Below are 53434 nucleotides of genomic sequence, written 5' to 3'. Positions count from 1 at the left end.
GCTGCACCGGCCGCGCATTCATCCGGTAAAGCTTGCGGAACGTCGCCAGTTGCGCCGCCGAAATCTCCACCGGCGTCTTCAACACCTGCCACCGCACGTCCTCGCTGCAAGGCGGCGTGGTCAGCGAGCCGGTGAACGCCCAATACGATTGCTGCGCAGGCAGCAGCGCCGCAACGTCCAGCGGCGCAGTCAGTTCGCGCGATTCACCGGCCTTGGCCGGCAGGCTGGCAAAAACCGGCTGCAACGCCGCGTTCTCGCGCCCGGTCTTGAACAGCACTGCCACCACCGCCAGCTTGCCTTCGGCGTTCTGGTGAACCAGGTGCGCCACCAGCGGATAGGCCTTGCCGTTGATCTTCTCCTCGCTCGGCGTATGGAAGTGGAACTGCACCAGCTTGTACGCCGCGCCGTCGAACTCGGCCTGACCGCCCGCAGGCAAGTTGACCTGGATGGTATGGCCGGTGTTGACCACGGTTGCCTGCGTCGCGGTGTAGCCAAAGCCGATCGGCTTCAGGTCGGCGCTTACGGCCTTGCCGGTACGGATATCGATGGGCGACTGGTGCTTGCCCAGCGAGCAGGTCTGGTAGCCGGCGTCCAGCTCGCCCCAATGGCTGGCGCCGGTCGGTCCGGCGTAGCTCCAGTGGGTATCGTTGCCTGCCCAGGCGGCAGGGGCGAGCAGGGCTGCGCAAATGGTGATGGCCGGCAGCTTGATGGTCATGTCGATGCGTCCTCGTGTAGGTGACCCCCATGTACTCGGATCTCCCGGGTTGGCGCGGTCTGCTGCCAGGCCTGACCCGGGCCCGAAATCATGCAGCAAAACTCGCCTCACGCGAACACAGCATTACTGAATTCCGGTCTGCACTGCGCTTATTCCGGGTATGCGGCTGGCGCTGGCGCATTGGCCAATACTGGGACTGTTCGAGGGGTTCGGGACGCGCGACCGGTGCCTGCGCCAGTAGACCGACGACGCGGCCCTGGACCGGCAATCGGGGTCATGACAGGCACGTCCGGCATGATCCGGCCGTGCCTGGGGCTTCAGTGTGGCGGGGTGCCCGGCGGGTTTGACTCCAGCTGGTCCCGCACCGCCGCGATATGGTCGCCGGCGGCATCGACGGCTGCTTCGAGGTCCTGCTCGCTGCAGTGAAGCTCGCGGCACCAGTACTGCACTTCAAGCGGATCCATCAGGTTAATGCGGCCCGGATCCAAAGGCCTGAACTGGCTCGTTGCATCGATCATGCTCGCCTCCTGTTCGTGCCTCGGCGCGACACGACCCTTGCATTGTAGGCAGTGATCGCGATCACGTTGCATGCAATGCCGATGCAGTGCGCCATGCCATGCACGCGACGGCATATGATGCACGGGTTACCCACGCCGACAGGACGCCGCATGCCTCGCTCTTCCGGTGCAAAGCTCTGGTCCACGCTGAACAAGGCCGCCACGCGCAATGCCCGCCGCATGCAGCGCGCGGTCAACCGCAGCATCACCAAGCCGATGACCGAGGCTATCGTGCGCAACGCGGTGAAGCAATCTGCTGCAGTCACCGCGGCCACGCAGCGCGCGCTGTCCGGCGTGGTATCGCCGGCCGAGCCGCCGCGCAGCCGCGGCAGCGGGCGCTGGGAGGAGGGCAGCTGGGGCGCCGGGCCGCTCGCGCCGCGGCGCTATCGCATCTTTGTGCCGGCGGGCGCCAATGGCAGGCGCCGCGCACCGATGCTGGTGTTGCTGCATGGCTGCGGGCAGGACACCGCCGCGTTTGCCGCGGTGACGCGTGCTGCCGCCGTGGCGCGCGAAGCGGGCTGGGTGGTGCTGCTGCCGGAACAGAGCTCGCAGGCGAACGGGCAGCGCTGCTGGAACTGGTTCAAACCCGCCGGGCAGGGCGCAGTGGAAACGGGTCTGCTGATGGCGCTGATCGAGCAGGCATGCCGCATGCATCCGGTGGCGGCGAACCGCGTCAGTGTGCTCGGCTTGTCAGCGGGCGGGGCGATGGCATTGACGCTCGGCCTGCGCTATCCCGCGCGCTTCGCCGCGGTCGGCTCGCATTCCGGTGCAGTGCCGTGGAGCGCCACCAACGCGGCCCAGGCAACACGCGCGATGCGCGGCCAGCGCGGGCCCGATGCCAAGGCCGTCCACGCGCTGCGACTGGGCCTTGCCGGCCGGCGTCCGCCGCCGCTGTTGCTGCTGCATGGCGATGCCGACGCCATGGTCGATTTCAGCAATGCCACCGCGGCGGCAGCGCTGTGGATGCACCTGCAGCCCGAAGGCGCGCATCCGCTCGCTGTGGTGCCGGCGCGGCGCATTCAGCGCGGCATGCGGCGCGCGGTCGATGTGTTCGACTGGGCCGAGGGCAAGGCGCCCTACCTGCGGCTGGTGCGGGTCGAAGGGCTTGGCCACGCGTGGAGTGGCGGTGCAGGCGGGCATGCGTTCTCGGATCCGGCGGGGCCGGATGGGCTGAAGCTGGCGTTGCGGTTTTTTCTGGCGGTCGGGGGGTGAGGAGCGTCGGGGCGCGTCACCCCAGCGACACCGGCTCAATCACCACATCACTTACCGCACAAGCCACGCAGGGCAGGATCAGCCCTTCCTCTTTCTCATCCAGGCTCAGCCCGGGCCATTCGATCCGGTAGCGGATCGCTCCGGCATGCAGCCGGCTGGCACAGGCGCGGCAGGTGCCATTGCGGCAGGAGTTGCGCAGCGGCACGCCGTCCAGCAAAGCGGCTTCCAGCAAGCTCAGTTCAGCCGGGGCGGCAAACGTCTGGCCACCCGGCAGCACCTGCGCAGTGAATTCGCTGCCGATTTCAGCGATGGACGCTTCGCGTTCATCCATGGAATTCATCCTGTGCCTGCGGAAATTGCGCGCGCCCATGGGTGGTGTCGCGCAAGGCATCGCGTGTCGCGTCCACTTGCGTGGCAGGAAGGCGCAGCACCAGCGTTGCCAGCGCGCCATAGGCGGTATCGGCCAGCGTGCAGCCTTGCTGGGCGGCCTGCTCGATCCAGCGGCGCACGCGCGGCTCGTCGGCATAGTCGATCGATATCGTCAGCGTGGCGTAGGCGATGCGCTCGATCCGCTCGGCCGACTTCAGCGCGGCGGCGATTGCATCGGTGTAAGCGCGCACCAACCCGCCGGCGCCCAGCTTGACGCCGCCGTAGTAGCGCACCACCGCGGCCAGCACGCCGTCGAGGTCGTGATGGCGCAGCACTTCCAGGATCGGGCGGCCGGCCGTGCCGGAAGGTTCGCCGTCGTCGGACATGCCCGACGCGCCGCCGGCGAGCAGCGCCCAGCACACATGGGTCGCGGTGGGATGTTCCGCGCGCAGCGCCTGCAGCGCGGCCATGGCCGCGTCGCGGTCGGCCACCGGCAAGGCCAGGGCCAGGAAACGGCTCTTGCGGATTTCGATTTCGGCCTGGACGGGGTGGGCTAGCGTGTAGGTCGGCAAGCGGGAAGGACGGAAAAAGCTGGAAAAAGCTGCGCGATGCGGTCGCGGACAGAAGCGGGAAGTGTACCGCAGCGTATCAGCCACCTCCGGCCGCGTCACCGCGTGAAGTGTCGCATCGTCAACTTATTGTCACACACCCTACGATCTGCGGCGGTCGGGCGCAATGCCGCCCGACCGCGCGGACAAGGTTGCCACGCCCGACCACCTCAAGTTCTCGGAAAAGTTGCGCACGCTGTTCGTCGGCGAGGACAGCAACACCCACGTCAACAACTTCCTGTGGGCTTACAACGTCGACACCAAGGTGCTCAGTCGCGTGCTGTCGTGCCCGGCCGGCGCCGAATCGACCGGGTTGCATGCGGTGGACGAGATCAACGGCTGGACCTACGTGATGAGCAACTTCCGGCTCGTGGGTGACTGGGATCCGCCGCTGCATGACAAGGTCAAGCCGACGCTGGATCCGCTGGTGCGGGCCAATTATAAGGACCGCTTCGGCGCGGCGGTGGGGTACCTGACCGGGGATCCGACCGGCGTGAAGCTGGCGAAGGCCTGACGGCAAGCGGCCGCTGTGGCATGAAGGCGGCGGCGCTTTGCCGCCGCCAGTGCATCCCGGGCCCGGGCAGACTCTGCTACGCTAGCCGTCCACCCGGCAAACGAGGCCGTCGCCATGACCGACCAGACCCATGACCCCGACGCACGCCGCATGGCGCCCGCCACCGAGCGCAATCGCGAGCCCATCCTCGCGGTGCTGCGCAATGTGCTGCCCGCCAGCGGCACGGTCCTGGAAATCGCCAGTGGTACTGGCCAGCACGCGGCGCACTTTGCCGCGGCGTTTCCAGGGCTGACCTGGCAGCCGAGCGATCCCGACCGTGCCGCGCGCGAATCGATCGCCGCGTGGACCGCGCATGCGGGCTTGACCAATGTGCGCGCGCCGCTGGACCTTGACGTGTGCCGCCAGCCCTGGGACATCGATGCCGCCGATGCGATGGTCTGCATCAACATGCTCCATATTTCGCCGTGGGCCGCGGCCGAGGCGCTGTTCGCAGGCGCCGGAAAGCTGCTGGGTCCCGGCGGCGTGCTCTACCTGTATGGTCCCTATCGCCGCGGCGGCGCGCATACCGCGCCGAGCAATGCCGCCTTTGACGCACAGCTGCGCGCCACGGACGCTGATTGGGGCGTGCGCGACATGGAAGACGTGGTTGCGCTGGCCGCCGCGCAGGGATTGCGCTGCGACGAGCCGGTGCCGATGCCGACGAACAACTTCAGTTTGGTGTTCCGCAAATAGCCGCGTTGTGCGGTTGGATGGTGCGTTCGCGTTGTGGGGCGCCTTCAGCCGCGCACCAGCATCACGATGGCCGTGGCGATCAGGCACACGGCAAACAGTGCGCGCAGGCGCCGCTCGGGCATCCGGTGCGCCAGCGCCACGCCCCATGAGATCGTCAGCATGCCGCCCAGCGAAAGCGGAATGCCGCTGGCCCAGTCGACATGCCCGGCGTGGGCATACGTGCCCAGCGCCACCACCGCTCCGGGCGTCACCAGGGCAAGCGCCAGCCCCTGCGCCGCGGCCTGGCGCAGCCCGAACAGCCCCACCAGCGCCGGCGCCGCGACCACGCCGCCGCCCACGCTGAAGAAGCCGGAAAAGGCGCCGCCGACCACGCCGACCAGCGGTAGCCAGCGCGGCGAGACGCGCGCCTGCTGTACCGTGGCCGCGCGCCCCGGCAGCAGCCGCCACAGGAAGTACAACGCCAGCCCGATCATGAAGACCGCGAAGATGCGCCGCAGCACATGCGCATCCATCGCGGTGGCCGCGCGTGCCGACAGCCAGGTAGCCAGCACCGCCGACAAGCCCAGCACCAGCGCGGTACGCAGGGCAATATCCGCGCGCTTGCGGTATTGCCAGAAGCCGATCAGCACATTGGGCGCGATCATTACCAGCGCGGTGCCCTGCGCCAGCTGCTGGTCCATGCCGTAGATCAGGCCCAGTGCCGGGATCGCGATCAGCCCGCCGCCGATGCCGAACAGCCCGCCCACCGCACCGAGCACACCGCCAAGGCCAAAGATCAGGAGCGAGGACAGCAGGGAATGGCCAGGCATCGGAGCTGGGGTAAGGCAAAGCAAGGCAGGGGCAATGCGGGGCGTGGAAGCGGCGGCGTCGAAAACCGAAAAGCGCGAAAGCGGAAAGCGGAATGTGCAGCGGGCACCATCATACGCGACGAAGCCGGCAGGTGCTTTGCACTAAATCGTCGTGATTTCGGAAATCCTGAACGACTTCCCCGAAGGGCTGGACGTGTTGATCACCGGCGTCGGCACCGGTGGCCACCTGACCGGCTGCGCCCGGGTGCTGAAGGACAAGTGGCCGCAGCTCAAGGTCTTCGGCGTCGAGCCGGTGGCCTCGCCGGTGATCTCCGGCGGCGCGCCGGCACCGCACCCGATCCAGGGGCATCGGCGCGGGCTTTATCCCTGGCAATCTCGACACCGCGCTGCTCGACGGCGTGATCCAGGTCGATGCCGAACCCGCGCGCGAGTTGGCCCGCCGCTGCGCGCGCGAAGAAGGCATCCTGGTCGGCATCTCGTCCGGCGCGACGCTGGCAGCGATCGCGCAGAAGCTGCCGGAGCTGCCGGCCAATGCGCGCGTGCTGGGCTTCAACTACGACACCGGCGAACGCTACCTGACGGTGGAGGGTTTCCTGCCGGCCTGAGGCCACTTGCCGGCAGCGACGCCGCGCCAGGCGCTCGGGGGATGCGCGCCGTCAGCGCGAGGACAAGCCATGGCGCTTGTGCCAGTCGGCCAGCGACTCCTCCGGCCATGTGTCACAGTGCACGTGGCCCTTTCCCTTGGGCACATCGACCCAGGGCACGGCGGATTCCAGCGAGGCCTCCACCACCTCGGGCGGGCGCGGCAGTGGCGTGTCGATGGCCGACGCATGCGGATACACCAGCTCCGGCCAGCGCGGGTCCCATAGCCACAGCGCGCTGCCGCACTTCACGCAGAAATGCCGCTGCGCCGGCGAGCGCCGCGCGCGCTTGCCCGGCTCGCGCAGCACTGCGTGGTAGATGCCCAGGTGCTTGCGCCCCCGCACGTGCAGCGTGGCGGCATCGCCGCCGATATTGATCGCATAGCCGCCGCCGCCCGCGGTCTTGCGGCAGATCGAGCAATGGCAGTGCATGTACGGGCACGGCGAGTCCGATTCGAGCGAGAAATGGACGGCGCCGCAATGGCAGGAGCCTTCGAGGTGCATGGTGGGGTCCTTTGCGCGTTGGCGTTTCCGGCAGTCCCTTGACTGTAGAAAACCCTGCACAAAGTGCAAAACCACGCGTCGCGCCAGGCTTGCGCTACAGCGCCTTGCGGAAAGTCAGGTTGATGCGCGCGCGTCCCAGCAGCGGATGGTCGCCGTCGGCCAGCGGCGCCACGCCGTGAAAGGCCAGGCGCGACGGGCCGCCCCACACCACCACGTCGCCATGCGCCAGCCGCACGCGCTGCGGCCGCTCCGCGCGGCGCATGCCGCCGAACAGGAATACCGCCGGCAACCCCAGCGAGACCGATACGATCGGCGCGCTGAAGTCGCGCTCATCGCGGTCCTGGTGCAGCGACAGGCGCGTGCCGGGCACATAGCGGTTGACCAGGCAGGCATCGGGCGCGAAGCCGGCAAAGCCGGCTTGCGCCGCCGCTTCATCCGCCAGCGCGCGCAATCGCGGCGGCATCGCCGGCCATGGCTGGCTGCTCAGCGGATCGGTGCGGTCATAGCGATAGCCACGGGCATCCGAGACCCAGCCCGCATCGCCGCAGTTCGTCATGGCCACCGACATCGTCAGGCCGCCGGGCGTCACCATGTGGCGCAGCGGGGCGGCGGCAATGACCGCCTGCACGTCGGTGAGCAGGGCCTCGGCGTCCGCGCGGGCAAGGCCGCGCAGCACCACTGCGCCGTCCGCAAGGGGCTCGGGCGCAGGGTTGGCCGCGGCGGGGTCGTCGAGGTTGTCGAAGAGGTCGAAGGTCATGGCCTGGAGTGGACGCGTCAGGCACCGGCATGCCGGTCTGGTCAGGCGACTGTCAGTTCCAGCCGCCTACCCAAGGCCCGAAACGCGGCTTCGATGGTGTCGATCTTGGTCGCGTGCTCGAGGTTGACGATACGTTGGACCTCCTGCTTGCGGGTATGCAGGCGTCGCGCCAGTTCTGCCTGGGAGACGCCCTGCGCCAGCATTTCATTGAGCAGCAGGACCTTGGCCGACACACTGGCCGGCAACTCGACAAGGTGCTGGTTCCGCCTGGGTTTGGACGGCAGCGGAACCTGCCGGCCGTCTTCGAAATAAAACTCCATCGCGGTAGCCAGCGCATCGGCCGCCATGGCGCACGCGTGCTCGATGGAGTCGCCACTGGTCAGGGCTTCGGGGATATCGGGGAAAGACACGACGAAGCCATCACCGTCGGCGACGACATCGGCAGGAAACCGCAACATATCCACACTCCTTTTGGGACGAATGCTGGTCTGCGTGGCGGGACCTACGACAGTCCGAGTTGCTTGAAGACTTGCACAGTCCTTTCAATGGTAAGCAAAAATGTTTACTGATTCTAGCAGCAATGGCTAAATCCCGGTCTTCGCCGATTTTGGGGAACGGTGACGAACTGTGCTTTCGGCACTGCCGTGGCACGAACGTGCTGATGCGCGCTCCCTCTCCCGCTTGCGGGAGAGGGTTGGGGAGAGGGCCGGCATGTCCACGAAGTGAAGTGCTGCACTTCGTTGATGCTCCGGCCCTCTCCCCCGGCCCCTCTCCCGCAAGCGGGCGAGGGGAGAAAGCAAGCGGAAAAATGTAGCGTCGAGGCCGGCCAAAACGCCCCCACCAAGGCCGCCCGGCTAATCGGCGATGAACCCTAATATGGTGGCCGCTTGACTCCCTCGACCGCCCTTGTCCATCAACAAAAATGCCGCCTGAAACGGCGGCCTTTTTGTCAGCGGAAGTGCGGATTGCCCGGATCAGGCGAACGTATCGATCTCGCCGCGCGCCAGCACTCGTGTAGACCGGACCACCGGTTCCGCCGGGGCGGAGGTCTCGGTGCCAGCCAGAGTGCCCGTGCCGAAGGCCGCTTGCCCCCGCCCGTTGCCCGGCGCTTGCTGCTGTTGCTGTCCATTGCCGGCCTGGCCGGCAAAGCCGTCCGCACCGATGGAAGTCTGTCCCAGCTGGATGCCGTTCTCTGACAGCGCGGTGCGCAGGTGCGGCAGCGCCGCTTCCACCGCGGCGCGTACCGCCTGGTGCGGCGAGACGAACTGGGCCTGCGCCTGGTCGTTGACCACGTTGAGCACGACCTTCAGCGGGCCGAGGTCAGGTGGGTTCAATTGCAGCTCGGCGCTCTGCGCGCCCTGGGTGCTGAGGCGGATCATCTGCTGGCCGAGGGCCTGCGGCCACTGGCTGTCGTACAGCGCCGGAGTGACCGTCGCGCGAGCGGCTGCGGCCGCGGCAGCCGCCGGGGCCTGGGCCGTTTGCTGGGCGGCGAGCGTGGCGGCCAGGGCTGGCGTGTCGGCGGCGCTGGCTGATGCGGTGGTGGCCTCGGTGGCGCGCGCCGCCGCTTGCGCGGCGGCGAACAAGGTAGCGGCCGGGCGCCCATCGCCGGTGGCATTGCCGGTGCCATTGGCGGCGGCAAGCGGATCGGCGCGATGCTGGCCGACGCCGCCGTCGGGCTGCTGGCCGGCGTTGTCCTGCTGCGCGGGCATGCCGGCAGCCGGCACGGATTGCGCGAGGGCAGCGGCGGACCTGGCGTCGGTGGCGGCCGGCGCGCCGCCCTGCATCGCGGCGCGTTGCGAGGCGATGGTGGCGAGCGTGTCGGCGGCGGAAGGCTGGGCGGGCTTGGCTTCGGCGGTCACGACCTGCAGCGTGCCGGGCAATGCGGTGTCGCCCCGCAGCGCCGGTGCCGGGGCGCTGGCAAGGTCGGCTGTGTCGGCAGCCGCCGGCTGCGCGGCGCCGGCCAGCGCGGCTTGCAGGGCAGCGCTGCTGCCTGCGTCGGCGGCCGAGCCGACCGCTGCGGTGGCAGCGCCGGCCGCTGCGGACGATGCCGTTGCCGTTGCCGGCAGCAGCAACGCCAGCGCCGCGGCGGCGGCTGCGGCATCGGCGGCAACGGTGCTGTCATCGTCTTCCTTGGCCTTGTCGGCGGTGTCCGTCTTTCCCGCCGGCGCGGCTTGCGGCTTGCCGGTGTCGGCACGAGCCGGCTCCGGTGCTGCCTGCTTGTGGCTCGCAGACTTTTCCTGCCCAGCGTCTGTGTCGCGGGCCCTGGATGCCGGGACTTGCTGCGGGCTGCTTTCGCGGGCGCGCGTCAGTACGTCGCCGAAGCCGCTGGTGTCGCCGCTGGCTCGCTTGACGCTTTCGGCTGCACTGCCTGCCGCCTTGGCGGCATTGGCGGTGTTGCTGACAATCTGGCTGATATCGATCATGTCTTTCTGCTGCGGATTTCCGGTTGCTGTCTCGGCTTAACTGAGCCGGCTTAACTAAGCCCGCTTAACTGAGCCCGCTTAACTAAGCCCGCTTAACTGAGCCCGCTTAACTAAGCCCGCTTAACTGAGCCCGCTTAGCCGAGCCGGCTGGCGGCGGTGCGCGCCAGCCGGGCCGCGTATTCGTCGTTGGCGCGCTGCTCGCGCCGCGCGGTGACCTGCTCTTCCCTGGCATCGGCACGCGCGATCAGCGTGTCGAAGGAATTCAGGCGGCGCTTCTGGTGCTGCCAGCGGTCGCGCCCGGCCAGCAGGTCGGCTTCGGCCTTGGCCAGCGCCGCGGTCTGCTGGCGGATGGCGTGGTCGAGCGAATCGAGGAAGCGCGAAAAGTCCTGCCAGCGGCTCGATGTCATGCCCTCCGCCGCCACGGCCTGCATGCGGGCGCGGTACTCCTGGCGGTATTGCGTCAGCTGGTTCAGCTGCTGCTCCGCCTGCGTGCGCAAGCCCTGCAGCCGGCCGAGTTCGCGCGCGGCGGCATCGGTATCGTTCTGGGCGAGGTCCGCCAGGGTATTAAGCGGTGAAGGCTTGGCCATGTTCACTCCTGTCGAAGAGGCTGTGCAGCTGGGCGATGGCGTCGTGGTAGCCGGCGCGCTGGTGGACGTCCTGTTGCAGGTAGGCTTCCATGCGCGGATGCAGGCGGATCGCGAGATCCAGCTCGGGATCGTTGCCCGGCACGTAGGCACCCACGCTGATCAGGTCGCGGTTGCGCTGGTAGCGCGACATCAACTGCTTGAAGCGGCGCACCGAGGCGAACTGCTCATGCGGGATCAGCGCGGTCATGGCGCGGCTGATGGAAGCCTCGACATCGATGGCGGGGTAGTGCCCCGATTCGGCCAGGCTGCGCGACAGCACGATATGGCCGTCCAGGATCGCGCGCGCCGAATCGGCGATCGGGTCTTGCTGGTCGTCGCCTTCGGTCAGCACGGTGTAGAACGCGGTGATCGAGCCGCCGCCCTCGGGGCCGTTGCCGGTGCGCTCGACCAGCGTCGGCAGCTTGGCGAACACCGATGGCGGATAGCCCTTGGTTGCGGGCGGTTCGCCGATCGCCAGCGCGATCTCGCGCTGCGCCATGGCGTAGCGCGTCAGGGAATCCATGATCAGCAGCACGTGCTGGCCCTGGTCGCGGAAATACTCGGCCAGCCGGGTCGCATAGGCGGCGCCCTGCATGCGCAGCAGCGGCGAGCAATCGGCTGGCGCCGCCACCACCACCGAGCGCCGGCGGCCTTCCGGCCCCAGGATGTTTTCGATGAATTCCTTGACCTCGCGGCCGCGCTCGCCGATCAGGCCGACCACGATCACGTCGGCGCTGGTGTAGCGCGCCATCATGCCCAGCAGCACGCTCTTGCCCACGCCCGAGCCCGCGAACAGGCCCATGCGCTGGCCGCGGCCCACCGTCAGCATGCCGTTGATGGCACGCACGCCGGTATCGAGCACGGTTTCGATGGGGGCGCGCATCAGCGGGTTGATCTGCTCGCCGGCCAGCGGCACCTCCATCGCCGCGGTCAGCGGACCCAGGCCATCGAGCGGACGGCCCGCGGCGTCGAGCACGCGGCCGAGCAGGCCCGCGCCGACGGGCAGGCGCTTGGAGCCCGGCTCGCGCGGCGCGGCGATGGAAGTGCCGCTGGCCGGCTGCGGCGATGGCTCCAGCGGATAGACACGCGCGCCCGGCAGCAGGCCGACCACGTCGGATTGCGGCATCAGGTAGAGGCGGTCGGCCCCGAAGCCCACCACTTCCGCCTCGGCGGTGCGGGGTGCGTTGCTGTCGGCGCTGAACTGCCCGGCGGGCAGTTCGATCAGGCAGTCGCTGCCCACCGGCAGGCGCAGGCCCACGGCCTCGAGCACCAGGCCCGCGGCACGCGTCAGGCGGCCGCAGCTGCGCTTGCTGTCGAGGCCGGCAATACCGGCTGATGCAGTTTCAAGCGCACCGACCCAGCGTTGCGTATGCTGGCCCGATGCGCCATCCGGCGCGGCATGAGCGGCGGATGGAGCCATGGCTTGAGCGACGGCCTCAGTCATGCGGCGGCTCCCACGGATCGTTGCGGCCCAGCGCCTTGACCACGCGCGTCCAGCGCGTGGCCAGCGTGGCGTCGCGCTCGCCGCTGGCGGCGCTGGCGATGCAGCCTCCGCGCGCCACCGTCGGATCCGGGCGCACGGTCCAGCCCGCGGCTTCCAGTTCGGCTTGCAGGTGCGTCTCGACCAGCGCCACGTCGTCAGGATGCAGCAGCACGCTGGGCGCCCCCTGCAGCGCGGGCTCGCTGGTCAGCAGCTCGCGCACGGCGGGCAGCAGCACCGAGGGATCCTCGGCCACAGTGGTGCGCACCAGTTGGCGCGCCACGTCCAGCGCCAGCGTCACGAGCGCGCGCGCAACCTGATCGTCGACGCCCGCCAGCGCGCCCCGGAAATTCGTGGCCAGCGCCTGCAGCTGCGCGGCCTCGTTGCGCGCCGCCTCCAGCCCGCGCGAGTAGCCTTCACGGTGGCCGTCGCCATAACCCTGGGTCTGGCCCTGCGTGTAGCCCTGCGCATAGCCTTCCTTGCGCGCGCCTTCGCGCATCGCATCCAGCGCCGCGAAATCGATCGGCGGCGGCGCGGGCTCGGCTGGCATGAGGTCGGCCGGTGCCTCGGGCGCGATATCGCGCGGGTCGAGCGAGCCCATCTGCCAGCGCTGCCAGCCGGCGCCGCCACCGCGCGCCCGGCGCGGCGGCTCGAACGGCGCGAAGCCGCCGCCGTGCGCGCTGTCAGGAGGATCGCCGCGCACCGCGCCGCGTGCGCTCAGTGCGTTGAGTGTGTTCGAGCCGCGCTCGGGTAATGCATCAGACATAGGCATCGTCGCCTCCGCCGATCTGGACTTCGCCCGCATCCGCCAGGCGTCTCACCACCTGAAGGATGGCCTTCTGCTCGGCCTCGACCTGCGACACGCGTACCGGGCCGAGCGCATCCAGGTCCTCGCGCAGCATTTCGCCGGCGCGCGTGGACATGTTGCGGATGAACTTGTCGCGCAATTCCGACGGCGCGCCCTTGAGCGCGACGATGAGCGACTCGGTGGCGATTTCCTTGAGCACGCGCTGGATGCCGCGGTCGTCGACCTCCAGCAGGTTCTCGAACAGGAACATCTCGTCGATGATCTTCTGCGCCAGGTCGCCGTCGTGCAGGCGCACGCCGTCGATGACCGCCTCTTCGTGCGCGGTGCTCATCAGGTTGATGATCTCCGCCGCAGTGCGCACGCCGCCCATGCGGCTGCGCTTCAGGCTCTGGCCCGCCAGCAGCTTGGTCAGCACGTCGGTCAGTTCCTGCAGCGCGCCCGGCTGCACGCCGCCGAAGGTGGCGATCCGCAGGATCACGTCGTTGCGCAGGCGGTCGGTGAACAGGCCCAGCACTTCCGACGACTTCTGGCGGTCCAGGTGGATCAGGATGGTGGCGATGATCTGCGGGTGCTCGTCGCGGATCAGCTCGGCGATCGAGGTCGCGTCCATCCAGTTGAGCGAGTCGATGCCGCTGCCCGGGTCGCGCGATTCCAGGATGTCCTCGATCACCGACTGCGCGCGCTCCTCGCCCAGCGCCTTGTTCAGCACGCTGCGGATAAAGGCGCTGGAATCGACGTTCAGGGCCAGGTACTGCTCGGTCTCCGAGCGGAACTCGCCCAGCACGTCGGCCATTTCCTCGCGCGTGACCGAGCTGAGCGTAGCCATGGCGGCGCCCAGTTCCTGCACCTCGCGTTGCGACAGGTGCTTGAACACCTCGGCCGCGGCATCCTCGCCGATCGCCATCATCAGGATGGCGCTCTTCTGCAGGCCGCTGGCGGAGGTTTCCTTGGAGATAGCCTTAGCGGTGGTCATTGGCAATCCAGTTCTTGATCACGCTGGCGACCAGGCGCGGGTCGCGCTGTGCGGCGTCGCGCACCAGCGCGAGGTCGCTTTCATACTTGGCGGCAAGCCGCAGGACTTCCGGATTGGCCGGCTCTTCCGGCGGCAGCAGCACGGCCTCGGTCTCTTCCTTGGCTTCCGGTGCCGGCAGCGGCGGCGTGGTGTAGCGGCGCAGGATCGGGCGCGCCACCTTGAACCACGCGAACAGTGCCAGCAGTGCCAGCAGCAGGTAGCCCGCGCCGGTCTTGCCCAGGTCGATCATTTCAGGTTGCTTCCACAGAGGGACTTCCGGCGTGACCTCGCGGTCCACGGTGAACGGGCTGTTGACCACGTTGATCGAGTCGCCTCGATCGGACGAGAAGCCCATCGCCTCCCGGGTCAGGTTCTGGATCTGCGCCAGCAGCGCTGGCGGCAGCGGCTGGGCCACCATCTTGCCCTTGGCATCGGCCACCTGGCGGTAGTTCACCACCACCGCCACCGACAGCCGGCGCACGCCGCCAGGCGCCTGCTGCACGTGGCGCACGGTGCGGTCGAGTTCGTAGTTGACGGTGGAATCGCGGCGGTTGCTGCTCGGGCCGCTGGGGCCGGCCTGGCCGTTGGCGGTGCTGGCCTGCGCGCCTTGCGCGGCCTGGCCTTGTTGGCCCTGTTGACCCTGTTGTCCGGCCGCGGGTGCGCCGGCCTGTCCAGGCGCCTGGCCCGCACGCGGCGTCTGCGGCGTGGTCACCGGCGCGACCGCGGCAGCCGGCGGCTGGTTGGACAGCGCACCGGGCACGCCGCCCGGCGGCGTCGCGCCCTGCTGGTTCGACTCGCTGGTCTGCTGGCTGCGGATGGCCGAGCGGGTGGGATCCTGGTTGGGCTTGTAGCTCTCGTCGGTGTGCTCGACGATGGAGAAGTCCACGTCGGCGGTCACCTGCGCACGCACATTGTCCTTGCCGACGATCGGCGCCAGGATCGCCTCGATGCGCTTCAGGTAGTTCTGCTCCAGCGCCTGCACGTACTTGAGCTGGGTGGCGTCGAGCATGCGCTCGTTGCCGGAGTTCGACAGCAGGTTGCCGTGCTGGTCGACGATCGAGATCGACTTGGGCGTCAGCTCCGGCACGCTCGACGACACCAGATGGCTGATCGCCGCGACCTGGCCTTCGTCGATGGCGCGGCCCGGATAGAGCTGCAGCACGATCGAGGCGGTGGGCTTCTGGCGCTCGCGCACGAACAGGGTCGGCTTGGGAATCGCCAGGTGCACGCGGGCCGACTGCACCGCCGCGATCGATTCGATCGAGCGCGCCAGCTCGCCTTCCAGCCCACGCTGGTAATTGACCTGTTCGGCAAACTGGCTGATGCCGAACTTCTGGTTGTCCATCAGCTCCATGCCCGCGGTGCCGCTCTTGGGCAGGCCCTGCGAGGCCAGACGCAGCCGCGTCTCATGGACTTTCTCGGCCGGCACCATCACCGCGCCGCCGCCTTCGGCGAACTTGTACGGCACGTTCATCTGCTGCAGCGACTGCAGCACCGCGCCACCATCGCGCTCGGACAGGTTGCTGTACAGCACCTTGTAGTCCGGCGCGCGCGACCACAGCACGCCCACGGCGATGGCCGCGGCCAGCGCCGCGCCGCCCAGCATCAGCGGCAGCTTGGGGTTGGCCTTCAGCCGCTCCAGCACCTCGGCCGGCCGGCCAGGCATGGCAACCGCCGCGGTCACGCGCGTGCTCCTGCGCCGGCGCCGCGATGCTCGCGACGGCTCGGACGGTGATGGCGGCCATGGTCGTCGGCGCGGCCCATGGCGCGGCTGACGGCGCGGCTCACATTACGCTGCAGAGAAAACACGCGTACTCCCGGATCGATGGTTGGTCTGGCGCGTGCCGGAGAAAACCGCTGGGCGATTGCCCGCGCTTCTCCGGCACGGTGGCAATGATCGGCCAGACTTGAGTAGGACAATCCCGCAAACAGACCCGGTTTTCCGCCCGATTTCGGGCCATGGCGCGTGCGTGGCGGCAGGTACTCTGCAAACCGTTGAAAATCGGTGCGACCCTTCTGCCTGGATGGCATGGATGTGATGGATGGGACGCGCCACCGACTGACCCGGCCACCGCCCGGCCCATGACGACGCTATGACCACTATTTCTTCCATCGAGGCCATGCTGCAGCAACTGCGTGGCCTGTCACAGGTTGCCTCGGGCAACAGCGCCACCCAGTCGGCGCCGGTAGCCGGCGGCGGTTTCGCCAGCGAGCTGCAACGCTCGCTGGGCAAGATCAACGCGGCGCAGGAGCGCGCGTATGGCCAGGCCGAGGCCTTCGAGCTGGGCAAGCCGGGGGTCGCGCTCAATGACGTGATGATCGACCTGCAGAAGGCCAATATCTCGTTCCAGACCGGGGTGCAGGTGCGGAACCGGCTGGTGCAGGCGTATCAGGAAATGATGAGTATGCCGATCTGAGTAGGCGGCGGTGCCGCTTGCAAGTAATGAACCCCTGGGCGACGTTCGAGCGACGCTTATGAACCGAAGCGTGAACGCAAGCCGCTAGCGGTGGTGATCGCTCCCCTCTCCCGCGAAGTGGGAGAGGGGTGGGGGAGAGGGCAGGAGCATCCACGAAGTCAATCGCCTCAGTACTGCCAGCGCCTGCCCTCTCCCCCGGCTCCTCTCCCGCAGGCGGGAGAGGGGAGCAAACCTGGCGCGCACCAATGGCCGACGCCGGCTCACATTTCGGCCGGACCATCCATGCCCGATTCCAGGTGATAGATCCACGCCAGCAGTTCGGCCACCGCCACGTACAGCTGCGGCGGGATCTGGCTGTCCAGGTCCACCTGCATCAGCAGGTTGACCAGCGTGGGCGAGTCGTGGATATAGACACCCGCTTCTTTGGCACGGGCAATGATGGCCTCGGCCACCACGCCATAGCCCTTGGCGACCACGCGCGGGGCCTGGTTGTCGTGCTGGTAGCTGAGTGCGATGGCCGCGCCGCGGTCTGCTGCGCTTTCGCTCATGAAGCGGCTCCGGCAGCCAGGTCGTCCTGGGTCTGGATATTGAGCCGCTGCAGCGGAATTCCCTGGGCTTCCAGCCGGCTGCGCAACAGCGGCCGCGCGGCGATCAGGCGCGCCGCGATATCGGTCTCGCCAGTGGCCAGACGCGCTTCCAGTCCGGATGGGCCCAGCGTCAGCAGGGCTTCGACGGTACCAAGGCTGGGCAGCTGCAGCCGGATCCGGGTCGACCACGGCCGGCTTGCGTCGTCGGGGCCTTGGCCGCTCGCCTCGGGATCCGTACGCTGGATGTCCCACGCCATGGCTGCGCCCGGCCAGGCTTCGCCAGCGAAGCGGAACTGCTGCGTGGCGAGCAGTTCGAGCTGCTGGCGCACCACGCCTTCGGTTGACGGATGAATCGCCGGCCCGGCGGGTGCCGCCTGCCGGGCGGCTTCGCTGGCGAGGCTATCGGCATCGCCGGTGCGTGCCGCATGGGCTGCCACCGTTTCGGCAGCCGCCGGGCGCACGGCATCCGCGGCGGCCTGGTAGGCCTGCGTCGCCAGCATGCCGGTGGACGGACGTGGCGGTGGTGTGTCCGCATCGCGGCTATACATGGCAGCGGAGCCAGTCCCCTGGCGCACACCTTGTTCAGAAGGGGCGTGGCTGTGCGCTACGCGCGGATTGCGTGGCGAGGCCAGGGCTTCGGCCAGGACTTGCGAGGCCGGCAGCAGCGGCGGTGTGCCAATGCGAGGCACGTCACCGCTGGCCGGTCCGGTGTAGGTCAACATGGCCGAGGCGGAAGCCTGCGACTGCGCAGTGGATGGTTGGCCCGATGCCGCCTGCGATGCCGGACGCGGCACGCCTGCCTGCGGCTCCGGCAGGATGGTCGACAAAGGACGCGCGCCGCCGACCCACTGCGCCAGGTGCGACTCATAGAACAGCCCGCTTTGTCCCACCGCATTCGCCAGCGCCGCCGCGGCGGCCTGCATCGAACCGGCTGCCGGCGGTGCGGGCAACAACGGCGTACCTGGCTTGACTGGTGGCGGCTCGGCGCCCTCCATGACCGCCAGGATCGCGCGCGCGGCACTGCTCAGCGACTCACGCGTGGATGTGCCCGGCAGCAGTGCGGCCTGCGCCGGCATGCCATTTGCGCCGGCGGCCTGCTGGCTGTGGCGGATCGCCTGGCCGGTGGAATTCTGGACACTCGATTCCGTGGCCTCGGATACGGGCTGCAGCGCGGCCAGCTTGTCGATTGCCAGCGCGGGGCGCAGCAATTGCGGGTCCGGGGCCTGACCGGGAGCCAGGCCTGGTGGCAGGTGGATGCCGGTCATTTGTCAGGGAGCAGCGGTCAGGGTGAAGCGGTCAGGGTGAAGCGGGAAAAGTCGGCGCGGCGCGGGGCCGTACGCGTGTGTGGTCAGGCGAGGGGGGCGCGCCGGTGCCGGCGCGCGGTATTTGCCTGCGTGCCGCTCAGGCCATTGCACCGTACGCCGACGCTAACTCCACCTGGCGGCGCGAACTGCTCAGCATGTCGCCGAGCTTTTTCAGCTGAGGCACGGCCAGGTCGCGGATGCGGGCATCGTACGTGAGGATGCGGTCCAGCAACTGGTAGCGGCGCATGCGCTCGGCATCGGAGAACGGGGCTTCGTGGTCGAGCTGCCGCAGGTGTTCGACCTGTTCCAGGTAGCTGCGCTGCAGCTCGGTGACGGCGTCCCAGTCGGCCGCCTGGGCGGCGTCGTACATGCGGGACGACAGGGCCAGGATGGCTTCGTAGCAGGTGACGATGGGGGAGAAGGGTGCCATGTCAGTTGTCCTGTAAGGCAGGTTGCGGCTCATCGATCTGCGCCCACGCCGAAGCCAGGCCTTCCAGCAGGGCGTCCACCTCGGCCAGCAAGGCCGCGTCGCTGCGCAGGTTGGCCAGCATCAGCCGGCGCACCATGTATTCATAGAGCGACTCGAGATTGGCGGAAATTTCGCCGCCAGCGTCATGGTCGAGTACAGCGCGCAGGCCATTGTCGATGATGTCGATGGCTTTGGAGATGGCGTTGCCGCGCTCCGCGATGTTGCCGCCTTCCAGGTGGAATTTGGCGCGCGCGATGGCGGCGCGCGCGCCGTCATACAGCATGGCAATCAGCTTGTGCGGGCTTGCGCTCATGGCGCCGGTGTGAACACCGACCTGGGCGTAGGCGTTTGCGGCTTGGCGGGCGAACATGCGCGTTATCCCCGTAAGTTACTTGGAGCTGCTATTGGTGAGCGCGTTGAACTGCTGCGTCAGATAGCTGCTGGTGCGGTTCATCTGCGCGACGATCAGGTCCAGTTGCGTGAACTGGGCCTTGTAGCGGTCAATGGTTGCATTGACGCGCTCCTCGACGCGGTCATAATCGTCTTCCAGGTCCTTCAGCGTCTTGGTGATGCCGTCCTGGGCCGACTTCAGTGCGCCATCGGTCTTGGTCAGGCTCTCGACATAGTCGCTGACCTGCTTGCCGATGCCACCGCTGCCGCTGGTACTGGAAAACATCGCCGTGACACCGCCAAGGTCGGTATTCAGCGCCTTGGTCAGCTTGGTGTCGTCGAGCGCCATCGTGCCGTCCTTGTTGAACGAGATGCCGACGTCAATCAGCGTCATCGTGCCACCGTTGCCGTTGTCCATCGCGCCGCCCAGCATGCCGCGCAGGCGCGACTGGATCGTCCGCAACGTGCCGTCGCCGGTCAGCGCCGCCGAAGTGCCGGCGTCGGTGTCGAAAGCCGTCAGGCTCTTTGCCGTGCTCTGGATATTGTTGTACGCGGTGACGAATGCCTGGACCGATGCCTTGATCGCATCGTTGTCGCGTGTCACCACCAGCGAGGTGGTGCCGGTCTTGCTCAGGTTCATGGTCACGCCCTGCGCCGCGTCCACCACCGAGTTGCTCTGGCTGACCACGTCGATGCCGTTGATCTTCAGCGTGGCATTGGCCGGCGGAACCTTTTGCTGCATCTTGTTGGCGGCAGGCGCGGCCGCCGGGTCGAAGGCGACCACGTTGTTCAATGCGGCATCTGCCGACGACACGCGCATCGTCGCTTGCGTGCCGGACTTGTCGGAAGTCAGCACCAGGCGGTAAGGCGAGGCGCTGCCGTCGTTGACGATGCTCGCGGTCACGCCGATGCCGGCCTTGTTGATGGCGTCGCGCACGCCTTCCAGCGATGCGTTGGCCGGGATGGTGACCTTCTTGGTGCTGGTGGCGGCGCCGCCGGTGGCCAGCGCTTCGCCAAAGTCGAAGGTGATCTCGCCCCCGCCGATCGCGGCCTTCTGGTCGGCGACGTTGCTGCTCACCAGCGACTGCGCCGTGGCCAGCGTATTGACGGTGATGCTGTAGTTGCCCGGAACCGCGTTGGCGGCGGTGGTCACCGACATCACGTCGGTGGAGCCGACGGTGGCCTTGACCGCGCCGAACGTGTCGGCGCTGGCCAGCTTCTTGGCCGCGGCCTGGTATGCCGACAGCACGCTTTGCAGCTGGCTGAAGGCCGAGAGCTTGGTCTGGTAGCTCTTGGCCTGATTGTTGATCGCGGTAAGCGGCGCCTGTTCAGCCGTCTTGAGCTGGTCCAGCAGGGAGCTCAGGTCCAGGTTGGAGCCGATGCCGATGGAGGAGATCGTGGCCATGGTTGTCGTGCCTTTTCTTCAACTGTTGTTCGTTTGCGCGGCGTGGTGCGACGGTGCGTGGCGTCAGGCAATCAGGCCGTCTGGCTGACTAGCAGTCCCTGCAGCTTGTCCATGGCCCGGGCGATGCGCAGCACCTCTTCCGTGGGCATCTGGCGGATCAGGTCGCCGGTTTCCTTGTCGATCACCTTGGTGATGATGCGGTTGGTGTCTTCGTCGATCTCGAAACGCAGGCCGATCGAGGTGGTCTTCAGCGCATCGGCCAGCTCGCCGAGCGCGGCCTGTGCATCGCCGGAAGCGGTGCTGTCGTTGATCGGCCTTGCCGTGTCGCCTCCCGCTCCGGTGACCCCGGCCGGCGGCGGCGCGCGATGCGCTGCGGCCGCATTGGCGGACTGCATATCGGACGGCACGCGGACTGTGCCGGGGTTCACGATCGGGGATGGCGGCATGATCTGCTCCGTCCAGAACGGAAGATTCCAGGTTGGGCTTGAAACGCTTGGCTCGCAGCGGCCTGCCAGCGAAACGCTCCAGCGGATCGGACAAAAAGGCCGGGCCTCGCGGCCCAGCCTTCTGTACATGGCGCGGATGCGATTAACGCAGCAGCGACAGCACGCTCTGCGTGGTCTGGTTGGCTTGCGACAGCACCGAGGTGCCAGCCTGCTGCAGGATCTGCGCGCGGGTCATGTTCGACACTTCCGTGGCGTAGTCGGCGTCCTGGATGCGCGAACGCGAGGACGACAGGTTGGTCACGGTCGTGCCCAGGTTGGCGATGGTGGAGTCGAAGCGGTTCTGCACGGCACCCAGCGAGCTGCGCAGGTCGTCAACGATCTTCAGGGCGGCATCGATCTTCTTCAGCGGGTCGACGGTGGAAGCACCGGCGAATTCAGCCGTGGCGCCGGCGCCGCTCAGCACGATGTCGGTACCGGTGTAGTCGAAGTCGGTCGGGGTGGCACCGCCGTTGGCCAGTGCGCCAGCGCCGACGGCGAAGTTGCGGCCCTGGATCGTCGCGTAGGCAGTGACGGCACCAGTGCTGTCGGTGCCAACCTTGACCAGCTGGTTGGCCAGCGCGGTCGCGGTGGTCACGCCATTGTCCGGGTCGGTGAACTCGAGGTCGGCACGGTTCAGCACGACGTTGCCAGTGGTATCGTCAACCGAAGCTGCGTAGTAGTCGTCGCCCGACTTGACGACGAAGTTGGCGGTGGCGGCGCCCGCGGCGTTCTTGACGTTGTGCAGGCTCAGGCTGCTGGCCGACACGCCCAGCGAGGTGGCGGCGGAGGACAGGTCGACAGCTTCCGGCGTACCGCCAGTGTTCGTTTGCGTGATTGCTTCGCTGACGTTCAGGGCGTTGCTGCTCAGGCTGAAGCCCTTCAGGCCCAGGGTGCTGGAGTCGATCTGCTTCAGGTCGATGGTGATGGTCTCACCGTCGTTGGCACCAACCTGGATGGTCAGCGGCTTGGCGTTGGCGGACAGCACCTTCACGCCATTGAAGTCAGTTTGCTGCGAGGTGCGGTCGACTTCCGCCAGACGCTGCGAGATTTCGTCCTGGATCGACTTCAGGTCCGAAGCCGAGTTCGAGCCGTTGGCGGCCTGCACGCTCAGTTCACGGATACGCTGCAGGTTGTTGTTGACTTCGGTCAGCGCGCCTTCAGTCGTCTGCGCCAGCGAGATGCCGTCGTTGGCGTTGCGCTGGGCTTGCGTCAGGCCCTTGATGTTCGCGGTGAAGCGGTTCGCAATCGCCTGGCCAGCTGCGTCGTCCTTGGCGCTGTTGATGCGCAGGCCCGACGACAGACGCTGGATCGCCGTGTTCAGCGACGATTGCGAAGCGTTCATGTTGTTCTGAGTCATCAGAGACAACGAATTGGTGTTAATGACTTGCGCCATTTACGACTCCTATTTGCAAAGTTTTCTGGCATTCCGGCTGCTAGCCGTAACGTTGGCTGCCTGCTTTGCAGGGCGTAGAGTGCCTCCGTTGCAAAGGTTATCGACCGCCCCCGGCAAAGGTTTAGAGTGATCTCTGCAAGAGTTTCGGGGGGTATCGCCCGGGGCGCACTGGCGTGCGCCGGCCTGCCGAAAGGCTTCAGGAGTGTGGCGTTGCGATGCCTGCTTCAGCGCCGCTTGCGCGTACGCGGTATATAAATCGGCACGAATTCCGCCGCGATCGCCGGATCGATTCCCACGGCCGGCGTGTCCAGCGGCGTCACCAGGCAGATCGCCTGCTTGTAGACGATGGTGGGCTGCGGATCGTCCAGCCGCCGGCCGAGCAGCACCATATAGTTGTCCGTCGCCAGCACGATCCCCTGCAGTCGCGTTCCATTGGACAAATGGACAACCACCGGCGCGCGGTCGGCGGAATGGGCGGCGAGGTGCTGGTATTGCAGTTCTTTTCGGCTGGAGCGCTTGGGCCGGATTTCCTTCTTCTTCACAACGACTCCGGAAGAGCCCGCAAGGGTTCTGGCGGCTGATGACGGTCCGTTGGCCGGCGGCTGGATGGGCGGCGCGGCCAGGGCGGCAGGGAAAAGATCCGCTCTCGGAACCGGCCTCGGTTCGGGACGTCGGCGCCGCGGCGCCTGTGAGCCTCGCGAACGGGCTCCGGGGCGTCGCGCACATGCCGGCGAGGGGCGCTGCCAGAAGAGAAGGGGAATACTTCAGAGCTGAGAGTAACAAAGATTTACAAGGGTTGACGGGCGGAGTGCCGCGCCGGGACTAGAGTCTTTGCTCTATAAAATTTATTGCGCTCTTGGTTATTGTGTTGTAGGGATTTTGTGCGGCTGCACAATGATCTTCGCCCGGCTGCGTTCGCCAGCCTTGGCCGCAGCGGGGGCTCGCAGCAAAATCTGAAAGAAAACCAAAAATCGCGATGAAGTGACCCTAAGGCCAAAATCGCTAAAAGTGCGCGAATTGCCGCACGACGCATAAGGGATTTCCCTGATAGAAACGGGATTTACACCTCATGTAAGCGCGTCTATATTCTTGGCTCGAGCTTGTGTTGAGCTCGAGCAGTCCTGGAAAGCCTACGAGCACCCCGCGCGTGGGCTTCTTTTTTTTGGTGCCCACGTCATTTGGGTCGCGCTCTGTGGCGCTGTGGTCGTAAATAAACCGACCGTTCGGGATGCCCAGCGTGATTAAAAGCCACCTTCCGGACAGGCAATCCACCGAACTGCGGGTGTTTTTGCCTCTAATTCTCATTTCCATTCAAGAACTGTTCGCTGACCGCCGATAGGGCGGCTGCGCTGCCGTATTGCCGTCGTCCGGCCCCGGCAGGAACGCGCTCGTACGGACATTAAAACATTCAGTTCAGGAGGGAGCGTAGTGATGGCATGGTTTCGGAACATTGGCATCGGGGTCCGGCTGTCCCTGGCTTTTTCGGCGGTGGGGCTGTTGCTGGTGGGCATTGCCTTGTCGGGCGTCTATGCCCTGGGCGGCATGAACGAGGCGATGCGCATGACCGTGGAAGGCCGCCTGCTGAAGGTGCTGGACCTGAACCGGGTCAAGGAAGACGCGCAGGTGGTCGGCATCATGGTGCGCGACGCGACGCTGACCGAAGACCCCGCCATGGCTGCGCAGAATGCCGAGCGCATCCAGGCGCTGCGCAGGTCGACGCAGGAAACGCTGGCGGAGATGGGCAAGGTGATGGAGGCGTCCGGCCGACCGGACCTGCAGAAGCGCTTTGCCGAGCTGGAGGCGGCGCAGCACGCGTATGACGGCCAGCTCGACATGGTGCTGCGCCAGGTCGGCGCCGGTGAATTCGCCGGCGCGCGGGCGGCGCTGGTGGTGACGCTGCCGGCGGCGCAGGGGCCGTACTTCGAGCAGCTCGGTGGCATCGTGGCGATGGGGCGGGCCGGCGCGGTCGCGGCGGTCAAGGAATCGGACGCGCGCTACGCCTGGACCCGCAACATGCTGCTGGGCATGGCCGCCGCGGCGGTGGCGCTGGCCGCGTTGCTGGGGTTGGCGATCACGCGTTCGGTGACGCGTCCGGTGCGGCAGGCGCTGCAGGCCGCCGAGGCGCTGGCCAGGGGCAACCTGCGCTACCGCGTGGCGGTGCGCAGCCGCGACGAGACCGGCCGCATGCTCGCTGCGCTGGAACATGCCTTCCGCCACCTGTCGGGGCTGGTGCAGGGGATCCAGCGCGCCTCGGGTTCGATCGAGGGCGCGACGCGCGAAATCTCGCGCGGCAACGCCGACCTGTCGGTGCGCACCGGCCAGCAGGCGGCGTCGCTGCAGCAGACCGCCGCGTCGATGGAGCAGCTGACCTCGACCGTGCGCCAGAACGCCGACAACGCGCGCCAGGCCAACCAGCTGGCGCTGAACGCGTCGGAGGTCGCTTCCGAGGGCGGCCGCGCCGTGCGCGCGATGGTGCAGACCATGGAAACCATTTCCCGGTCGTCGTCACAGGTGGCCGAGATCACCGGCGTGATCGAAAGCATTGCCTTCCAGACCAATATCCTGGCGCTCAACGCCGCGGTGGAGGCCGCGCGCGCGGGCGAGCAGGGGCGCGGCTTTGCCGTGGTGGCGACGGAGGTGCGCAGCCTGGCGCAGCGTTCCTCGGCGGCCGCCAAGGAGATTGCCAGACTGATCGGCGGCTCGGTCCAGCAGGTGCGGGAAGGGGCGTGCCAGGCCGAGCAGGCCGGCCGCACCATGGACGATATCGTCGGGGCCGTCGGGCGCGTGACGCATATCATCGGCGAGATCTCCGCGGCCAGCGCCGAGCAGACTACCGGCATCGAGCAGGTCAGCCTGGCGGTGACGCAGATGGAAGGGGTGACCCAGCAGAACGCGGCACTGGTCGATCAGGCCGCCGCGGCCGCGCAGAGCCTGTTGCACCAGGCCGACGGGCTGGTGTCTGAAGTCGGCCGGTTCGAAGTGGAGGCGCCGGCGGCGCCGGCGACCGAAACCGTGATGCCCGCCGCACTCGCGGCCGCCGCCCGGCCGGCACCTCGTGCCACGCCTGCTGTCTCGCGCGTGCTCCCGCCGACTCTCCCGCGCGCGCTCCCGCCCGATGTCCCTCGCACCTCGGCCGCAGCGAAGCGGAAGGCAGAGCCGGCACGCACCAAGGCGCCGGCCGCCAGGAAAACCAACCTGTCATCCACGGCTGCCGTCGTGCCGACCGCTGCGCCCACGCCGCCGCGCCCGCCCCGCGCCCCTGGCGCGGCCGCGCGTCAGCCCGCGGTACCCGCCGCAGTGCGCGCCCCGATCGAACGCAAGCCGCAGAAGTCCGTGCTGCCGGCACGCAGGCCGGCACTGCCGACCCGTACGCAACCGGCCGTGGCCCACCGCCGCCAGGAGCCGGTGCTGCCGGCCGCGTCGCGCCGCCGCGCAGCGCAGCCGGCCATGGCCGATGGCGGCGACTGGGAGACGTTCTGAGCTGATCCGGCTCGGCGTACCAGCGGCCCTGCGCTGCAGTGCAACGGCTTCGACAACATGGCGTGGGTGATTTCCGCCTACCCGGTGGCATCCATATCGTCGCCGCGCGCCACGCGCCGCCGTGCCCGAGCGGCCAGCCCCGCGCCCAGCGCCCAGCGCAGCGCCGGCGCAAGCACGCGCATGCCGGCCCGCGTGGCCGAGCGTCGCAGCGAAGGCCCGTCGAGGTCCAGTTGCTGCCGCGCCCACGGTGGCAGCAAGGCAATGCCGGCATCGGCAATGATCCGCACCGCCGGTTGCAGCAGAGGGTTGGCCACGGGCATCCTGCGCACCAGCACCACCACTTCACGGGTGCGCTCGCTGGCCTGCAGCTGGGGCCGCATCGCTTCCAGGTAGGCTGCCACCTCCGCGCGTGAGCGCGGCACGTCGGCCGCGCCGAGCAGCAGCGCGATGCGCGCGACCTCGTCGTAATAGCGGTCCTGGTCGCCCTCGCCCAGCGGCCCGACATAGCGCAGGTAGCCCGCCATAAAGCTCGATACCTCGGCCACATGCACCCACGTGAGCAACGCCGGATCCGACGCCGCATAGGGCCGCCCGTCCGGCGCCACGCCAGTGACACCGGCATGGATGCGCCGCACGCGCCCGATCAATGCCATGGCATCGTCGCGGCTGCCGTAGGTGGTGCCGGCAATAAACTGCGCGGTGCGGCCGAGCCGGCCCTGCATGTCGGTGCGAAAGCTGGAGTGGTCCCACACGCCGGCCAGCGCCAGCGGATGCAGCGTCTGCAGCAGCAGCGCGCTGACGCCGCCGGCCAGCATTGCCGGGAAGTCCGCATGCACGCGCCAGCAGACCGCGTCGGGGCCGAACAGGCCGGGGTCGCCGGGCGGGTTGTCATAGTCGAGGGTGAGGCCGGAATTGCTGCGCGTCAGCGCGCGCACGTGCGCGCCGGCGTGCGCGCGCACCCTGGACATCGGTCCAGGCGCGCTGTGTTCGCGCTGGGCGCGGCGGGAGACCGCGGGATCGGCGGGATCGGTGTGGCTGGACAAGACCGTATGGCAAGCAAGAAGACGTCACGGCCAGCATACACGGTAAGCCGCGAGCGCGCGCGACGGGCTGCCGCGGGCAACGGCAAGTCGCATTAGCAAGCTCAGCGAAAAAGGGCCGGGTCTTCCCTTCGGAAGATCCGGCCGATCAAGTTCCGGCGTATGCCCCTGCGGCCGCACCGCATGTTGCTGCCGCACATACCCGGATAGCTGCCTCTATGTCAGCAGGCGAGCCTGACTGCTGAAGTTACTGCTGGCGTTGTCCGCCTTGCTGGCCGCCCTGACCGCCCTGACCGCCCTGACCGCCCTGTTGGCCGCCCTGGCCGCCTTGCTGACCACTGCGTTGACCGCTTTGCTGGCCCGGTTGCGAGCTGCCGCGATCCTGCTGTTGCTGTTGGCCCTGACCGCGGTCCTGGTTACCCATCTGACCGCCGCCTTGTTGTTGTCCAGTGCCGCCTGACTGCTGGCTGCCGCGTTGGCCAGATTGCTGTTCTTGTTGCTTTTGTTCGTCTTGCTTTTGGCCCGACTGCGATTGACCCGGCTGTTGCTGTCCCATTGCTAGTCTCCTTGACGCGGCGGACTGCCGCATTCCCGTTTTTGCAATCGTCATGCCAAGCGCGCACGCGCCGGCAGCGGGCTTGCCCTGTGGCGGGCGGCGCCGCATGCTGCACCCGGCGCGGGTGCCCGCTTTTACAACAGGTGGCCCGATTTACACACCCATGCCGCCGCGGCTCCGGCGTGGCGTTGGGCGAACACGCGGGTATGGACCTTGCGGACTGACAGGTGCCAGGGTTCCCGCGTGCCGGGCGTGCGTCAGGGCTGGTCGCGCTGGAAGCCCGGCGCCGGAACCTCGTACAGGAACAGGAGAGAAAAGCCATGCGATATTCCCGATTTTCCGCGCGCGGCGTGAAGCTGGCCTGCGTGGCCGCGGCGCTTGCAGCGGCGGCTGGTGCCGCGCAGGCGCTTGACAAGAGCGGCCTGATTTTCATCGCGGCGGACAACACGCCGGCGGCGCCGGTCAACTCCGCGCCAGGCATGCCGGGCCGGCCCGACTCCGATCGCGGCGCCAGCGCCGACATGGGCGCCGACAAGGCCAAGCAGGCCGTCGAAGATGGCGCCATCACCACCAAGATCAAGACCAAGCTGCTGACCACCAAGGATCTCAAGTCGACCGGCATCCACGTGAAGACGAAGAACGGCACGGTTGAAGTGGGCGGCACGGTGCCAAGCCAGCAACAGCATGACCTCGCGCTGGACACGATCCGCAGTGTCGAAGGCGTGACGTCGATAAACGACAACCTCAAGGTTTCTTCGCGCTGATCGCTTGCAGCGCAATGCCACGCCGCGCCGGTGCCCGCGTCCGCGCTTGAGCGAAGCGCAGGGCACCGGCGCCAGCGCCGGCTTGCATGATTCAGCTAGGCGGCTTTGCGGCGTGTCGTGCCCGTGCTTTTGCGTGCCGTGGCGTGGGGCTTGGGGTGTGATTTGGCGTGCGATTGAGTGTGGGCTTTGGCCGGCGCATGCTTGGCCGCCTTAGCCGAGGCAGTGCGCTTGGCCGCGGTGCGCTTCGCAGGGGCTTTCTTCGTCGCGGCATGGCGCGCAGGCGTCTTGCGGCGGCTACGGCTCTCGCCGGCGCGGTCGTCCTCGGCCCCGGTATCCGTTGTCGCTTCCGATTCCTCCGCCGGCTTCGCGCGGCGCAGGCCCTTGCCGTCGTCGCCCTTGCGCTCGCCCAGGCTCTTGCGCAGCAGCGCCACCATGTCGATCACCTTCGCGCTGCGGCGCGGCGCTTCTTCGTCCTCGGTGGGCTGGGTCAGCTGGTGCGTCTTGCCGGATTCGACCTTCGCTTCGATGCGCGCCATCATGTCGTCGCGATAGGTGTCGCGATACTGCTCTGGCTTCCAGTCCTCGGTCATGTCCTCGACCAGTTTGGTTGCCATCTCGATCTCGCGCGCATGGGCGCCGCTGCCTTTTGCGCTCGATGCCTTCGGCAGGTGCAGCTCGGAGATCGGCAGCACCTCGTCGGCGAAGCGCATGGTGTTGAGCACCAGCGCGTTGTCGTGGACCAGCATCGCCGCCAGGTGCTGGCGATTGCGCAGCACCACCAGCGCCAGCGCGGCGCGGCCGGTGCGCCGCATCGTTGCATGCAGCAGCGCATAGCCACGGTCGCCGCGCTTGTCCGGCTCGAGGTAGTAGGGGGTGTCGAAGAAGTAGGGCGGAATGCTCTGCGCATCGACAAAGCTGACGATGTCCACCGTCTGCGTGGCTTCGACATTGGCCTGGCGGAAATCCTCGTCGTTCAGCAGCACGTACTCGTCCTTGGCGTACTGGTAGCCCTTGACGATATGCTCCTTGTCGACCGCCTTGCCGGTGCTCTTGTTGATGCGCTGGTAGCCCACCGGGGCCATGTCACGCACGTCTAGCAGGTCCAGGTCGAGCGTCTGGCTGCGCGAGGCCGGCCGCAGGACGACCGGGATGTTGACGAGGCCAAAGGTAATGGCGCCTTTCCAGATGATGCGGGACACTTGACGGCTCCTTTCATGGCGCCGTTATCGATGGCGCCTTTATCGATCGCGCCCTGATCGCGCGCGCGTTGCGGCGGCGGTGGCGGCTGGTCGCCCGGTGGCGGGTCGGAGACGGGCTCGGGAGGGCCAGGCGGCGGCTCGGGCGGCGGGACTTCCGGCGGCTCTCGCGGGGGGATGTCGGGGTCGGGCGTGGTATGCACGTAGGCTCCTTGTCAGAGTGGGTGGCGGAACGGCGAGCGGCCAGCTGAGCGGCAAGCTGAGCTGCCAACGGATCGGCTAAGCGCGCTCCTCGCCGAGCGCATCGAGCAGGCGCGTCAGCGCGTCCAGGTCAGCGGGCTTGACCAGGTGCTGGTCGAAGCCCGCTTCCATCGCGCGCCGGCGGTCCTCGGGCTGGCCGAAGCCGGTCAATGCGACCAGCGTGGCGCCGCGCATCTCGGGCAGCGCGCGCAGCCGGCGCGCGGTCTCGAAGCCGTCCATGGCCGGCATGCCGAGATCCAGCAGCACTACCTCCGGGCGCGCGGCGACGGCGCGCGCGACAGCGGTGGGGCCGTCCGGCGCGGTCACCACGGTGTGGCCCATGGTCTGCAGCGTCATGGTCATGGCTTCGAGCGCGTCGGCGTTGTCGTCCACCACCATGATCCGCCGCGGCACGCTGCTGTGCGCCGCGGACTTGCCGGTGCCGGGATGCCACTTGTGCCACGGCTCGAGCGGCAGCGTGACGCTGAAGGTGCTGCCCTGGCCGGGACCGGGACTGGCGGCGCGGATCGTGCCGCCATGCAGCACGACCAGCTTCTGCACCAGCGTCAGGCCGATGCCGGGGCCATCGTGAGGGAAGGCGTTGCGCGGCGCCGTGCCGTTGCCGATGTTGCCGGTGCTGTTGTCTTTGCCGGCACGTTCATCGCCGGGATCGTGCGGGGCCAGCGGGTCGAACAGCAGCCGCTGCAGCGCCTCGGACAGTCCGGAGCCGTTGTCGCGCACACGCACCGTGACGTGGCCGCCGGCGGAGTCGCTGCCGGAGCGGCCGGCCGCATCGGGGTCGAGCGTGGCATCGACCGTGATCTGGCCGCCCGCGGGCGTGTAGGCGGTGGCGTTGTGCAGCAGGTTGCTGAAGATCTGCGTCAGCCGCACCAGGTCGCCGCGCACCGGCAGCGGTTGCTCGGGCAGCGACAGGCGCAGCGTGTGGCGGCAGGCGTCGATCTCTGGCCGCACGGCTTCGACCGCGGTATTGAGCGCGGCGCGCAATTCCACCAGGTCCTGGCGCAGCGTGATGCTGCCCTGGTTGAAGCGCGAGATATCGAGCAGCTCGTCGACCAGCCGGGTCAGGTGGTGCAACTGGCGGCCGATGATGTCCCGTGCGCGGAACATGTCCTCACGCGAGGGCGACAGGTGCTGCAGCATGTCGGCGGCGCTGCGCAACGGTGCGAGCGGGTTGCGCAGCTCATGCGCGAGCATGGCCAGGAACTGGTCCTTGCGCCGTTCCTCGTCGCGCAGCGTGCGGTCCGCGCGGTTCTGCAGCGTCACGTCCTGGCAGATGCCGGCAATGCGCAGCGGCCGGGCACTGGTGGAATCGGCACGCGCGGCCGCCTGACCCGCGCCGTGGACGGGGAAGGCGCGCGCGCGGATCTCGCGCAACTGGCCATCGGGCCGCGTCATCTGGAATTCGATATCCATGCGGCCGTCGGTCAGCATGTTGGCGAGAGCGGCCACGACGCGCGGGCGGTCGGCCGGAACCAGACGGTCCAGGCAGGGGCGCGGATCTTCCATGACGTCTGCCGCCGCATGGCCCCACAGTGCCTCGAACGATGGGCTGACGAACAGCAGCCGCCGGGCGGCGGGATCGAGGATCCAGACCACGTCGGCCAGCGACTCCGCCAGCTGGCGGAACAGGTCCTCGTTGTCGTGCAATGCCTGCGTGGTGCGGTGGTAGGCATCTTCCGCCCCGCGCAGCCGCAGCAGCGCCTGAATGCTCGACAGGATTTCCTCGGGCTCGGCAGGCTCGACCAGGTAGCCGTCGGCGCCGCAGTTCAGCGCCTCGACCCGCTGGCGCGCCTGGGCCACGCCGGGCGAGGTCAGCAGCACCAGGGTGCGCGCGATCTGCGGGTCGTCCTTGATCAGCCGGCACACCTCCAGTCCGCTGATATCGGGCAGGCGCGAAGACAGCAGTACCAGCGCCGGCACATGCTGGCGCACCAGCGCCAGCGCCGACTGGCCGGTGGCGGCCTCGATCACGGAAAACCCGCTGCGATGGAGGATGCGGCTCTTGACGTAGCGTGGGCCCTCGCGGTCCTCGACGTTGAGGATCAGCGGGGCGCGGCTGGCTTGCGGGCGCATGGTGTCACGCTGACGCGCGCTTTCGCGCACGTCCGCAGCCGATCACGGGCGCGCAGGCGCGCGGCGGGTTCGGAAACAGGTAAAAGCGCACCGGCACCATGCCCTCGTCTGCAAATTTTGCCAGGCCGGGTGATACCTCGGTTGTAGGTATTGCATGCATGCAGAAGTGATTCATTGCCTTCCCCCTTTGTGGTGCTATGCGGCGGCTTATCCACGGGCCCTCGATGAGGCCGTTCCGCTTCGCCGTGGCAAGAGGCGTGCCGGGACCGGCGCCGGCAGCGGGACGCGGTCTGGCTTCAGCGGCGCGCGGCCTCGCCGCTGTGCGCCTCGGCGCTCGGCGAGGTGCCGCCGTGCGGGCCGGCCGAGCCAGGCGCTTCGGCGGCCTTTTGCGGGACCTTGCCTGGCTCGGTGGCGCCCGCTGGGGCGGCGCCCTTGCCGAAGCGCGCGGCCAACTGGTCTTGCACGCGCGTCAGGGCGTCGGCCTGTTGCTTGGCCGTCTCCGCCTCCTTGGCCTTCTTGGCTTCGGCAGCTTGCTGCTGCTCTGGCGTGGGTGCAGGCAGGCGCGCCTGCACCGGCGCGGCGGCGAACGACAGCATCGCGCAGGAAACCAGCAGACTGCGCAGCGCGCGCCGGCTGCGCGGCACGCCGGTGCGTGTGCCAACGCCGGCGGCGCGGATCGTACCGGGAATGCTGAGGTGGGTCATTGCGGTCTCTCCGTAGGTTGCGGCCCGGCGCTCACGCCGGCTGTCTATGGAGAGCGGGGCAAGAAATGTGCCGCGAGTTGTGTTGCGAGAGGCTCAGCCCGCACGCCCGAGCCGCGCCGCGGCACGGGTGATGGCCTGCCGCACGCCGGCGTAGCCAGCCCACGGATCGTCGGCCTGCAAGGCCTCCAGCCGCGGGCCCACGTTGGCGACGGTCCATTGCGCCGCGCTCTCCAGCGTCTCGAGTTCTTCCCACGAGACCGGGATCGATACGCCCAGCCCCGGCCGCGCGCGTGCCGAGAACGCCGCGACGGTGGTCGCGCCGACACCATTGCGCAGGTAATCGATGAAAATCTTCCCTACGCGATTGCGCGCACCGCTCTTGGCGACGAAGCGCTGCGGGATGGTGGCGGCGACGTGGCGCACCACGTCTTCGGCAAAGTCCTTGACTTCGTCCCAGCCCGCGCGCGGCGTGACCGGCACCACCACGTGCAGGCCCTTGCCGCCGCTGGTCTTCAGGAAACTGGCCAGGCCAAGCTCGTCGAGCAGTGCTTTCATCAGCGCGGCGGCTTCCTGCACCTGGTCCCAGGGCAGGCCTTCGCCAGGGTCCAGGTCGAAGATGATGCGGTTGGGCCGGTCGATGCTGCGCTTGCTGGCGTTCCAGGTGTGGAATTCGACCACGTTAAGCTGGGCCGCCGAGACCAGCGCCTCGGCCGACACGATTTCCAGCAGCCCAGGATGTCCCGGCCACAGCGACGGGTCCAGGATGTTGATGCCGTCGACGCGCAGCGTGTCGCCATGGCGCTGGAAGAACTGTTCGCCGCCCACGCCGGCGGGGGCGCGCACCATCGCGATCGGGCGGCCGCGCAAGTGCGGCAGCATCAGCGGCGCGGCCTGCTCGTAGTAGCGCACCAGGTCGCCCTTGGTGAGGCCGGAGGCGGTGTCGATCACGCGCTCGGCATGGCTGATCCTGACTTTGCCGCCCAGCGCGGTGGGATGCTTGCCGTGGGCGCCGGTTGTTGCTGCGGTTCTTGCCGGGGCGTTTTTTGCGGGGGCTTTATCGGCTGTCTTCGAAGTGGTCTTCGCTGCCGCCTTCTTTACCGTCGTCTTTACCGCCTTCTTTTCCGTCTTCCCCGCGGCCTTCGTCCCCTTGCCCGCCGGTGCCGCCGGCATTTCGACCGACACCGCGCCGGCAGGCTTGTCGGTGCGCAGCCCGTGGAACACTGCATGACGCATGCGGCCTTCGCGGGTCCAGCTGCCGAACGACACCTCGGCCACCAGCCTCGGCCGCACCCAGTGCCCCTTCACGCCCGCCGGCACCGTCGCGAACGGCGACGTATCGGCGCGCAGCGCGTCGAGCTGCGCGCGCAGTTCGCCAAGCGTGCGCGTGTCGAAGCCGGTGCCGACATTGCCGGCATAGAAGGGCAGGTCGAACACGAAGTACTGGATCGCCTCGACGCGCGCGCTATCGAACGCGTTCTGCAAGGCCTGGAAGTCGGTCTCGCCATGCTTGCCGAGCACCACGATCTCGCCGTCGAGCCAGCCGTCGGGCAGCCCCAGCGCACCGACGCCGCGCGCCAGCGTGCGCAGCTTCGCGGTCCAGTCATGGCCTTGGCGGGCGAACAGCCGCACGTTCTTGCCGTCGATGCGCGCCAGCACCCGGAAGCCGTCGAACTTTAGCAGGCACCTTTTGCGTTGTTGCCATTCAAGGCGATACTCTCGCCCCCCTTTGAATATTAGGCACCTTGAAGGGAATATTAGGCACCTTGAAGGCTGTTGTTTTTCATGCTGGTTAATACGCACGCGGTTCCCTCCTTCGTCATCGTCGATCCCGGCCGGATGTTCCCGAGGTTCTGGGCAACGGCATGGTCGATATCGATTCAGGGCACGGCCGTTGCCGAAAACACCCTCAAACGCAAGCTCCGACACCTCGCCACCTTCTACAATTCTTGTGACAAGCGCTTTGGGACCGATTCCTTCGACGCTGCGGTCAGTCTTCACGCGATGCAGCGCGAACGCAGCAGTTGGTCGAAGCTTTCTATCTCGACCTCACGGCTGTTCCGGAGTTCAACACGACGGCGTGCAGTGCTGGGACGCGGTGCGCGACTTTGTTCAGCGTCTGGCCCGACAGCGAGCGCCGTCGAGCCCGGCATGGGGCGCGCTGGCGTCAACCGTATGGGCGATGGGACGGATGCGTCATCCGCGACACGGGCGATTTCGGTTTCTCCGGGCGCTTCCCGCCAGCGACCCCGTATGGTCAGCCGTCTCTTGGTTCACGGACACTCCCTGTGAATGAGGGTTGAGATTTCCTCAGGGCGGGCGAAGACCACCGCGGCGCGGTCTCCCTGCATACCGGTGCCGATCAGCACAGGCTTGCCGGCAAGCGGCCCGCTACCGCTACCATCCGTCTTGAATCGCAAATTGAACTCCCAGAAGGTATGGGTCTTTTGGTCAGCGGTGGTGAGGCGGTACGCGTCACCACAGTAGTGAATTGCGGTGACGCGCGACGCCGCATCGACCGCCTTCAAGTTCGGCAGGCCCCGATCGGGTACCGTCACGCGACCGGCGGAAACCGCCTCAAGGTAGGCGACCAGATCGGCGCGGATACGCGCATCAGCGATTCCGGGGAAGCCCATCGCATTTCCTGGCACAAGCGCCGCAGGGTTCTTGAGCCAAGCATCCAGGTTTCGCTTGTCCCACACCAGGCGTGATCGTTTGAGGGCATCCGAGTAGCGCACGAAACCATCAGCCGTGCCGGCCTTGCGACCCCAAACGCTCGCCAGGCTTGGCCCGGTCATGTGGCGCCCCGGCGCAAACGAATGGCAGGTCATGCAGGCACGGGCGGCTTGCGCACCGCGCACGAGATCCCCATCGGCGCGGGCCTGCGTGCTGAAGACAAGCGCGGCCAGTACGGCGGCAATCCCAGGTCGGGCAGGTTGTGGAAGCATTGGATGAGCCCCCGCTTTGTGCGCAGATCAATGGTGGCAAAAGAAAATCGTACGCTACCGCATACCCCGTCCGAGTCGGTCTGCTGCCGAGCTGCCGAGGCTCGTTGCGCTTTGCAGCGATGCGATCAGCGGGCAGGAGATATTCCCCTGCCTGGCATGACAAGCGTGAACCAGTTCGGAAAGCACCGCCTCAATGCGTTTCAGGTCGGCCAGCTTTGCGCGTATGTCGCTGAGCTTGTGCTCGGCGAGGCCACTGGCTTCCTCGCAATGGGTGCCATCCTCGAGCCGGAGAAGTTCGCCAATTTCTTCCAGGCTGAATCCCAGCCGCTGAGCCGATTTCACGAACCGCACCCGGGTCACATCCGCCTCGCCATAGCGCCGAATCCCGCCAGCAGGCTTGTCCGGCTCTGGCAACAGCCCCTTGCGCTGATAAAACCGGATGGTCTCCACGTTGACCCCAGCCGACTTGGCGAAGGCGCCGATGGTCAGGTTCTCCAATTCGCTCCTCCTATCGCTTGACTCCGTACATAAGTACGGAAGTAAGGTTACGCTATCCCTTTCCGCTTCGAAAGGACAAGTGCAGAAAGGACAAGTGCATGTCGGAACCGCCACACGGGCGCAGCGTGCTCTTCGCCGGCGGGCTGGCCGCCATCCTCGCCTCCACCTGTTGCCTGGGGCCGCTGGTGCTGGTCGCGCTCGGTTTCAGCGGGGCCTGGATCGGTAACCTGACGGCGCTGGAGCCATATCGGCCGCTATTCCTTGGCGCCGCGCTGATGGCGCTGTTCTTCGCCTGGCGGCGCATCTTCCGCCCGCTGCCAGTCTGCAAGCCGGGCGATGCCTGCGCAATCCCGCAGGTGCGCGCTACCTACAAGCTTATTTTCTGGGTCGTGGTCGCAATGGTCCTGGTCGCGCTCGGGTTTCCCTACGTTGCGCCATTCTTCTATTGATCAGGAGTTCGCTATGAAAGCACTGTTTGCCGCCCTGGCATTCGCCGCCGCCGTCGCCCCCGCATGGGCCGCCGTGCAGACCGTTACGCTGTCCGTGCCGGGAATGACCTGCGAGACCTGTCCGATCACGGTCAAGCACGCGCTCTCGAAGGTCGACGGCGTGAGCAAAATCAACGTCAGTTTCGAGCGGCGCGAGGCGGCTGTCAGCTTTGATGATGCCAAGGCCAGCGTCCAGCAGCTGACCAAGGCGACCGAGAACGCGGGCTATCCGTCCAGCGTCAAGCGGTAAGGCACGGGGGCAGACGCGGGAGCAACACCATGGGACTGATCACGCGCGCGGCAAACAAGGCTGGAGCGCTGGGCAGCATCGTCTCCGCGATGGGCTGCGCGAGCTGCTTTCCCGCCATTGCCAGCCTGGGCGCGGCCATCGGGCTGGGCTTCCTAAGCCAGTACGAAGGGCTGTTCATTCGCGTCCTGCTGCCGGCGTTCGCCGGCATCGCGCTCCTCGCCAATGCGACCGCTTGGCTCAGCCATCGGCAGTGGCAGCGAGCCGCGCTCGGCCTGATCGGCCCACTCGTTGCGCTGGCCGCAGTGTATTTAACGGTGGGCCGGCCCAGTGAATTGCTGCTCTATGTCGGCCTGGCCTTCATGGTCGGCGTCTCGATCTGGGATTTCGTCTCGCCGGCGAAGCGCTGCGGCACAGCGGACGCCTGCGAACTACCGGCCAAGCGCGGCTGACGGCGGAGGCTGTCGTCGGAATGACCCAAGGAACTGTGGCATGACCCACTTGAAGATCACTGGAATGACCTGTGAATCATGCGCCACGCGCGTCAGGGAAGCCCTGGAGAAAGTGCCGGGCGTGCGCTCGGCGGTTGTGTCCTACCCGAAGGGGACGGCCCAGCTCGCGACCGCGCCCGGCACGTCGCCGGACGCGCTGACCGCTGCCGTGACCGGACTCGGCTACCGGGCCATGCTCGCCGAGGCCTCGCCCGCGGAAGCACGCGGCGGGCTGCTCGACAGGGCGCCAGGCTGGCTGAGTGGCGCCGACAAAAGCGAGGACGAAGCCGGCCGCCTGCGCATCGCTGTCATCGGCAGCGGCGCGGCCGCGATGGCGGCGGCGCTCAAGGCTGTCGAGCAAGGCGCGCAGGTGACCCTTGTCGAGCGCGGCACCATCGGCGGCACCTGCGTCAATGTCGGTTGCGTGCCGTCCAAGATCATGATCCGCGCCGCCCACATCGCCCACCTGCGCCGGGAAAGCCCGTTCGACGGTGGCATCCAGGCTACGCCGCCGACGATCCTGCGCGAATACCTACTCGCCCAGCAGCAGGGGCGCGTCGATGAACTGCGCCACGCCAAGTACGAAGGCATCCTGGCAAGCACCCCGAGTATCACGGTGCTGCGCGGCGAGGCCCGCTTTCAGAACGAGCACACCCTGAGCGTGCGCCTGGCCGAAGGTGGCGAGCGCGAAGTGGCGTTTGACCGCTGCCTGATCGCCACCGGCGCCAGCGCGGCAATTCCGCCGATTCCCGGCCTGAAAGAAACGCCCTATTGGACCTCGAACGAGGCGTTGGCGAGCGAGACGATTCCCGCGCGCCTGGCCGTGATCGGGTCGTCGGTGGTCGCCGTGGAGCTGGCGCAGGCCTTCGCCCGCTTGGGCAGCCAAGTGACAATCCTGGCGCGCAGCACCCTATTCTTCCGCGAGGACCCGGCCATTGGGGCAGCGCTCGCGGCAGCGTTCCGCGCCGAAGGCATCGAGGTGCTGGAGCATACCCAGGCCAGCCGCATTGCCTACAAGGACGGAGAATTCGCGCTCACAGCCGGGCACGGCGAGCTGCGCGCCGCCCAACTGCTGATCGCCACCGGCCGCACCCCCAATACGCGCGGCCTCGGCTTGGAAACGACCGGTGTCGCCCTCAACGCGCAGGGCGCCATCCTGATCGACCCGGCCATGCGCACGAGCAGCCCGCACATCTATGCGGCGGGTGACTGCACCGACCAGCCGCAGTTCGTCTATGTGGCAGCGGCGGCCGGCACGCGTGCGGCTATCAACATGACCGGCGGTGATGCGACCCTCGATCTGAGTGCGGTGCCATCCGTGGTGTTCACCGACCCACAGGTCGCCACTGTGGGCTATAGCGAGGCGGACGCGCACCACGACAGCATCGAAACCGACAGCCGACTGCTCACGCTGGACAACGTGCCACGCGCCCTCGCCAACTTCGACACCCGCGGCTTCCTCAAGCTGGTGGCCGAGGCCGGCAGTGGCCGGCTGATCGGGGTGCAGGCGGTGGCGCCGGAAGCGGGTGAGTTAATTCAGACCGCGGTGCTGGCGATCCGGGCGCGGATGACCGTGCAGGAACTGGCCGACCAGTTGTTCCCATACCTGACGATGGTCGAAGGGATCAAGCTCGCGGCGCAGACCTTTACCAGGGACGTCAGACAGCTGTCCTGCTGCGCCGGGTAAGGGGGAAGGGGAGGAGCGGCGAGCGCCTATACGATTACCGGCCTGGCCCATGACGCTGGCATCAGCGTCCATATCGTGCGTGACTAGGTGCTGCGCGCCCTGGTATCGCCGGCGGTGCGCACCAGGAGTGGCTACGGCATCTTCGATGGGTCGGCGCTGCAGCGGCTGTGCTTTGTCCGGGCGGCGTTCGAGGCTGGCATTACGCTCGATGTCCTGGTTCGGCTGTGCCGCGCGCTGGATGCCTGCGATGCCGCCTTCGTCAGCGAACAAGCCGACGCGATGCGCCGAGCGCTTGCGAAGCGACGCCACGCACAGCTTGAGGTGGAGGCGCAGTTGCGGGTACTCGCCCCAGATCGGCGCGAGGCAGATGCACACCTGGAGGCATCGCCATGAGCGGCACCGACCATTGCCGCTCCAACAAATCCGTCACTGGCTACCTGTGGGCAACGCTCGCCGTGCTGACCTGCCCCTGCCATTTGCCGCTGCTTGAGCTTGCGCTCGGCGGAACGGCCGCTGGCACGTCTATCGTCAACCACCGAGGGCTGTCGGCGGTCGCGCTGTCGGCGCTGTTCTTCGTGTTCCTGGCGGCGGCCAGGCGGGCATTCAAGGTTCGCACATGATGCGAGCAGCGGCTGGTCACGTTCGGCAATGCCGCCAAGGCGACATTGCCGCTACCATCGCGCACTATCGCTTGCCGCCGCGCGCAGCCTGCGCGGTGGCTTGCCGCGCAGCATTCGATGCCGCGGCGGCGGCGATGTCCAAATTGCTTTCGGCGACTTCGATCGCTTGCTTAGTCGTTTGCTGCATGGTGTCGCACAGCGTGGTGGTGGCGCTCACCGCCGATTGCCAAGCGGCCACGGCGGCCTCGGAGCCGGCTGGGGCGCTCTTCGTCGCGTTGTCGATGACGTCCTGCATCTTGCGCTTGTTCGCTTCATATTGCGCTTCGGCGACTTTCGCGAACTCGGCTCGTGTGGCGGAAGTGATCTCAATCCATTGACGGCGGTACGCCTGTGCCTTCTCGGTCGCTGGCTGCCATAGGCTGGCTTGCAGCGCCAGCAGCTCCTGTATGTCTTTGGCGGCGAATGCTTTCTGGATGTTGTCCTGGGTTTCCGCCACGGTCGCTTTTATCGTCTGCAGATTCAGTTCAACCAGCTTCTCGAAGGCGGTGATGGTCTTGTTCGTCAAACCAAACAGCAGCTCGACGTTAGCGGTTTGCAGGGCCGAAAGCTGTTCGGTGGGCAACGTAGGCATGATGAACTCCTGAGGTTGGGCTCGCCGGCCATTGTGGCGGCATCGGGCCGCCACAATGGCGCGACAGGATTGTGGGAGAGGCCGCACGCCTCGCCCGCCCCCCCGGACGAGCCGAAGCGCGCAGCCTGTGCAGGACTGCGGCAAAACCGAATCGCCACGGGCGGGAAGGTAATGTTGTGGGCGGGCCAGCGCCTTAGCGGAACCGCCCGACGGCTTTCAGCAGGGAATCGCCGCGCGGGGTGAGGCGGGGACACGCCTGACCGGAAGGTCGGTTTTCCAGCGTGACAAATTGATGCGCGAGCAGCGTGTCAATAGCCACAGGGTCCAGGTCCTCCGGGTTCGGGGCTTCCTTGACCAGAATGAGTGCGGCGATTTCATGAGGACTCAGCACGTTCGTCTCCTGCGTCGTCTTGGTTTGCTGGGAAGCGCCAATTACTGTCCTCGCGCCGGCACTTGGTCCATACGGCGAAGTACGCGCTCCTCTGCAAGGTCCTTGGCCACCCGGCGCGTACCGCGCGCGCGGGGAGAATTCATTCAATACGGCCCTATACGAATTATCAAGGCGTGACATGAATTTTTTAAGACAGCCTTCGGCCGATCGCCCTCCACCCGCGCGTGGCGCCGTGGATTGCCTTGCATCTTCCGTCTTGCGTCGCGGATAGCGCCGTGCAGCGCGCGCTTGAAAATGAGGCATCGCTGTCCTATTTTGACGAAATGCCGCCGCCCAGCTTTGTTGCTGCGCAGGATCGGATCGGGGGGACGGGGCTTGACTCGGCGGTACCGACGGAGAGGCAACAGAGGCCGATGAGCTGGCGCCTCTCCGTTCGGTGAGTCATGCCGCAAGACGAGACTCGGGGACCAAAGCCATCCTGCAAAGTGGGCTACGCGGCGGCCGCTCCAGGCACTGTCATGTCGCGCCGGACCACGAGTGCATTCCTCCGAGCTCCAACAACTTAGAGTCACCGTACGCTTCAAGCAACTGACCGCGGAAGGCATTTACAAACTGTTTCCCAAATCAGGGAACTTCACACTGGTCACGTGCGAGCCGGCGCGGTAGGCGTTGTTCCTAATGCCGTGTGCACGCCTACCAGGCGAACCGTGCAAAACCGCCGGCATCCATCCGTTGGAAGCGGCGGCCATGTCAAGCGGAATTAGCGGATACAGATCAGCCGGTGGCGCCTGCTCCGTCTGGGCTATCGATCTTGCTGTCGATCTTTCTCTCGAGTTTCAGATAGGCGTCGGCGGCGACTAGGCCAAACACCACGTGTGCCAGAAAGCTCAAGGCGCCGCGCGCTTCGGCAAACCAAGGGAAAAACTGAGTCATGCCATAGAAGTTAATCCAGTATACGGCGACGCCGAGCACCGCGCCTGCGAGCGATGCCATGCCGACGCTCGAATCAAGGCTGAACGGTGCCATGATCATGGCCATGATCAGGCCAAGCGCGACGGACAGTGCAAAATGCACGGCCAGCGCTGCAAGCATGACGCTAGCGCCGGTCGCGGCCTGTGACAGGACATCGGGGCCCATCACGATTGCGGCGATCATCCGCGGCGGTCCCAAGGGGCTCTCACCTATCAGCCACAGCGCGCCCAGTTCGACTACCAGAAAGACCACCCCGGCGACTACGCCGGCGATAGCGGCGGCACGCCAATCCGGCATCCGCCGCGTAAAGTGGTGTGAATGCATATGAAGTTCCATAGCGCCCTCCTAATGATGCGACCTCATCAGGTCGCTTCCAAGTGTCCTGCTGGGGTCGTCGGTTTCTACGGCCCAACGTGATTCTTCAGTCAGTACGGCCTGAACGGCTTTGATTGACATAGGCTCACCTCCTCGTACGGTCATGTTTTCGTTCTAGTTGGACCATACCGATCTCGATGTCAGACGACCTCCTGCTTTCGCGGATGGCGATAGCAGATGTCTGCTTAAAGACGCTTTCTTGGCTTGAAAGACGACTATGTTCTCTGTCCCGCGGTAGGCGATGCTGCCACTCGGCCATGGCCGAGTGGCAGCTAAGGGAGAAGATTGCAGCAGAGTGAGGAATGTTTCTCCGCGGGCCAATGAACGGGCTGGATTGAACTGTTCTGGCATGGGCAGTCAGCATGCGGCTCGACGCCATTCGGGTATCACACCATATCGATCACCAGGCCGGACCACGTGAACTTCCGTGCGCCGTAGCCTTCGCCACTGAATGGGTTGTAGTACTCGCGGAATCCGCTTCGTTCGATGGCGCAGCACAGCGACCGACGCAAGTTTTTCGCATGGTCCTCGTAGCCGCATCGCTTCAGCGCATGAAACAGGAACCAGTTGTTCATACATCGATCGGGCCCAACTCGTTCTCAATGCGCGCGGCAGCTGCCTCCACGGCGTCGGCATCGGCCACGTCCACCGGAATCACAAAGGCTCGACACCCTCGTGTCTCGATTGCCTGCCGAAGCGCCGGCCACGACGGCCACATTGACTGTGGGTTGGTCCTTGACCGATCTCATCGGTTCAGCCCACGAGATCCAAGGCAGACGCTCTTCTACGGCGCCACTGCCGCGCCAATCAGACCTGAAAGGGCCTGGCGTAATTTGCCTGCCGCTGGGCACTCGGGCACACCGTGCCGTTGGGCCAGAAATACCGGATCGTTGTAGCTGACCCATGTCCGCCCGTCCGCGCCCGTCCATACGAGCGCCTTCAGGGGCAGATCAATGCCGATCGACTGCGCACACTCCATCAGAGGCGTGCCGCCCTGCGCATTGCCGAAAATCAGCAATTCGGTCGGTCGCAGCGACTTACCGATTTTTGCCGCCCCAGCGGCATGGTCGATGCGCGCAAACACGGTCAGGCCCCGCTCCTTTACCACCGCTTCAAGCTTGTCCATGGTCGCCCTCGGCGCCAACGGACTTGGAACGGTGACTAAGCCATCGGCGGCCTGCAGGGGCATTGCAAGCGACAGCAGCATGGCCGGAAGCAACCAATGCAGAGCTTTCATGCGGTTCTCCTGTAGAGGAGGAAATTACTGTAAAGGCAAAATGGCCTATGGTTCCGCTCCAGCACGAGCGGAACCGGCGATGTCAGTTTAAACGACCCCCTGCCGCATGCGCTGCAGGTTGGCTGACCGTCCTGATCAAGCAAACGCTGCGCCAACGCCTTAACTGTGCGCACTGTCGGTGAACGGGGCAGGCATGTCGCCAGCCCTTGCGCCATCGACCTCCTGCCATCCAAGCAGAGGCATTTCCTGGGGGAAACGGCCTTCGCGGACGAAGCCTCTGATCTGAAGGTTCGCCGGCAGTCGCAAAAAGGTTACAGGTATTCGCGTCGCATGACGGAAAAGCCAGCGGTTTCCGGCACGGAACCGTCCGCACCCTCCACTGGCGGTCAGAGTGGCGCATCGAGAAGTGCGACGAGGAACGGCACTCTTGGTTGACCATCCTCCATTGCCGGACGGGCAAGCTGCTGACCATCCTCAAGCTAGCCTGCGGACTGTCGACGAGCCTTGGCGAAGGGCGAATAATCTACCCGGCACCTATGCGGTGGCATCGACGAAGTCCAGAGGAATTGTGGACATCCGTCCTCCAAATAAGGCTGGAGAGTTCCCACTGAAGCGGAATCCGCAAGTGCGGCTACCTGCTTGGCCGAACCGACTGTTGCGGCCTCACATCGCCTGCACGTCCTGGTCGGTCGGGCGCCCACGTGAATTGACCATCAACGCAAAGACTTCCCGCTTGTTGCCGAAAGTGTTGTACAGGGAAGACATCGCAAGCCCCTTTTCAGGCGTCAGGTCGCTGGTCGACACGGCATGATAGCCGCGGTGCCAGATCGCTTCGATCGCCGCCGACAGTGCCTCGGATTTGTCAAATTCAATTGAACGGGCCATGCGGGACTCCTTTCTGGACCGATCATCCCAGAATCGCACTACACCTGCCGTCCCTGCAGTCTGTTGCGGCCATGGGCCGGTAACCTTTTTGGGCCTGCCGGCGAATCTTCTACTACCGGATTCCCAGGTTGAGAGCCGGATCCTTCATGAAAGGAGGCGCGAAAATGAGCAAGCGACTATTGGCTATCGTCGTGGCCACCACCGCTGCGCTGGGCACAGCGGTAGCGTATGCGGCCACTGCGCGCGATGTGTACACCGATGGCGCCAACATCACGGGGCCGCGCGATCCATACACCGATGGCAGCAAGGCAGGGAAGTTCGACGTCTATTCGGACGGTGCAAGGGTTGGTGACAAGCGCGATCCGTTTACAGATGGTGCCAAGAGCGGCAGGTTTGACCCCTACACGGACGGCACGCGGGCGCTGGCGCCGGAACTTGTGGCCGACGCGCTCGACAACGCGCGTACCGGCGACGGCACACTTTACGGATATCGCGTCTGAACTGCCACGCGCGGCCCGGCCGCGTGTCTAGTTGTCGGAGCCGAGTGTCTCCGGGCACTCGCTTCGGACTAAATTTTGCCTGCCGAAGGAGCATGTGATGTACAACGAGCTTGCATTCGCCGCGCTGACCACCGTCGTGTCGTTGTCCGCAATCGCGGCCGATATGAGTGACATCGTGAAGTCCTATGCGCTCAGGGACGGCTCAACCGTTCACGTGTTCAAGGATGGGAGGATGGGGGTAGAGAACCCGTTCGGCCGTGCTGTGAGCGTGAAGGAAGGACAGGTGCTGGAGGCGAAAGACGGCACCAAGATCACCATGAAGGGCAATGAGGTGATCCGACTCGACAGCGCATTGAACGCCCATCGGCGCGGGCACTAATATGGGCGAGGCGCAGGCATTCGGCGCCGGGAAAACTTGCGGTGGGCTGGGGCGGAAGAGCGTGCAATGGCCAAGCCGCGGTCAGGCGCCCCACGACCGTGTGATGATTTGAAGTGGTAGAAGGTAAGCCATGAGCACGATTCGCGCCGCAGCGATGGTTGCTTTAATTTTGGTATCAGGGTGCGCTGTAAGCGCAACTGTGGCCGGCTACGAGGATACCTACGCCCCTGGGTACTAGCCGGGAATGCCAAGTACTGGCTACCCATATCATGGCTCATATCAAGGTCGCCTTTATGGCTCCGCTTACTTCGGAGGCATCCGGGCGACCCCGCGCCTGCTGCCGCGTCAGCGCGGCGCCACCCAATGGAACAGCCGATCTCCATACCGTCCGCCGAGGCCCACGAACAGCAGCGCGACGCCGAAGTTCCACATCAGAATCATGGCCGTGGCGTCGAGCGGGTGAAGGATGGACAGCGCGGTGGCCGTCATGGCGGCCACCGCGAGGCTGGCGCACATCGCCACGGGTGCGGGGTAAATCCGCGCCACATGGCGCAGCATGATCAGCAGGGCGAACGACAGCGGCACACCGACCATCATCAGCGTCGCGAAGCAGCTGGCCGTCTCGCCGAGCGAGATGCCGGTCGGCCCGATCTGGACCCAATTGGTCAGGCAACCGTAGCCGACCGTGGCGAACCAGGCCACAAGCGCCGGCGCTGGCAGCAGCAGCCACCGCCGTGAGCGGCCGGGGACGCTGGCCATGAACGCCGCCACGGCAGCCAGCACGCCGGTCAGCAGCGCCGCCGCCACGCCGGTGACAAAGACGGGCTGCGCCAGCTTTGTCGCCAGGTCCGGTCGCACACCATGATGGGACGCGGCCAGCACCAGGATCAAGACGGCCAGCAGCAGCCACCCTGCCGCCCGTACCATCGGCGGGCGCAAGCGCCGCACCGGCGCCGCGTCGGCCACCAGCGAGTCGATCAGATTGGACGTGGGTCTCACGAATTTCTACCTTGCGATTCGAATAACTTGCGCAGCGATTTCAGCGCACGATGCGTGGCAACCTTTAGCGCGCCCACTGAAACCCCGCTGGCGGCAGCGGCCTCTTTCAGCGACATCTCCTCCAGCTTGAGCATCCGCAGCGCCTCGCGCTGTCCGGCCGGCAGCCGCTCGATGGCATCCTGCACCGCGCGCGCGTCCACTGTCTCTTCTTGTAAATTCGCTGCAGAGGGCCAAAAGGTTTCCTGCTCCGGATCGAGCTCTGTTTCATGCGAGCCGATGCGTCCCCGCCGGCGCAGGCCGTCGACAATGCGCCGATTGGCGATGGCAACCAGCCAGGGACCGAACGGACGTGCCGGATCATAGGTGTGGCGCACAGCATGTACCGTCAGCAGCACGTCCTGTACCGTGTCTTCGATGTCGCCGCGGTTGCGGACCTGGCGAGCCACCAGCGCCCGCACATAGGGGGTGATGGCTTCGAGCAAGCGCCGGTAGGCCTCGCGGTCGCCCCGTTGGGCGCGGGCCATCGCCATTGACCAGTCCACCGTGCCGTCTGGCCGGCGGGTGGCTGGCTCGGCAGGGCGGTCAGCATCGGCCGACTTCTGGGTATCGCTCACGAAGCTCGGTCTGCCGTCATGACGGTGCGCTGGGGAAGACATGGATGAATTCTGCGTCATGGGGAACCGTTTGTCGCGCAAAAAAATCTTGCAGGGAGACGTAACCTTTAGTCGCGCCTGACCGAATCTCCTGACACGGTGCCAGATTCGGGCCGCAACTTTTCAGGAGAGCGCATGATGAGCAAGCATTTGTTGGCCGCCTCGACTTTGACGTCCGCACTCGGGCTCGCCCTCGCCATAACGGCGGCGCCGGCACAAGCCCAGCCCGCCAAGGAAATGCCGCAGATCGTCAAGGACAATATGGCGAAGATGGAAAAGGGCAAGCTGGAGAAGTGCTACGGCATCAATGCCGTGGCCAAGAACGACTGCGCGGAAGGCGCGCACTCGTGCGCAGGACAAGCAACCCAGGCGCGCGATACGAAATCGTTCGTGCTGCTGCCGGCCGGCGACTGCGGCAAGATCCAGGGCGGCAAGCTCAAGGCTGCCTGACCGAGGCAATCGATGGCGACCGCGTCTGTTGCCCTGCAACGCGGGCCCGGCCCCATCCCGGCGCGAGCCGGGGTCGGGTTGCGCTTCCGGCACCATCAGGCCGTGGCGGCCGAGCGTCCCGCGGCCGCCTGGTTTGAGGTGCATACCGAGAACTATATGGGCGGCGGCGGCGCTCCTGGTTACCTGGACGCCATTCGACGCGATTACCCGATCTCGCTGCACGGCGTCGGCCTGTCGCTGGGTAGTGCCGAAGGGCTGGATATGGCCCACCTGGCGCGCGTGCGCGAGGTGGTGGCGCGGATCGAGCCGGGATTGGTCTCTGAGCATCTGTCCTGGAGCGTGGCCGGCGGCACCTATCTTGCCGACCTGTTGCCGCTGCCGATGACCGAGGAAGCGCTGGCCATCGTGTGCCGGCACGTCGAGCAGACCCAGACCTATCTGAAGCGCCGCATCCTGGTCGAGAACCCGTCGACCTACTTATGCTTTTCTCACTCGACCATTCCCGAGTGGGAGTTCCTGGCCGAGGTCGCGCGCCGCACCGGGTGCGGCATCCTGTGCGACGTCAACAATATCTATGTCAGCGCCAGCAACCACGGGTGGGATGCTCTCACCTACCTGGACGCGCTGCCGCCGGCGGTGATCGGCGAGATTCATCTGGCCGGCCACAGCGTGCGGCACCTTGAGCAGGGGCGAACCCTGCGCATCGACGATCACGGCTCGCGCGTGGCGCCCGCGGTGTGGGCCTTGTACCAGGCAGCGCTCCAACGCTTCGGACCCATACCGACGCTGATCGAATGGGACACCGATGTGCCCGCGCTTGAGCTCCTGCTGGAAGAGGCGGCCATCGCCGACGCGGCTCTGGAGAGGCAACAGCATGCAATCGCATCCCCCGACGCTGCTTGAATTGCAGCGCGCCATCGGCCAGGGCCTGCTGCGAGAGGCCGACGGCGACCTGCTCGCTCTCATTGTTGAAGACGGACTGGCGGCGCAGGCGCGGCTCGGCATCTACCGGAACACCGCCATTGGCACACTGGTGACGGCGCTGCGCCTGTCCTATCCGGCCATCCACGCCCTGGTCGGCCCCGAGTGCTTCGAAGGCGCGGCCAGGCTGTTCATGGAAGCCTCGCCGCCAGGAAGCGCGTGGCTGGATGGCTATGGCGCGACCTTTCCGGAATTCCTGGCGGCGCTGCCGGAGGTGGCCTCGCTGCCCTATCTCCCGGACACCGCCCGGCTCGAATGGGCGGTCAGTACTGCGCTGCACGCGCCCGACGCGAAGCCGCTCGACCTGGCTCGCCTCGCGCAACAGGGGGAAGCCGAACGGGGGGAGGTGTGCTTCGCACCGCATCCTTCCGTGCAACTGTTGCAATCCGACTTCCCGATCGACGCGGTCTGGCGGGCCGTGCTAGGCGGTGACGATGGCGCGCTGGCGGGCATCGACCTGAACGCCGGCCCGGCCTGGCTGCTCATCCACCGGATCCCGTCCGGCGTCGAAGTCACCCGCCTGAGCGCGTGGCAATGGCGCTTCGCGGCAGCCCTGTTCGCCGGGCGTCCGTTGCACGCCGCGCTGGAGGAGGCCCCTTCGTCCGAAACGCATGCCTGGCTTGCCACGCTGCTGGCCTCGGGCTGCTTTACCGACACCGGCCCGAGCGGCGAGCCATTCGACTAACCATGGACCGTACCTCATGAGCAACCTCACACATTCCACCCATTCATCCGTGACGCTCACCGAGCGCGCGCGGCGCGTGCTGGCCTGGCTGGATCGCGTTCCGCACACGGTCCTCGCCGTCCCGCTGCGACTTGCTGTCGCCACGGTCTTCTGGAACTCGGCGATGGCCAAGCTCGCCAACTGGGAGTCGGCCCTCTATCTGTTCCGGGAAGACTACAACGTCCCGCTGATCCCGGCCGAGCCGGCCGCCTACGTGGCCGTGTCGATCGAGTTGACTGCGCCAGTCCTGCTCGTGCTGGGCCTGGCGACCCGCCCCGTGGCACTGGTTCTGCTCGGGATGACGACGGTGATCCAGGTGTTCGTCTACCCCCAGGCGTGGCCGACGCATATTCAGTGGGCAGCGATGCTGCTGGTCCTGTTGGCACGCGGCCCGGGGAAGCTGTCGCTCGACTGGCTGATTCGCAGGCGTCTCCTTGGCGCGGACTGACACGCTGCGCCTCGGCTGCGGCTGTCAGACCAGGCAGGGCCTGATGTGAATTGGGGTGCGCGATGACAATCACACTCATTGCGGCCGTTGTGCTCCTGCTGGCGTGGGCAAACGGCGCGAACGACGTTTCGAAGGGCATTGCCAGCCTGGTCGGCGCAGGCGTCGCGCAGGCCCGCCGCGCGCTCTGGTGGGGCACGGCATGGACGGTGCTGGGCGGGCTGGCCGCTGTCGTGCTGGGCGCTGCCATGGTCCGCACGTTCAGCAGCGGGCTGGTCAGGCCCGAGATGCCTCTGAGCCTTGGCTTCCTGCTCGCTGCATTGTGTGGCGCGGTGGCCTGGGTGCTGGGCGCCACCCGCTTTGGCTTGCCGGTATCGACCACGCATGCATTGCTCGGCGGGCTGGTCGGCGCGACCCTGGCCACCACCGGCCCGCAGGGCCTGCTGGCGCGCTCGATCCTGGGCAAGGCCGCGCTGCCGTTGCTGCTCAGCCCGCTGATCGCCATGTTGCTATGCAGCGGTGTGCTGTGGCTTGCCAGCCGCCTGGCTCGGCAGGTACCGATCCGGCAAGCGGGTTGCTGCAGCGAAGGCGAGTGGCGGGCCGATCCCTTTCGTTGCGCCGCGCCTGCAAGCCGCCCCACGCCAGCGCGCGTACGCAGGCTGTGGGCGGCCTTGCACTGGATGAGCGCAGCGGCGACCAGCTTTGCCCGGGCGCTCAATGATGTGCCCAAGATCGCGGCCATACTGATCATGGGACTGGCCCTGTCGCCGGAGTCGCAGCCCGGCTTGCCGTTCGCGGGCGCAGCCGGGTCGATCATGGCCGTGACCGTGGCCATGGGCCTGGGCGGACTATGGGGCGGACGCAAGGTGCTCAACGTGCTCGCGCATCGGGTGGCGCCGCTCGACGCCTACACGGGGCTGGTCGCCAACGTGTGCACGTCGTCGCTGGTCCTGCTGGCTTCGCCTCTCGGCCTGCCGGTGTCCACCACCCATGTCAGCACCGGCGCCCTGATGGGTGTCCGCTGGAACGCCGGTCAGCAGCCTGCGGGGGTAGACGCACTCAAAGGCGTGCTTTTCGGCTGGCTGGTCACTTTTCCCGTGTCCGGCGCGATTTCGGCAGGCGCCGTGGCGCTGTCGCGACTAATGTAGGGCTTGCCAGGCAACGGCGAGCATAGCAATGGGCCCAACGCGGGCAACTTCAAGAGGAAACGGCCATGTCGATGCAAGAGGCGGTTTACGAGCGCTATAGCTGCGGTGCCCGGGCTACTGAGCCCCAGCTATGTTGTCCGGTCAGCTACGATCCCCGCTATCTGGCGGCAATTCCGCCCGAGATCCTCGACAAGGATTACGGTTGCGGGGATCCCTCGCGCCACGTTCGTCCCGGCGACACCGTGCTCGATCTCGGCTCGGGCGGAGGCAAGATCTGCTACCTCGCCGCGCAGATCGTCGGTGCGCAGGGCCAGGTGATTGGCGTGGATATGAACGATGACATGCTGGCGCTGGCCCGCAAGTACCAGCCGCACATGGCACAGCTGCTCGGTGGCGACAGGGTACGTTTCCTCAAGGGAAACATCCAGGACTTGGCGTTGGATGTCGCGGCCATGGAGACCTGGCTCACCCGTCACCCGGTCCACGACGCGCGCGGACTCGTGGCGCTGCAAGCGTGGCAAGCCGAACAGAAGCGTCAGGCGCCGCTGGTGCCTGACGCCTCGGTCGACCTGGTGATCTCGAACTGCGTCCTGAATCTGGTGGACGAGCACGAGAAGGAGGCGGTGGTGCGGGAGATCTTCCGGGTGCTCAGGCCCCATGGGCGGGCGGCGATTTCCGATATCGTCGCCGATGAGCCGGTGCCCGCGGCACTGAAGGCCGATCCGCAGCTATGGAGCGGCTGCATCTCCGGCGCGTTCACCGAAACCGCATTCCTGCAAGCGTTTGCGCAGGCAGGCTTTGTGGCCGTGGGGATCGACGCATGGTCGTCTGCGCCGTGGCAGGTGGTGCATTGCATCGAGTTCCGCGCGGTGACCCTGGTCGCGCAGAAGCCGTCGGGCCAACCGTGTATCGACAAGGGGCATGCGGTGATCTACCGCGGTCCCTTCGCCTCGGTGACCGACGACGAGGGTCACCGGTTTCCCCGCAGCGAGCGTATGGCGGTGTGTGAGCGCACCTATCAGCTCCTCATGCAGGGCGACTACCGGGCGCATTTCATTGGCATCGAACCAGTGGGCGAGCAGGCCGGAGAACCATATTGCGCGCCGCCTGGCACTCGCCGGCCCGCATCGGAAAGCAAGCGCGCGGTTCATCTCCCTACCAACCAGGGCGCCACTTGCTGCAATCCCGGGGCGGGATGCTGCTGACGCAGGGGGGCTTGTGCGATGTCCATGATCTCGACGCCAGCTGAACTGAAGTATCCGTGGTACGTGCGCCTGGTCTTCTGGCTGCAGCGCCGGAAATATGGCGCCGAACTCGAGCCGGCCAGGTTGTGGGGCCGCACCCCAGGCGTTTTTCTCGCGCTGACGGGGCTCTATCGCGCGCTCGACCGGGCGTCTTCACCGATCGAGCCCGCACTGCGCTCGTTGATCACGGTACGGGTCTCGCAAATCAACTGGTGCGAATTCTGCGTCGATCTTAATTCCGCAACGGCGCTGGAGCGCAGCGTGGATGCGGCAAAACTGTCGGAGCTGGCCGACTTCGACTGCTCCCCGCGCTACAGTGCCCGTGAGAAAGCGGCCCTGCGCTACGCCGAGGCCGTCACCATCACCGGCCGCCGCGTGGACGCAGCCCAGATGAATGAACTCAAAACGCATTTCAGCGACGACGCCATCATCGAACTCACCGCGCTGATCGCCTTCCAGAATTTGTCGAGCAAGTTCAACGCGGCGCTGCAAGTTCCGGCCCAGGGGTTCTGCCGGATGCCGCCAGGAGCGCCCGGCGATGTGGCCGGGCAAGCGCCGCAAAAGATCGCCAGGTAACGAACTCGCGGAGAAGATCCATGCATGCCACCTTCCCGTTATTGCGCAAAACTGACTTCCCGCCAATACGGCGCAAGACATTGGAAACGCTGCAAGTCAATCTGGGCTATCGCTGTAACCAGACTTGCGTGCATTGCCACGTGAACGCCGGGCCGAACCGCGTGGAAATGATGGATGGTGCCACCGTCGATCTGGCGCTGGAAGTGCTGCGCGCCCGCAGGCTCCCAACCCTCGATCTCACCGGCGGCGCCCCGGAACTCAATCCGCACTTCCGCCGCTTCGTGGCCGGCGCGCGCGCGCTTGATGTGCGCGTCATCGACCGCTGCAATCTCACCATCCTGTTCGAGCCGGGTCAGGAAGATCTCGCGGACTTTCTTGCCGCTCAGCGTGTGGAAGTTGTGGCTTCCCTCCCATGCTATTCGGCGGACAACGTCGACCGCCAGCGAGGCGCTGGCACGTTTGAGAAGAGCATAGCGGCGTTACGCCGTCTGAACGGGCTCGGGTACGGCCAGCCTGGCACCGGGCTCGCGCTGCACCTCGTGTACAACCCGCAAGGCCCGGTTCTGCCGCCCAATCAGCAGACACTCGCTGCGGCCTATAAGCGCGAGCTGTACGCCCATTTTGGCATCGTCTTTGACCAGCTCTTTGCGCTCGCGAACATGCCGATCCAGCGTTTCGGCAGCACCTTGGTCTCGAAGGGACAGTTCGCGGACTACATGCGCCTGCTGAAGGACAATTTCAGCGCCGCCAATCTGGACGGGCTGATGTGCCGCAGCCTTGTCAGCGTTGACTGGCAAGGCTACCTCCACGACTGCGATTTCAACCAGATGCTGGGCCTGCCGTTGAAGCTCGGCGCTTCGTCTCGCGCTCACCTGCGCGATCTGCTGAGCGCCGAATTGGACGGTCAGCCCATTGTCGTGGCCGACCATTGCTACGGCTGTACCGCGGGGCAGGGCAGCAGTTGCGGTGGCGCACTGGCCGCATGAACCGGTGCCCGTGAGATTTGCGATGCGGCTCAACCAGCCCCTGAAGATGGTGAGGAACGTGGCAGCAGCCGCGGCGAAGCATCGCGTCTACGCCCGCTGGCCCAAGCCCGGGAAGTTTGACCGTAATCTCGTCGTCATCGGCGCGGGTGCTGGCGGTCTCGTTACCGCTTACCTCGCGGCGGTGCTTCAAGCGAAAGTCACATTGATTGAAAGCGGCAAGATGGGTGGCGATTGCCTGAATTCCGGTTGCGTACCTTCCAAAGCCCTGCTGCGTTCGGCAAACTTCCTCAAGCAGGCGAAGCGCGCCGCGGCATTGGGCATCGCCAAGGCCGAGATCAGCTTCGACTTTGCCGAGGTGATGGCGCGGGTGCATCGGGTGATTGCAACGGTCGCGCCGCACGATTCGGCCGAGCGGTATGCCGGGCTCGGCGTGGAAGTCATCCAGGGGCGAGCCCTCATTACCTCGCCCTGGACGGTCGCGGTCAACGGCCGTACGCTCGCGACCCGTGCCATCGTCATCGCGGCCGGGGCGGAACCGCAAGTGCCGCCAATCCCGGGCCTGGAAACGGTCGGCTATTACACCACCGAGAC

58 protein-coding genes and 4 pseudogenes (2 of these 62 only partly in view) are annotated in these 53434 nt (G+C 66.8%); 25 read left to right on the top strand and 37 right to left on the bottom strand.

Annotated features, from left to right (window positions below; translation table 11 throughout):
- Together ACIP1U_RS13090 and ACIP1U_RS13085 are read right to left on the bottom strand one after the other, a co-directional pair.
- On the bottom strand, positions 1–715 hold the 5' portion of the coding sequence (locus ACIP1U_RS13090) for a carbonic anhydrase (RefSeq protein ID WP_400315319.1). The gene continues 35 nt to the left of window position 1, outside the view; only the first 715 of its 750 coding nucleotides appear in the window; its start codon is at positions 713–715; its stop codon lies beyond the left edge, outside the window.
- A 317-nt stretch (positions 716–1032) separates the two neighbouring features.
- Positions 1033–1233: a DUF3606 domain-containing protein gene (locus ACIP1U_RS13085; RefSeq protein WP_400315317.1), complete on the bottom strand. Its 201-nt coding sequence runs from the start codon at positions 1231–1233 to the stop codon at positions 1033–1035.
- Between the two features lie 150 nt (positions 1234–1383).
- Here ACIP1U_RS13085 and ACIP1U_RS13080 point away from each other — a divergent pair, with 150 nt between their 5' ends.
- A complete protein-coding gene (locus tag ACIP1U_RS13080; RefSeq protein ID WP_400315315.1) occupies positions 1384–2484 on the top strand; it encodes an alpha/beta hydrolase family esterase in 1101 nt (366 codons plus the stop codon).
- Positions 2485–2500: 16 nt separating this feature from the next.
- Here the strand turns inward: ACIP1U_RS13080 and ACIP1U_RS13075 are convergent, their stop codons facing one another.
- Together ACIP1U_RS13075 and ACIP1U_RS13070 are read right to left on the bottom strand one after the other, a co-directional pair.
- Positions 2501–2815: a 2Fe-2S iron-sulfur cluster-binding protein gene (locus ACIP1U_RS13075; RefSeq protein ID WP_400315313.1), complete on the bottom strand. Its 315-nt coding sequence runs from the start codon at positions 2813–2815 to the stop codon at positions 2501–2503.
- Positions 2808–3425: an IMPACT family protein gene (locus ACIP1U_RS13070; RefSeq protein WP_400315310.1), complete on the bottom strand. Its 618-nt coding sequence runs from the start codon at positions 3423–3425 to the stop codon at positions 2808–2810. Before ACIP1U_RS13070 ends, ACIP1U_RS13075 begins: the two co-directional genes overlap by 8 nt.
- Positions 3426–3606: 181 nt before the next feature.
- On the opposite strand from ACIP1U_RS13070, the pseudogene ACIP1U_RS13065 reads away from it, so the two are divergent.
- Both ACIP1U_RS13065 and ACIP1U_RS13060 read left to right on the top strand, forming a co-directional pair.
- Positions 3607–3975: pseudogene (locus tag ACIP1U_RS13065) on the top strand (alkaline phosphatase); the annotation flags it as partial.
- A 114-nt stretch (positions 3976–4089) separates the two neighbouring features.
- Complete coding sequence (locus tag ACIP1U_RS13060) at positions 4090–4707, top strand: DUF938 domain-containing protein (RefSeq protein WP_400315308.1); 618 nt, start codon at positions 4090–4092, stop codon at positions 4705–4707.
- 44 nt (positions 4708–4751) lie between these two features.
- On the opposite strand, the gene ACIP1U_RS13055 is transcribed toward ACIP1U_RS13060, so the two are convergent.
- A complete protein-coding gene (locus tag ACIP1U_RS13055; RefSeq protein WP_400315306.1) occupies positions 4752–5516 on the bottom strand; it encodes a sulfite exporter TauE/SafE family protein in 765 nt (254 codons plus the stop codon).
- A gap of 160 nt (positions 5517–5676) precedes the next feature.
- On the opposite strand from ACIP1U_RS13055, the pseudogene ACIP1U_RS13050 reads away from it, so the two are divergent.
- Positions 5677–6121 (top strand): annotated as a pseudogene (locus tag ACIP1U_RS13050) (PLP-dependent cysteine synthase family protein); the annotation flags it as partial.
- A gap of 51 nt (positions 6122–6172) precedes the next feature.
- Here ACIP1U_RS13050 and ACIP1U_RS13045 read toward each other — a convergent pair.
- From ACIP1U_RS13045 to fliF, 9 genes are all read right to left on the bottom strand, one after another.
- A complete protein-coding gene (locus tag ACIP1U_RS13045) occupies positions 6173–6661 on the bottom strand; it encodes a GFA family protein (RefSeq protein ID WP_400315304.1) in 489 nt (162 codons plus the stop codon).
- Positions 6662–6755: 94 nt separating this feature from the next.
- Entirely contained in the window at positions 6756–7418 is a 663-nt protein-coding gene (gene alkB, locus ACIP1U_RS13040; RefSeq protein WP_400315302.1) for a DNA oxidative demethylase AlkB, read from the bottom strand.
- Between the two features lie 41 nt (positions 7419–7459).
- Positions 7460–7876, bottom strand: a complete 417-nt coding sequence (locus ACIP1U_RS13035; RefSeq protein WP_400315300.1) for a type II toxin-antitoxin system HicB family antitoxin — start codon at positions 7874–7876, stop codon at positions 7460–7462.
- Positions 7877–8392: 516 nt separating this feature from the next.
- On the bottom strand, positions 8393–9841 hold the full coding sequence (locus ACIP1U_RS13030; protein ID WP_400315298.1) for a flagellar hook-length control protein FliK: 1449 nt from the start codon (positions 9839–9841) through the stop codon (positions 8393–8395).
- A gap of 134 nt (positions 9842–9975) precedes the next feature.
- Positions 9976–10428: a flagellar export protein FliJ gene (gene fliJ / locus ACIP1U_RS13025; RefSeq protein WP_400315295.1), complete on the bottom strand. Its 453-nt coding sequence runs from the start codon at positions 10426–10428 to the stop codon at positions 9976–9978.
- Positions 10406–11887 (bottom strand): flagellar protein export ATPase FliI, encoded by a 1482-nt coding sequence (gene fliI, locus ACIP1U_RS13020; RefSeq protein ID WP_400315453.1) that lies wholly within the window; start codon positions 11885–11887, stop codon positions 10406–10408. Before fliI ends, fliJ begins: the two co-directional genes overlap by 23 nt.
- A 16-nt stretch (positions 11888–11903) precedes the next feature.
- A complete protein-coding gene (gene fliH, locus ACIP1U_RS13015) occupies positions 11904–12719 on the bottom strand; it encodes a flagellar assembly protein FliH (RefSeq protein ID WP_400315293.1) in 816 nt (271 codons plus the stop codon).
- The gene (gene fliG, locus ACIP1U_RS13010; protein ID WP_400315290.1) at positions 12706–13728 is read right to left on the bottom strand and encodes a flagellar motor switch protein FliG; all 1023 of its coding nucleotides are present in this window, start codon (positions 13726–13728) and stop codon (positions 12706–12708) included. The genes fliH and fliG overlap by 14 nt, the downstream gene beginning before the upstream one ends.
- Positions 13715–15451, bottom strand: a complete 1737-nt coding sequence (fliF, locus tag ACIP1U_RS13005; RefSeq protein ID WP_400315288.1) for a flagellar basal-body MS-ring/collar protein FliF — start codon at positions 15449–15451, stop codon at positions 13715–13717. The genes fliG and fliF overlap by 14 nt, the downstream gene beginning before the upstream one ends.
- A gap of 409 nt (positions 15452–15860) precedes the next feature.
- Between fliF and fliE the strand changes: the two genes are divergently transcribed.
- Positions 15861–16184 (top strand): flagellar hook-basal body complex protein FliE, encoded by a 324-nt coding sequence (gene fliE / locus ACIP1U_RS13000; RefSeq protein ID WP_400315286.1) that lies wholly within the window; start codon positions 15861–15863, stop codon positions 16182–16184.
- Between the two features lie 260 nt (positions 16185–16444).
- Here fliE and ACIP1U_RS12995 read toward each other — a convergent pair whose 3' ends face one another.
- From ACIP1U_RS12995 to ACIP1U_RS12960, 8 genes are all read right to left on the bottom strand, one after another.
- Complete coding sequence (locus ACIP1U_RS12995; RefSeq protein WP_400315283.1) at positions 16445–16732, bottom strand: EscU/YscU/HrcU family type III secretion system export apparatus switch protein; 288 nt, start codon at positions 16730–16732, stop codon at positions 16445–16447.
- Entirely contained in the window at positions 16729–18036 is a 1308-nt protein-coding gene (locus ACIP1U_RS12990) for a flagellar hook-length control protein FliK (protein WP_400315280.1), read from the bottom strand. The genes ACIP1U_RS12995 and ACIP1U_RS12990 overlap by 4 nt, the downstream gene beginning before the upstream one ends.
- A gap of 136 nt (positions 18037–18172) precedes the next feature.
- Positions 18173–18505, bottom strand: coding sequence for a flagellar protein FliT (locus tag ACIP1U_RS12985; RefSeq protein WP_400315278.1), 333 nt, complete (start codon positions 18503–18505; stop codon positions 18173–18175).
- 1 nt (position 18506) lies between these two features.
- Entirely contained in the window at positions 18507–18914 is a 408-nt protein-coding gene (gene fliS / locus ACIP1U_RS12980) for a flagellar export chaperone FliS (RefSeq protein WP_400315275.1), read from the bottom strand.
- An 18-nt stretch (positions 18915–18932) separates the two neighbouring features.
- Positions 18933–20339, bottom strand: coding sequence for a flagellar filament capping protein FliD (gene fliD, locus ACIP1U_RS12975; protein WP_400315272.1), 1407 nt, complete (start codon positions 20337–20339; stop codon positions 18933–18935).
- Positions 20340–20410: 71 nt separating this feature from the next.
- Positions 20411–20785 carry a flagellar protein FlaG gene (locus ACIP1U_RS12970; RefSeq protein WP_400315270.1) on the bottom strand — a complete coding sequence of 125 codons (375 nt, stop codon included), beginning with the start codon at positions 20783–20785 and terminating at the stop codon, positions 20411–20413.
- Between the two features lie 142 nt (positions 20786–20927).
- Positions 20928–22217 carry a FliC/FljB family flagellin gene (locus ACIP1U_RS12965; RefSeq protein ID WP_400315267.1) on the bottom strand — a complete coding sequence of 430 codons (1290 nt, stop codon included), beginning with the start codon at positions 22215–22217 and terminating at the stop codon, positions 20928–20930.
- Between the two features lie 224 nt (positions 22218–22441).
- The gene (locus tag ACIP1U_RS12960; protein WP_400315265.1) at positions 22442–22759 is read right to left on the bottom strand and encodes an RNA chaperone Hfq; all 318 of its coding nucleotides are present in this window, start codon (positions 22757–22759) and stop codon (positions 22442–22444) included.
- Positions 22760–23648: 889 nt separating this feature from the next.
- On the opposite strand from ACIP1U_RS12960, the gene ACIP1U_RS12955 reads away from it, so the two are divergent.
- Positions 23649–25697, top strand: a complete 2049-nt coding sequence (locus ACIP1U_RS12955) for a methyl-accepting chemotaxis protein (RefSeq protein WP_400315263.1) — start codon at positions 23649–23651, stop codon at positions 25695–25697.
- Between the two features lie 77 nt (positions 25698–25774).
- On the opposite strand, the gene ACIP1U_RS12950 is transcribed toward ACIP1U_RS12955, so the two are convergent.
- On the bottom strand, positions 25775–26740 hold the full coding sequence (locus ACIP1U_RS12950; protein WP_400315260.1) for an oxygenase MpaB family protein: 966 nt from the start codon (positions 26738–26740) through the stop codon (positions 25775–25777).
- Between the two features lie 265 nt (positions 26741–27005).
- On the opposite strand from ACIP1U_RS12950, the gene ACIP1U_RS12945 reads away from it, so the two are divergent.
- The gene (locus ACIP1U_RS12945) at positions 27006–27197 is read left to right on the top strand and encodes a hypothetical protein (protein WP_400315257.1); all 192 of its coding nucleotides are present in this window, start codon (positions 27006–27008) and stop codon (positions 27195–27197) included.
- A gap of 416 nt (positions 27198–27613) precedes the next feature.
- Positions 27614–28057 carry a BON domain-containing protein gene (locus ACIP1U_RS12940; RefSeq protein WP_400315255.1) on the top strand — a complete coding sequence of 148 codons (444 nt, stop codon included), beginning with the start codon at positions 27614–27616 and terminating at the stop codon, positions 28055–28057.
- A 95-nt stretch (positions 28058–28152) separates the two neighbouring features.
- Here ACIP1U_RS12940 and ACIP1U_RS12935 read toward each other — a convergent pair whose 3' ends face one another.
- The 6 genes and pseudogenes from ACIP1U_RS12935 to merR all read right to left on the bottom strand — a co-directional run bounded on the left by ACIP1U_RS12935 (position 28153) and on the right by merR (position 35734).
- Positions 28153–29256 carry a Ku protein gene (locus ACIP1U_RS12935; RefSeq protein WP_400315252.1) on the bottom strand — a complete coding sequence of 368 codons (1104 nt, stop codon included), beginning with the start codon at positions 29254–29256 and terminating at the stop codon, positions 28153–28155.
- A 276-nt stretch (positions 29257–29532) separates the two neighbouring features.
- The gene (locus ACIP1U_RS12930; RefSeq protein ID WP_400315250.1) at positions 29533–31587 is read right to left on the bottom strand and encodes a response regulator; all 2055 of its coding nucleotides are present in this window, start codon (positions 31585–31587) and stop codon (positions 29533–29535) included.
- A 296-nt stretch (positions 31588–31883) separates the two neighbouring features.
- A complete protein-coding gene (locus ACIP1U_RS12925; protein ID WP_400315248.1) occupies positions 31884–32291 on the bottom strand; it encodes a hypothetical protein in 408 nt (135 codons plus the stop codon).
- Between the two features lie 93 nt (positions 32292–32384).
- Positions 32385–33968: pseudogene (gene ligD, locus ACIP1U_RS12920) on the bottom strand (DNA ligase D); the annotation flags it as partial.
- A gap of 593 nt (positions 33969–34561) precedes the next feature.
- A complete protein-coding gene (locus ACIP1U_RS12915) occupies positions 34562–35236 on the bottom strand; it encodes a c-type cytochrome (RefSeq protein WP_400315246.1) in 675 nt (224 codons plus the stop codon).
- Between the two features lie 54 nt (positions 35237–35290).
- Positions 35291–35734 (bottom strand): Hg(II)-responsive transcriptional regulator, encoded by a 444-nt coding sequence (gene merR / locus ACIP1U_RS12910; protein ID WP_400315243.1) that lies wholly within the window; start codon positions 35732–35734, stop codon positions 35291–35293.
- Positions 35735–35832: 98 nt separating this feature from the next.
- On the opposite strand from merR, the gene merT reads away from it, so the two are divergent.
- The 6 genes and pseudogenes from merT (at position 35833) to merE (ending at position 39267) form a co-directional block, all read left to right on the top strand.
- A complete protein-coding gene (gene merT, locus ACIP1U_RS12905) occupies positions 35833–36183 on the top strand; it encodes a mercuric ion transporter MerT (protein ID WP_400315240.1) in 351 nt (116 codons plus the stop codon).
- A 13-nt stretch (positions 36184–36196) separates the two neighbouring features.
- Positions 36197–36472, top strand: coding sequence for a mercury resistance system periplasmic binding protein MerP (gene merP / locus ACIP1U_RS12900; protein WP_400315238.1), 276 nt, complete (start codon positions 36197–36199; stop codon positions 36470–36472).
- A gap of 29 nt (positions 36473–36501) precedes the next feature.
- A complete protein-coding gene (gene merC / locus ACIP1U_RS12895; protein ID WP_400315235.1) occupies positions 36502–36921 on the top strand; it encodes an organomercurial transporter MerC in 420 nt (139 codons plus the stop codon).
- Between the two features lie 40 nt (positions 36922–36961).
- On the top strand, positions 36962–38647 hold the full coding sequence (gene merA, locus ACIP1U_RS12890; RefSeq protein ID WP_400315233.1) for a mercury(II) reductase: 1686 nt from the start codon (positions 36962–36964) through the stop codon (positions 38645–38647).
- Positions 38648–38680: 33 nt separating this feature from the next.
- Positions 38681–39040: pseudogene (gene merD, locus ACIP1U_RS12885) on the top strand (mercuric resistance transcriptional repressor MerD).
- Positions 39037–39267, top strand: a complete 231-nt coding sequence (merE, locus tag ACIP1U_RS12880; RefSeq protein WP_400315231.1) for a broad-spectrum mercury transporter MerE — start codon at positions 39037–39039, stop codon at positions 39265–39267. Before merD ends, merE begins: the two are co-directional and overlap by 4 nt.
- 64 nt (positions 39268–39331) lie before the next feature.
- On the opposite strand, the gene phaP is transcribed toward merE, so the two are convergent.
- The 6 genes from phaP to ACIP1U_RS12850 form a co-directional block, all read right to left on the bottom strand.
- Entirely contained in the window at positions 39332–39898 is a 567-nt protein-coding gene (phaP, locus tag ACIP1U_RS12875; protein WP_400315228.1) for a TIGR01841 family phasin, read from the bottom strand.
- Positions 39899–40091: 193 nt separating this feature from the next.
- Positions 40092–40289 (bottom strand): hypothetical protein, encoded by a 198-nt coding sequence (locus ACIP1U_RS12870; protein ID WP_400315226.1) that lies wholly within the window; start codon positions 40287–40289, stop codon positions 40092–40094.
- A gap of 774 nt (positions 40290–41063) precedes the next feature.
- Positions 41064–41597, bottom strand: a complete 534-nt coding sequence (locus ACIP1U_RS12865; protein ID WP_400315223.1) for a hypothetical protein — start codon at positions 41595–41597, stop codon at positions 41064–41066.
- A 425-nt stretch (positions 41598–42022) separates the two neighbouring features.
- Positions 42023–42211, bottom strand: a complete 189-nt coding sequence (locus ACIP1U_RS12860; protein ID WP_400315221.1) for an MGH1-like glycoside hydrolase domain-containing protein — start codon at positions 42209–42211, stop codon at positions 42023–42025.
- 209 nt (positions 42212–42420) lie between these two features.
- Positions 42421–42873, bottom strand: coding sequence for a DUF302 domain-containing protein (locus ACIP1U_RS12855; protein ID WP_400315218.1), 453 nt, complete (start codon positions 42871–42873; stop codon positions 42421–42423).
- A 663-nt stretch (positions 42874–43536) separates the two neighbouring features.
- On the bottom strand, positions 43537–43758 hold the full coding sequence (locus tag ACIP1U_RS12850; protein ID WP_400315215.1) for a helix-turn-helix domain-containing protein: 222 nt from the start codon (positions 43756–43758) through the stop codon (positions 43537–43539).
- 164 nt (positions 43759–43922) lie between these two features.
- Between ACIP1U_RS12850 and ACIP1U_RS12845 the strand changes: the two genes are divergently transcribed.
- A complete protein-coding gene (locus tag ACIP1U_RS12845; RefSeq protein ID WP_400315213.1) occupies positions 43923–44258 on the top strand; it encodes a hypothetical protein in 336 nt (111 codons plus the stop codon).
- Between the two features lie 97 nt (positions 44259–44355).
- Positions 44356–44637 carry a periplasmic Cu(I)/Cu(II)-binding protein CopK gene (gene copK, locus ACIP1U_RS12840; RefSeq protein WP_400315210.1) on the top strand — a complete coding sequence of 94 codons (282 nt, stop codon included), beginning with the start codon at positions 44356–44358 and terminating at the stop codon, positions 44635–44637.
- A gap of 345 nt (positions 44638–44982) precedes the next feature.
- Here the strand turns inward: copK and ACIP1U_RS12835 are convergent, their stop codons facing one another.
- Together ACIP1U_RS12835 and ACIP1U_RS12830 are read right to left on the bottom strand one after the other, a co-directional pair.
- Positions 44983–45636 carry an NrsF family protein gene (locus tag ACIP1U_RS12835; RefSeq protein ID WP_400315207.1) on the bottom strand — a complete coding sequence of 218 codons (654 nt, stop codon included), beginning with the start codon at positions 45634–45636 and terminating at the stop codon, positions 44983–44985.
- Positions 45633–46250 carry a sigma-70 family RNA polymerase sigma factor gene (locus ACIP1U_RS12830; protein WP_400315205.1) on the bottom strand — a complete coding sequence of 206 codons (618 nt, stop codon included), beginning with the start codon at positions 46248–46250 and terminating at the stop codon, positions 45633–45635. The genes ACIP1U_RS12835 and ACIP1U_RS12830 overlap by 4 nt, the downstream gene beginning before the upstream one ends.
- 177 nt (positions 46251–46427) lie before the next feature.
- On the opposite strand from ACIP1U_RS12830, the gene ACIP1U_RS12825 reads away from it, so the two are divergent.
- From ACIP1U_RS12825 to ACIP1U_RS12785, 9 genes are all read left to right on the top strand, one after another.
- Positions 46428–46739, top strand: coding sequence for a DUF2282 domain-containing protein (locus ACIP1U_RS12825; RefSeq protein ID WP_400315452.1), 312 nt, complete (start codon positions 46428–46430; stop codon positions 46737–46739).
- A gap of 12 nt (positions 46740–46751) precedes the next feature.
- Entirely contained in the window at positions 46752–47642 is an 891-nt protein-coding gene (locus ACIP1U_RS12820) for a DUF692 domain-containing protein (protein WP_400315202.1), read from the top strand.
- Complete coding sequence (locus ACIP1U_RS12815) at positions 47614–48405, top strand: putative DNA-binding domain-containing protein (protein WP_400315199.1); 792 nt, start codon at positions 47614–47616, stop codon at positions 48403–48405. Before ACIP1U_RS12820 ends, ACIP1U_RS12815 begins: the two co-directional genes overlap by 29 nt.
- Positions 48406–48421: 16 nt before the next feature.
- Positions 48422–48892 (top strand): DoxX family protein, encoded by a 471-nt coding sequence (locus ACIP1U_RS12810; RefSeq protein WP_400315196.1) that lies wholly within the window; start codon positions 48422–48424, stop codon positions 48890–48892.
- A 62-nt stretch (positions 48893–48954) separates the two neighbouring features.
- Positions 48955–50037, top strand: a complete 1083-nt coding sequence (locus ACIP1U_RS12805) for an anion permease (protein ID WP_400315194.1) — start codon at positions 48955–48957, stop codon at positions 50035–50037.
- Positions 50038–50102: 65 nt separating this feature from the next.
- On the top strand, positions 50103–51242 hold the full coding sequence (locus ACIP1U_RS12800; protein ID WP_400315192.1) for a methyltransferase domain-containing protein: 1140 nt from the start codon (positions 50103–50105) through the stop codon (positions 51240–51242).
- 18 nt (positions 51243–51260) lie between these two features.
- Positions 51261–51857, top strand: a complete 597-nt coding sequence (locus tag ACIP1U_RS12795; protein ID WP_400315190.1) for a carboxymuconolactone decarboxylase family protein — start codon at positions 51261–51263, stop codon at positions 51855–51857.
- 20 nt (positions 51858–51877) lie between these two features.
- The gene (arsS, locus tag ACIP1U_RS12790; RefSeq protein ID WP_400315187.1) at positions 51878–52843 is read left to right on the top strand and encodes an arsenosugar biosynthesis radical SAM (seleno)protein ArsS; all 966 of its coding nucleotides are present in this window, start codon (positions 51878–51880) and stop codon (positions 52841–52843) included.
- Positions 52844–52865: 22 nt separating this feature from the next.
- Positions 52866–53434, top strand: partial view of a dihydrolipoyl dehydrogenase family protein gene (locus tag ACIP1U_RS12785; RefSeq protein WP_400315184.1) — the beginning only. It continues 985 nt past the right edge of the window; the window shows 569 of its 1554 coding nt (coding positions 1–569); the start codon lies at positions 52866–52868; the stop codon falls past the right edge of the window.

Source organism: Cupriavidus sp. NPDC089707, from assembly GCF_044748965.1.
GTDB lineage: Bacteria > Pseudomonadota > Gammaproteobacteria > Burkholderiales > Burkholderiaceae > Cupriavidus.
The sequence above is the reverse complement of the archived record's forward strand: the minus strand, read 5'-3'. Positions and strand labels throughout refer to the sequence as shown.

What these genes read in the sequence shown, in the direction of transcription:
- ACIP1U_RS12825 (WP_400315452.1), top strand. Translation starts at nt 46,428, where the DNA reads ATGAGCAAGCATTTGTTGGCCGCCTCGACTTTGACGTCCGCACTCGGG.
- ACIP1U_RS12925 (WP_400315248.1), bottom strand. Translation starts at nt 32,291, where the DNA reads ATGACCCACCTCAGCATTCCCGGTACGATCCGCGCCGCCGGCGTTGGC.
- ACIP1U_RS12940 (WP_400315255.1), top strand. Translation starts at nt 27,614, where the DNA reads ATGCGATATTCCCGATTTTCCGCGCGCGGCGTGAAGCTGGCCTGCGTG.
- ACIP1U_RS12800 (WP_400315192.1), top strand. Translation starts at nt 50,103, where the DNA reads ATGTCGATGCAAGAGGCGGTTTACGAGCGCTATAGCTGCGGTGCCCGG.
- merE (WP_400315231.1), top strand. Translation starts at nt 39,037, where the DNA reads ATGAGCGGCACCGACCATTGCCGCTCCAACAAATCCGTCACTGGCTAC.
- ACIP1U_RS13045 (WP_400315304.1), bottom strand. Translation starts at nt 6,661, where the DNA reads ATGCACCTCGAAGGCTCCTGCCATTGCGGCGCCGTCCATTTCTCGCTC.
- fliG (WP_400315290.1), bottom strand. Translation starts at nt 13,728, where the DNA reads ATGACCACCGCTAAGGCTATCTCCAAGGAAACCTCCGCCAGCGGCCTG.
- ACIP1U_RS12820 (WP_400315202.1), top strand. Translation starts at nt 46,752, where the DNA reads ATGGCGACCGCGTCTGTTGCCCTGCAACGCGGGCCCGGCCCCATCCCG.
- ACIP1U_RS12915 (WP_400315246.1), bottom strand. Translation starts at nt 35,236, where the DNA reads ATGCTTCCACAACCTGCCCGACCTGGGATTGCCGCCGTACTGGCCGCG.
- ACIP1U_RS13055 (WP_400315306.1), bottom strand. Translation starts at nt 5,516, where the DNA reads ATGCCTGGCCATTCCCTGCTGTCCTCGCTCCTGATCTTTGGCCTTGGC.
- fliS (WP_400315275.1), bottom strand. Translation starts at nt 18,914, where the DNA reads ATGTTCGCCCGCCAAGCCGCAAACGCCTACGCCCAGGTCGGTGTTCAC.
- alkB (WP_400315302.1), bottom strand. Translation starts at nt 7,418, where the DNA reads ATGACCTTCGACCTCTTCGACAACCTCGACGACCCCGCCGCGGCCAAC.
- arsS (WP_400315187.1), top strand. Translation starts at nt 51,878, where the DNA reads ATGCATGCCACCTTCCCGTTATTGCGCAAAACTGACTTCCCGCCAATA.
- fliH (WP_400315293.1), bottom strand. Translation starts at nt 12,719, where the DNA reads ATGCCTATGTCTGATGCATTACCCGAGCGCGGCTCGAACACACTCAAC.
- fliJ (WP_400315295.1), bottom strand. Translation starts at nt 10,428, where the DNA reads ATGGCCAAGCCTTCACCGCTTAATACCCTGGCGGACCTCGCCCAGAAC.
- merP (WP_400315238.1), top strand. Translation starts at nt 36,197, where the DNA reads ATGAAAGCACTGTTTGCCGCCCTGGCATTCGCCGCCGCCGTCGCCCCC.
- fliI (WP_400315453.1), bottom strand. Translation starts at nt 11,887, where the DNA reads ATGGCTCCATCCGCCGCTCATGCCGCGCCGGATGGCGCATCGGGCCAG.
- ACIP1U_RS12815 (WP_400315199.1), top strand. Translation starts at nt 47,614, where the DNA reads ATGCAATCGCATCCCCCGACGCTGCTTGAATTGCAGCGCGCCATCGGC.
- ACIP1U_RS12970 (WP_400315270.1), bottom strand. Translation starts at nt 20,785, where the DNA reads ATGCCGCCATCCCCGATCGTGAACCCCGGCACAGTCCGCGTGCCGTCC.
- ACIP1U_RS12805 (WP_400315194.1), top strand. Translation starts at nt 48,955, where the DNA reads ATGACAATCACACTCATTGCGGCCGTTGTGCTCCTGCTGGCGTGGGCA.
- ACIP1U_RS12795 (WP_400315190.1), top strand. Translation starts at nt 51,261, where the DNA reads ATGTCCATGATCTCGACGCCAGCTGAACTGAAGTATCCGTGGTACGTG.
- ACIP1U_RS12855 (WP_400315218.1), bottom strand. Translation starts at nt 42,873, where the DNA reads ATGAAAGCTCTGCATTGGTTGCTTCCGGCCATGCTGCTGTCGCTTGCA.
- phaP (WP_400315228.1), bottom strand. Translation starts at nt 39,898, where the DNA reads ATGCCTACGTTGCCCACCGAACAGCTTTCGGCCCTGCAAACCGCTAAC.
- ACIP1U_RS12955 (WP_400315263.1), top strand. Translation starts at nt 23,649, where the DNA reads ATGGCATGGTTTCGGAACATTGGCATCGGGGTCCGGCTGTCCCTGGCT.
- fliE (WP_400315286.1), top strand. Translation starts at nt 15,861, where the DNA reads ATGACCACTATTTCTTCCATCGAGGCCATGCTGCAGCAACTGCGTGGC.
- ACIP1U_RS12965 (WP_400315267.1), bottom strand. Translation starts at nt 22,217, where the DNA reads ATGGCGCAAGTCATTAACACCAATTCGTTGTCTCTGATGACTCAGAAC.
- copK (WP_400315210.1), top strand. Translation starts at nt 44,356, where the DNA reads ATGTACAACGAGCTTGCATTCGCCGCGCTGACCACCGTCGTGTCGTTG.
- merC (WP_400315235.1), top strand. Translation starts at nt 36,502, where the DNA reads ATGGGACTGATCACGCGCGCGGCAAACAAGGCTGGAGCGCTGGGCAGC.
- ACIP1U_RS12985 (WP_400315278.1), bottom strand. Translation starts at nt 18,505, where the DNA reads ATGGCACCCTTCTCCCCCATCGTCACCTGCTACGAAGCCATCCTGGCC.
- ACIP1U_RS12810 (WP_400315196.1), top strand. Translation starts at nt 48,422, where the DNA reads ATGAGCAACCTCACACATTCCACCCATTCATCCGTGACGCTCACCGAG.
- fliD (WP_400315272.1), bottom strand. Translation starts at nt 20,339, where the DNA reads ATGGCCACGATCTCCTCCATCGGCATCGGCTCCAACCTGGACCTGAGC.
- ACIP1U_RS12845 (WP_400315213.1), top strand. Translation starts at nt 43,923, where the DNA reads ATGAGCAAGCGACTATTGGCTATCGTCGTGGCCACCACCGCTGCGCTG.
- ACIP1U_RS13035 (WP_400315300.1), bottom strand. Translation starts at nt 7,876, where the DNA reads ATGTTGCGGTTTCCTGCCGATGTCGTCGCCGACGGTGATGGCTTCGTC.
- ACIP1U_RS13085 (WP_400315317.1), bottom strand. Translation starts at nt 1,233, where the DNA reads ATGATCGATGCAACGAGCCAGTTCAGGCCTTTGGATCCGGGCCGCATT.
- ACIP1U_RS13080 (WP_400315315.1), top strand. Translation starts at nt 1,384, where the DNA reads ATGCCTCGCTCTTCCGGTGCAAAGCTCTGGTCCACGCTGAACAAGGCC.
- merT (WP_400315240.1), top strand. Translation starts at nt 35,833, where the DNA reads ATGTCGGAACCGCCACACGGGCGCAGCGTGCTCTTCGCCGGCGGGCTG.
- ACIP1U_RS12860 (WP_400315221.1), bottom strand. Translation starts at nt 42,211, where the DNA reads ATGAACAACTGGTTCCTGTTTCATGCGCTGAAGCGATGCGGCTACGAG.
- ACIP1U_RS12930 (WP_400315250.1), bottom strand. Translation starts at nt 31,587, where the DNA reads ATGCGCCCGCAAGCCAGCCGCGCCCCGCTGATCCTCAACGTCGAGGAC.
- ACIP1U_RS13075 (WP_400315313.1), bottom strand. Translation starts at nt 2,815, where the DNA reads ATGGATGAACGCGAAGCGTCCATCGCTGAAATCGGCAGCGAATTCACT.
- ACIP1U_RS12995 (WP_400315283.1), bottom strand. Translation starts at nt 16,732, where the DNA reads ATGAGCGAAAGCGCAGCAGACCGCGGCGCGGCCATCGCACTCAGCTAC.
- ACIP1U_RS13060 (WP_400315308.1), top strand. Translation starts at nt 4,090, where the DNA reads ATGACCGACCAGACCCATGACCCCGACGCACGCCGCATGGCGCCCGCC.
- merA (WP_400315233.1), top strand. Translation starts at nt 36,962, where the DNA reads ATGACCCACTTGAAGATCACTGGAATGACCTGTGAATCATGCGCCACG.
- ACIP1U_RS12990 (WP_400315280.1), bottom strand. Translation starts at nt 18,036, where the DNA reads ATGACCGGCATCCACCTGCCACCAGGCCTGGCTCCCGGTCAGGCCCCG.
- ACIP1U_RS12850 (WP_400315215.1), bottom strand. Translation starts at nt 43,758, where the DNA reads ATGGCCCGTTCAATTGAATTTGACAAATCCGAGGCACTGTCGGCGGCG.
- ACIP1U_RS12865 (WP_400315223.1), bottom strand. Translation starts at nt 41,597, where the DNA reads ATGGAACTTCATATGCATTCACACCACTTTACGCGGCGGATGCCGGAT.
- ACIP1U_RS13030 (WP_400315298.1), bottom strand. Translation starts at nt 9,841, where the DNA reads ATGATCGATATCAGCCAGATTGTCAGCAACACCGCCAATGCCGCCAAG.